Below are 57671 nucleotides of genomic sequence, written 5' to 3'. Positions count from 1 at the left end.
AGCTAAAACTGCATTGTCTAATTGGGTTTTAAACAAGCATCAATTGACGATTGAAAACGAATGGATTTTATTTCGCCAAGGTGTTATACCAGCCATGGCAGAAGCAGTTGAAGTATTTACAGAACCAGGTGATAAAGTACTAATACACACGCCTGTTTATCCCCCATTCACAAGTATCCCTCAAAATCTAGGACGAGAAGTCATCACTTGCCGTCTGACAGAAAAAGATAATGGATACGAAATGGATTTCGGGCTTTTTGAAAAATGCTTACAAAAAGGAATAAAAGTATTTATATTATGTAATCCGCATAATCCAGGTGGAAAAGTATGGAACAAAGAGGACCTCCGACAAATGGCAGCACTTTGTAAACAATATAATGTTCTAATTCTATCGGATGAGATTCATGCAGACCTTACATATAAACCTTTTCAACATACTCCTTTGTTTAATGCAGCAGAAGATATTTCGAATATTATTACATTTTTTGCACCTACTAAAACCTTTAATATCGCAGGAATTCAAGCCGCCGCTACTATCGTACCGGATGAAGAAAAGCGAAAAACGTTAGAGCATTTTGCTATGACTCGCGGAGTAATGGGATTAAATATTTTTGCTTTGACGGCATTGCAAACAGCTTATGAAGAAGGAGGACCATGGTTAGAAGAATTAATGGAAGTTCTATCATCTAATATGGATTACGCAGTAGAGCATCTGTCCAAAATAGATGGCATAACAGTAGTGAAACCAGAGGGTACGTACTTGTTATGGATTAATTACCGAGGTACGGGACTTTCTGAGCAAGATATAATGGCTCGGTTGTTAACAAAAGGAAGACTAGCACTGGAGCCGGGAACGAAGTATGGCGATGCTGGTGATGGTTTTTTACGGATGAACTGTGCTTGCCCGTTCGAAACGATTCAAGATGGTGTTTCCAGATTTACTAGAGCACTGGAATAATCATCTATTAGAAGCTTTTACTTGCTCAGTATAGGAAAACTGCGCGGTAAGTCTTTATTAGGTATCCGCCGTGATTTTCGCTACAGGGTGGACGCTTTCCGCGGGCACGGCTTCAATCTCCTCGTCGCTCACGCTCCTGCGGGGCTTTCAGCTCGTGCTGTTCCCGCTGGAGTCGCCACCCTTTCGCTACAATCCAGTAGAGTTTGCTAATTACTAAGACATAATGCACTAGATCTAGTACTACATTGTTTTTTCTATAGAGAAAACCTATGGTTAATTGAATAAGACATACTTTATAGTGATTATTAGTAGGTTCTATTGATTGGAGTGCAAGGCGGCGACTCCTGTGGGATTAGCGAGACAGGTGAGACCCCGCACGTAGCGTTAGCGGAGGAGGAGGCTCAACGCTCGCCCCACGGAAAGCGTCCGCCTGGAGCGGAAATCATGCACTTTCCCTAAACAATTAGCATACCACTTGAACTAGAAAAGCAGTCATCTCATTGAGATGACTGCTTTTCTAGTTCTTCTTTTCTCATTTTCATGATTTTTTCTTCTAATACTTTCGCTTTTTCAGCGTCTCTAGCTGATTTCTTTTTGAACCATCTAAAAACAAATATACAAATTACCAATAATACAAGAAATTCGATGACTACTGGAATATATTCTGTTTTATCTTCTGGAAAGTACAAATAAAGGAACGCTGGCTGTAAAAAAGTAAACATATCTACACTTCCTTACTTATTTTTCAATAATCTCGATGGATTCAATTGTTATATCTTTTACCGGCTTGTCTTGTGCACCAGTTTCTACTGCAGCTATTTGGTCAACAACATCCATTCCTTCTATTACTTGTCCAAAAACAGTATGCTTTTGATCCAAGTGCGGCGTTCCGCCATCCTTCGCGTATGCTGCTGCAATTTCTTCTGGCCATCCGCCTTCTGTTAATTGCTCCACTGTTGCTGGTGGTTGTGACGCTTGAACGATAAAGAATTGACTACCATTCGTATTAGCACCAGCATTTGCCATAGACAATGCGCCTCTTATGTTAAATAGGTTCATCGAGAATTCATCTTCAAACTCTTCTCCGTAAATACTTTCACCACCCATTCCTGTTCCAGTCGGGTCGCCACCTTGGATCATGAAATCTTGAATAACACGGTGGAAAATGATGCCATCATAATAGCCGTTTTCCGCATGCGTTAAAAAGTTTTCGACCGTTTTAGGTGCATATTCTGGAAATAGTTTGATCTTCAAATCTCCCATAGAAGTATGCATAATAACTAATGCTTCATTGGAAGCAACTTCTGCATTCAGTTGTGGATACATGGTTATCTCTCCTTGTTGTTGGGTATCAGTATTTACAGCTGTTTCTTTTTCAGGAACCTTTTCTTCTTTTGTTGCTTCTTTAGCCGTTGTTCCACATGCACTTAAGATAAGCGCGATGCTTATAATTAAGAATAAAATTATTTTTTTCACGAATTTATTCACCCCAAAATATTTTACCATATTCGTATCTCAATTTCAGTGACAAAGTATCTAACTTTCTTAGTCACTCGAAATGTTCTATACTAGTATGTGACTATTAAGTACGCAACAAAAAAGAAAGAAGGGATTACGGTGAGCGTACAAAAGAGAAATTTTACGATCATGTGGTTTTCTAACTTTCTCGTCTCGGGCACAATGACGATGATCATGCCCTTTTTGTCATTATATATTAACAGTATGGGTGACTTTTCTGAAAGCTACGTTCAAAAATGGGCTGGGTTAGTATTTGGAGTTACCTTTGTGACCGCCTTTTTAATGTCTCCAGTTTGGGGAAGAATTGCGGACAAATATGGATACAAACCTATACTGATTATTAATGGTTTTGGCATTGCAACAAGTGTGTTATTAATGGGCTTCGTTCATTCTGTAGAAGCATTTTTTGTCCTTCGTTTATTTATGGGGATTGTTACTGGATTTATCCCCACTTCACTAGCTTTCATAAGCGCACAAACACCAAGAAATATAGCTGGAAAAACGATGGGGACACTACAAATGGGAAGTGTATCCGGTACTCTATTTGGCCCGGTAATGGGTGGCTTTTTAGCAGATACTTTCGGTTTTCAGTATACCTTTATCATTACCTCTTCCGCTGTTTCACTCGCTGCATTACTCGTTATTTTCGGTATACGAGAAATAAAAAAAGAGAAGAAAATTAGCGACCATGAATTTTCCAGAAAAACAGTTATTTCCGGTATTTTTCACCATCGACTTATTTTAAATGTATTAATAATAACGTCGATTGTTCAAATCGGTTTATTTAGTATTCAGCCTCTTCTCTCTTTGTATGTTTCTCATTTAACCAATTCAACCGAAGTAGCGTTACTCGCAGGTATTACGTTCAGTGCAACTGGCGTCGGCAGTTTACTTTTTGCTAGAACCTGGGGGAAACTTGGAGATACGATGGGATACGAAAAAATATTATCCGCTTTACTAATCATCGCGTTTATATTTATCATTCCGCAAGCCTTCGTTACTGATTTATGGCAATTGATCGTCCTACGATTCTTATTTGGAATTGCATCTGGTGGTCTCATTCCAATAACGACTGCATTGATTCGTAGAGAAGCACCGATCGAAGTACAAGGAGAACTAATGGGCTATAACACAAGTTTCCGTTTTTTAGGAAATATTATTGGACCTATGTTTGGCGGTTTTATAAGTGGATATATCGGCATCTCTTCTGTATTTTTTGTAACCGGCAGCTTATTTTTAATCGCCTTTTTCATTATTTATTTTGCACGAAAGAAACCAGTACAAGATTTTGAAGATGTTTTGTTAGAAGAAGAACTTCATGCAAAAACAACGTAAAAACTGGCACACTTTCCATTAGAAAGTGTGCTATTCTTTTAACAAGGAGTTGTCATGGATTTTACATGTACTAACCTAATGTAAAATTTGGACGCAATTATACTAAGATGTAATTGATCTTTATAATGATGAAATGGAGTACAATAAATGCGCCAAGCAATCGGTTTTATCATCCTATTACTTTGTTTTCCTTTCATATGGATTTTATATTCTTTTATACATACAGAAATACTAGTAGCTAGTTCATATAAAGATAATCTCGCAGAATCTATTCGAATATCGAGTCCATCAATTTCTTCACCTATTGTTCTCCTTGATGAACAGGGGCAAGTTTTTTCAGAGGATTATGTTGAATGGCGAGAACCCCTCCCACTTGAATCTATTCCTCTATTTGCACAAGAGTTATTTATACAAAGTGAGGATGTAGAGTTTTATAACCATATTGGATTTAATTTTAGTGCGATTTTCCGTGCAGTTTTTGCCAATGCCATCGCTAATTCAAAAGAACAAGGTGCAAGTACAATCACGCAACAACTTGTCCGATTACGTTATTTGACTACTGAAAAAACATATGAACGTAAAGTAACCGAATTATTGTATGCCTATGAAATGGAAAAACAATTAACAAAAGAAGAAATACTATCCAATTATTTAAATGAGATTTACTTTGGTAACCAAGTTTATGGAATAGGGGCTGCCGCAACTTATTATTTTAGCCGTCCGTTAAACGAGCTAACAGAAGCCGAGCTCGCCTTTATAAGTGCTATTCCAAATAACCCAATGTTATATGACCCTTTAGTCCATTTCGATGCAACGAAAAAAAGACAAGAGTTACTCATTGATGTATTGGTCAAAAACAACAAGATAGCCGCTGCAGATGGTGATGCTTTAAAAGCAATGCCAATTGTATTGCATATAAAAACGAAAACACAAGTATATCCTGCCTATAGCACTTACGTGATGGAAGAATTAAAGAATCTAATTGCTTCTAAAGAAGGCTTTCTGGAACAAATAGCAACTGCCCAAAGCGAACACCAAAAACATTTTTTCGAAAAAGAGCTTCAATCTCGAGTCAATGAAATCAGTGCAAAAGGAATCACCATATATACTGCACTCGATCCAGCTAAACAATTAAAAGAAGATAACTATATAAATAATCTTCTACGTAAAACGCCCGGTCTACAAGCGGCATCTGCTGTTATTAATAATGAAACGAGGGAAATTATTAGTCTTTACGGAGGAAAAGACTATAAAAAGTACGACTTTCACCGAGCATACCAAGCAGTTCGTCAACCAGGTTCAGCATTTAAACCTTTACTTGTATATGCTCCCTTATTTGAGACGACCTCTTTAACACCTCAAAATGGGATAAATGCAGGAAGGTTCTGCATAGGTACCTACTGTCCTCAAAATTATGGAGGAGCTATTTATGGGAATGTCACGATTAAGGAAGCGTTTCGTTTTAGCTATAACACGCCTGCTGTTCGTTTATTACAAACGACTGGTATCGAAACAGCATTTAATAAACTGGAACCTTTTCAATTCAACCATATAGTAAAAGAGGATTATTCCTACGCAGCCGCTTTAGGTGGGCTGACAAGAGGAGTTACACCTTTAGAAATGGCTGATGCATATACAAGCTTTATAAACGGTATGTATAAACCGGCACATGCAATACGTAAAGTGGTAGATAAAAATGGCGAGATCTTATATGAATGGAACGAGGAAAAACAAGAAGCTTGGTCACCAAAAACCGTACAAACGATGCGTAATTTGTTACAGGACGTAGTCGCAAATGGCACGGGCAAAGGTATTTCTGTGCCATCATCCTATATTGGTGCCAAAACAGGTACGACAAATGATTATGTGGATTATTGGATAGCCGGTTTATCGGACACATATACTTCAGCTGTTTGGATCGGCTATGATTTGCCTAAAAATATGAAATCAATCGAATCGAAAAAAATACACCATTCGATCTTCAATCAAATTATGAGAGACAACAAAAGAAGCTACTAAACAGTAGCTTCTTTTAAATTGATGAAAAAATATTATATTATACAGTTATGAATAGATAAAAAACCTTTTAAAGAGATTCTTATCCAATTATTAGAAAAGATAGGGTATCTCTACTCAACAATGCGAGGTTTGTACATCATTTCTGAATAAGCAACAAGCTCTATTGGACTTCACCGCATGATGTGGCGCTCTTACCTTTGTTTCTCTGTGAGATAGATGACTCATCGCTCATCCGTCGGAAAACGTCCGCCCTACAACCGTAATCCCTCCGCAAACTTACTATAAAAACGGTAAACTTGCAATTACTCCATTGTACAGTTTGATCATCGCATAGATGACTAAAGCTAAAAATAGACTCCACATAATAATCTCGAACATGATTAACCCTATAGTGCCTAATAAACTCATCGAATTACTCAATTTAAATACAACATAAATAAAATAAATAAATGATGTAGCCAGGAAAATGAGAAGCAATACTTGAATCGATTGCAAACCAACTGCGGAAATAATCGCTCCAACAAAAAAGATGACGTAACCCCCACGAGCTTGCGAAATGGTCTTTCCTTCTAAATCCTTTGAAAAAAATAACATTCCTATCTCATGAATCGTTTCCGCAATCAGCTTCAAAGCAGAAAAAAGCATAAAATAGATGAGTACTAAAATGATGAGCAGAAATAACTTTAGCTCTAAATCAGACAAGAACTCCCGCATACCACTATATACACCAATGACTTTAAACAAAGCAATTGCTTTATTCATCGTAAAAACAGAGAAGGTTAAACTAAATAATAAAATCGTAATTAAAGGTAAAAATCCAAACACATATGGGTTTTTCATCACTATCCTCTTATTCTATAAAGTAGTCATATTTATCATAACGAAGGAAGGTTGCATTCTGCAAGTAGATGTCAATTTTTTGACATGCAATTACTATACATTTACGTTATAATTTTAGGGGTATAATCAATTACACCTTGGCGTAATTGCGTCCAGATATTGAATTGCGCTTGCGCAAATAATTCCTTTCAAAATCTGCGACATCACCGGGGGCTTAACTTGTCTCAGCAAAATATTTGCGATGACCTTGCGCGGGTGTAGGGAATTTAGATTCCCTCTGAAATGCATTCCGGTGTTTATCACGTCACTTAAAAAAGTGGCAGACTTCTGCTGAGTCAAGTTAAAATACATATCATTGAAAGGAGGATTTCTTTGTCCTTAGTTTTTGCAATATTTTTACCGATTATTGCCGCATTGCTGATTCCGTTATTGTTTAAAAGGGTTTCTAGTATACATACGGGGTGGTTTGTGCTCATTATTCCATTGCTACTAGTTATTTTCTACGGTACGTATATATCTACCGTTATGGATGGATCAACTTATGTGGACGAGCTACCTTGGATCCCATCCTTGGGAATTTCATTTATATCTTATATAGATGGATTAAGTTTACTTTTCTCATTATTAATAACTGGGATTGGGACACTTGTTGTTCTCTACTCTATCTTTTATTTAGATAAGAATAAAGAAAAATTAGGGAACTTCTACGTGTATTTACTAATGTTTATGAGTGCGATGCTTGGAGTTGTACAATCAGATCATTTGATCAGCTTATACTTCTTCTGGGAATTAACATCTATTTCTTCTTTTCTACTAATTGGTTATTGGTATACGAAAGATCGTTCGCGCTTTGGTGCACTAAAGTCCATGATGATAACGGTCTTTGGTGGGCTCATGATGCTTGGAGGATTTTTGATCCTTGGAATCATTGGAGATACTTTCTCTATTCGAGAACTAATTGGAGAAGCAACAGCAATTGCTGGACATGACCTTTTTGTATGGGCTCTTGTATTAGTATTAATAGGGGCATTTACTAAATCCGCACAGTTTCCTTTTTATATTTGGTTACCTGATGCAATGGAAGCTCCAACACCAGTTAGTGCTTATTTACACTCTGCTACCATGGTTAAGGCAGGATTGTATTTAGTCGCTAGATTTACACCTATCTTTGCCCTATCGGAAGTTTGGGTTTGGCTTGTGACCGGCATTGGTATTCTCACATTGTTCTGGGGTTCATTCTTCGCTGTCAAACAGACAGACTTAAAAGCAATTCTGGCCTTTTCTACGGTCAGTCAACTGGGTTTAATCATGTCTTTACTTGGAATTGGTTCGATTGCTTATCATGTTACAGGTGATTTAGTAACCACTTTTACATTCGCTACGTTTGCTGCCATTTTCCATCTAATGAATCATGCGACGTTTAAAGGGAGCTTGTTCATGATTGCCGGGATTATCGATCATGAAACAGGAACACGCGATATTCGTAAATTAGGTGGACTTATGAGCTTAATGCCTGTTAGCTTTACAATTGCACTAATTGGGAGCTTATCAATGGCTGGGGTGCCACCGTTTAACGGATTTCTAAGTAAGGAAATGTTTTTAGATGCGGTTCTAAATTTACAACATTTTGATCTTTACGCAATGGATTCTTGGTGGATTCTGTTCCCAATTGTAGCTTGGATAGCAAGTGTATTTACATTTGTTTATAGTTTGTACTTTGTATTTTACACATTCCGCGGCAAGTATAAACCTGAACAATTACCAAAAGCCGCTCATGAGGCTCCGATTGGCATGCTTGTGTCTCCCGGAATTTTAGCAACACTAGTTGTTATTATTTTCTTTATTCCAAACTTTTTTGGAAACGCTTTTATCAAACCGGCTGTTGCAGCTATTCAACCATTAGCATATAAAGTCCCTTCGGATGTTGGGTTTTCGATTAAAGCTTGGCATGGTTTCGACTCACCGGCTTTATATATGACGTTGGGGGTATTTTTAGTCGGTTATCTCTTGTATATGACTATTCCCAAATGGAGAGCTATGTATAACGCACTTCCATCAAAAGTCTCATTAAATGGAATGTATGATGGGATAATGCGACTTGGTGATAGTGGTGCACATCGTTTTTCATCCATCTATATGACAGGATCTATTCGTAACTACTTTGTATATATGTTTGCTGCGATTATTGTATTGCTCGGTGGAACGATGTGGATAAAAGATGCATTTGCTATTCGTTTGGACGCCTTAGCACCTATTCGGTTCTTTGAAATCCTTATTTCCATCCTATTGATTATTGGAACGATCACCATTTTATTTACTAAGTCTAGACTTACTGCAGTTATCGCGCTCGGAGCGGTTGGATATACAGTAGCGCTGTTTTATATTATTTTTAAAGCGCCAGATCTGGCATTAACACAATTAGTAATTGAAACAGTATCTGTCGCGTTATTTTTAGGTGCCTTTTATCATTTACCGAAGTTAAATAAACATGAAAAAGGAAAAGAAGACCGTGGATTCCGTTTAGGTAACTTCCTCATTGCACTTGGAGTAGGTGTTATGGTTACATTAATAGCCATTTCTTCTCATTCCCAAAAGCTTATTCCTTCTATCTCCCAGTATTATAAAGATACGGTCTACTCGGAAGCTGGCGGGGGTAACATTGTAAACGTTATTCTAGTCGATTACCGTGGATTTGATACGTTGTTTGAGATTAGCGTTCTAACAATCGCATCACTTGGAATTATTGGCATGATTACGCTAAGACTTGCAAAGAAGAGAGGAGCTAGAAAAATTGAAAACAAATGATTTGATTATTCAAACGACAACAAAATTAGTATTTTTCATCATTTTTCTATTCTCCATCCACATCTTTTTTGCAGGTCATTATACACCTGGTGGCGGATTTGTCGGTGGGTTATTAATGTCAAGTGCAATTGTACTATTGCTACTAGCATTCGATTTAAAAACGGTGAAAGAAATGTTACCCGTCAACTACACAGTTGTAACGGCAATTGGATTATTAATCTCCATTGCTACTGCTGCTGGTTCCATTTTCTTTAATGTTCCGTTTTTTACACATGTGTATGATTATTTTAATATACCCTTACTCGGTAAAACATCTATCCATACCGCTATGTTTTTCGATACAGGTGTTTACTTAGTAGTTGTTGGAGTTACAATGACGATTATACAAATGATAGGAGGAGATGAATAATGGAGATTTTGATGTCCATTTTAATCGGCTTTCTATTTATGGCTGCCGTCTATTTAATACTATCCAGAAGTTTACTTCGGATTATTATTGGAACTGGTTTATTGAGTCATGGTACACATTTACTACTATTAACGATGGGTGGGCTTGGTGGAAAAGCCGCTCCGGTTTTAACAGAAGGGGTAACGGTAAAGGATTATGTAGATCCTCTGCCCCAAGCGCTTATTCTAACTGCAATTGTTATTAGTTTTGGTGTAACCGCCTTTTCTTTAGTGTTAGCTTACCGCACATATAAAGAGCTTGGTACAGACAATATGGATTTAATGAAAGGAACTGAAGACAATGATTAACTTATTATTATTCCCAGTCCTCATCCCTTTCCTATTTGCAACCATATTATTATTTTTCCCGAAAAAAGTGAAAGCACAGCGAGTCATCACGACCCTTGGTTTGCTCACAGCACTCGTTTCTGCATTTGCTTTACTTTGGAAAGTGAAAACGGATGGCGTTCAAAGCCTTACACTAGGTAGTTGGGCACCTCCATTTGGAATTACAATGGTTTCCGATATGATGTCCACGCTACTTGTGACATCCTCTCTACTAATCGCTTTATTTGTTGTATGGTTTAGCTTTACTTCCATTGGAATAAAACGAGAAACGTCGTTTTATTACCCAGCGATTCTATTTATGCTTACTGGCGTGAACGGTGCATTTACAACGGGTGACATTTTCAATATGTTTGTATTTTTTGAAGTATTATTAATGTCTTCCTATGTGCTGATCGTACTAGGCGGAGAAAAAGTGCAGCTAAGAGAATCTATTAAATACATATTAGTAAATGTAGTTTCTTCTTCTTTGTTTGTTATTACAGTTGGTTATTTATACTCTATCGTCGGAACGCTGAATATGGCCGATATCTCAATCAAATTGGCAGCCATTGGACAAGCCGGAATTGTAACCGTGATTGCAGTGTTATTTTTAATCGTATTTGGAATAAAAGGAGCTATATTTCCCCTATTCTTCTGGTTACCAGGATCATATGCTGCCCCGCCAATTCCAGTACTTACACTATTCGGTGCTTTACTGACAAAAGTCGGTGTGTATGCAATTATCCGCACGTACACTTTATTTTTTACAACTGATATTGGTTTCACACATGAGTTATTGATGATCATATCTATCCTTACGATTATCGCAGGATGTATAGGCGCGCTTGCTTACTTTGATGTGAAAAAGATAGTTATCTATAATATTATCATCGCGGTTGGTGTCATTCTTTTTGGAGCTTCGGTTATGAACGAAAGTGGAATGATGGGATCTATATTTTATCTGATCCATGATATCCTGATTAAGGGCGCACTATTTTTACTAATAGGGGTTATTATTCACATTACCGGCACATCCGATTTACGTAAAATGGGTGGACTGATCAAACGTTATCCGGTACTTGGTTGGAGTTATTTAATCGCTGCTTTTGGGCTTGCGGGTATTCCTCCGCTTAGTGGATTTATCGGGAAGTTATTAATTGTACAAGGTGGCTTAGAAGGAGAGCTTCTATGGCAAAGTATTTTCATATTAGCTTCTAGCTTAATCGTTTTACTTTCTGCTATCCGCATTTTCATCTATGCGTTTTGGGGAGAAGAAAAAGGCGTACAGCAAGTTCAGCCAAGAACGTATCGTCATTTATTGGCACCAACTATCACGTTAGTTGTGATTACTGTTTTATATGGAGTTGGATCGGAATATCTAGTTCCGTTTATGACTGATGCCACTACAGTTCTACTAGATCCTTCTGTTTATACGGATGCAGTATTTGGAGGGGGGAAATAATGGCTTTTCAAATATTATTGAATGTCATCATTGCAGTCACATGGATGTTTTTATCCGTGTCATTTAAACCTACTACCTTTATCGTAGGATATTTATTAGGGTTATTCATGTTATTCTTGTTGCGAAAATCATTTAGTTCTAGATTTTATTTGGACCAAGTTTGGGCAGTGATTAAACTGATCATTTTATTTTTCAAAGAGCTTACGTTATCCAATATTTCGGTTTTATTGTTAATAATAAAACCGAAAATGCAGATTCGTCCTGCAATATTTGCCATGCCGACTGTACTTGAAAAAGATTGGGAAATTACGCTTTTATCGAGTCTGATTACACTGACACCAGGAACGATGGTCATTGCTATTTCGGATGATAATAAGACGCTTTATATTCATACGCTTGATTTAGATGATGTGGATGAAGCGATTGATTCGATTCGAGATACGTTTGAGAAAGCCATATTGGAGGTGAGCAGGTCATGACAACCTTTCTATGGGTTATTGTCGTATTAATAAGCATCTCGCTTCTTGGCTTTGTTTACCGTTTAGTAAAGGGGCCTTCTACTCCAGATCGAGTAATTGCACTTGATGCTATTGGGGTTGGTATCATATCACTAATTGGCCTGATATCTATATTATTTGATACAGGATTTTTCTTAGAAGTTATTTTGCTTTTAGCGATTTTATCCTTTATAGGTACTGTTGCTTTTTCTAAATTCACGGAGAAGGGAGAAATCATTCAACGTGACCGTAATAGCTAATATACTTATAGTTGCCGCAATATCTATTGGAACAATCTTCGTATTAGTAACTGCCATCGGTTTAATACGACTTCCAGATGCCTTTTCGAGAGCACATGCTGCCTCTAAAAGCGCAACGCTCGGAGTCATGTGTATTTTACTAGGTGTATTTTTTCACTTTTGGTTAAATGAAGGTAATTTTAATTCTCGCATTTTACTAGGTATCCTATTCCTATTTGTCACAGGTCCGGTTGGTGGGCATATGATGGGACGTGCGGCCTATTTATCTGGTGTAAAATTGTGGGATAAAACGGTCCGAGATGATTTAGCAGAAGCATTAAAGAAAAAAAGAGAACGTAGAAAATAATAAAAAGCTTTTGCAACCGCTTAAAGTTCGCGCGTTGCAAAAGCTTTTTTTATTAAAAACCACCGTAATATGGATAATAAGGGTAATAAGGATATGGTTGGTATGGTGGATAAGGCGGATAATATGGATATCTGTTGTAACCATATCCTCCAAATGAAGAACCTAAAAGACCTCCAACTAAGCCTCCTATAAATGGACCACCAAAACCTCCAAATCCAAAGCCAGGACCTCTAAATCCACCACCAAAGCCACCTCTATTATATCGTACCATGCTGTTCCTCCTTTCCCAACAGTGTATGCGGTTTAGGAGTAATAGGCTGTGCGTTTTCCCTACTCTTCGTCAGCCATTCGTTCGATTAATGTAGCAAGAGTACGAACCATAACACCAGTACCGCCTTTTGGCCCGAAATCATGTGCAGCTTTCGTATCAGAAGTACCAGCAATATCTAAATGAATCCATGGTGTCTCTTCCACAAACTCTCCGACAAATCCACCACCGAAAATCATATGACCGTCGCTACCTGGTGAGTTGTTTAGATCCGCTACATCACTTTTACGGATGCGTTTTTTATCGCTTTCCGTCAAAGGTAATCTCCAAGTAAACTCTCCTGTTTCAAGAGATGCTTCCATGAACGTCTCGAAAAATTCTTCATTATTTGTAAGTGCTCCGGTTTTATCATAACCAAGTGCTGTAATAACACCACCAGTTAATGTAGCAACGTCTACAATGTAATTTGCACCTTGCTGTTTAGCATACGTTACTGCATCAGCAAGCACTAAGCGACCTTCTGCATCCGTGTTTAAAATCTCAATCGTTTTCCCACTCATTGAAGTAATCACATCATCTGGTTTAAATGCATTGCCAGAGATCATATTATCAGTCGATGCAATAACTGCAATTACGTTTTTGTTAGGACGAAGCTCACCAATGATTTGCATCGCACCTAGTACTGCAGCTGCTCCCCCCATATCGCCTTTCATCCCGACAATACCTGTTTTTGTTTTAATGGAGTAACCACCAGTATCAAATGTAATCCCCTTACCAACAAGTGCCACAACATCTTCCCATTTTTCAGTAGCTTGGTATTTTAAAACGATTAATCTTGGTTCTTCTACGGATCCTTGGTTGACAGCGAGTAAAGCACCCATCCCAAGCTCTTCTATTTCTTTTTTACCTAAAATTTCTGTTTCAAAATTATATGTACTGCCTAGTTCTCGTGCATACTCTCCCAATTGTGTAGAAGTCAGGACATTACCTGGAGTATTTACTAAAATTCTAGCTTCATTTACTGCATCCGCATAAACTGTCCCCACTTCAAAGTAAGAAACTATTTCATCACTATCCTCATCGGTTAAAAGCTCAATTGCTGGTAAATAATAATCCGGAACATTGGAAGATGTTTTATATCCTTCATATACAAATGAACCCATTGTAAGGCCTTCCGCAGCTAAATAAGCGATATCTCCGTCCGAAATAGACTCTGTGCTAAATGATGGAATCCAAATTGCTAATGACTCAGGTTTGCTCGCTAATAATTCTTTTCCAACAAGACCAAAAACTTCGCGAATATTTTCTTGAGTTAATTGTTTACGTTCGCCAATTCCTACAAAAAGAATTCTTTTTAAAGTTTCTTTATTCGCTACAGGTACTTTTACAATCTTTTTAAGTTCTGATGAAATGTCTCCACTCTTTACCCATTCTGTAATATGTTCTCCATAACTACTTAGGAACGCTTCCCATTTACTTGTGTTTTCCGCATGTTTTGAAACGGCCACCACTAGTGTTTCAGATTGAATTTCATCGAATAATACTTCATTTGTACTAATAATCATTATTTTTCCCCCTACTTATTCGGATTCATTCTTATTATATAGGAAGAAGATTCATTTTTCGAATTGTATGAATGTGTTATACTGTACTTACTTAAGTTCACTGAAAGGCGGTGTCTACTTTGGCAATCCTCCAAAACACACCATTAATGGCTGCACTTTTTTCTATTTTCTTTGCTCAATTTGTAAAAATTCCTATTCATTTTCTGGTAACAAGAAAATTAGATTGGAAACTATTCACTTCTACTGGTGGAATGCCTAGTTCTCACTCTGCTGCTGTAACCTCGCTTTGTACCGCAATTGCGTATGAAACAGGAATTGATTCGAACCTCTTTGCAGTTGCAACTGTATTTGCTGTTATTGTCATGTTTGACGCGACTGGTGTTCGTTTTCAAGCAGGCAAACAAGCATTAGTCATCAACCAAATGCGCGTAGACTTTCAAAATTTTGTTACCCAAACAAAAGAATGGTCTCATATGAAAAGCGAAGAGAAAATTGAAGAGTTAAAAACCTTACTCGGCCACAAACCGATCGAAGTATTCATGGGTGCTCTAACAGGTATCGCGATTTCTATCATTATTTATACGGTAATAGTATGAGAAAAAGGATGACTCTAAGTGAGTCATCCTTTTAGAACATTTGATATCCATTTTTTCTTAAGTATTTAATAACAAACCCAGCTGCAATCGCCCCTACAAGTCCACTAGACAAGATAATAATATCTGCTGCATGCAGTGACATTAACTTTTCCCCAAGTGCTGAGAAAGCAATTCCTGGCTTTGTGAAATAATCAAAAAAAGCAACTTCATCAATTATAAATATGACAACGATAGGATAAACAATTGCCATAAACCATGTCATTCTAAGTAGCATATTAAGTAAAAAAGCGATTCCAAAAAACATGACAAAAAATATGAGCACCGAAATGATCATTTGCACAAGCATAAAATCTCCCATAATCTATTACCTCCGTAGCATCTTTTACTAGTTTACCTTAACGGAGGAGAGTATTCAATCTACTTGTGTATTTTCACCTATTTGTCATAAAGGAATTACTTTTTCCCTGAACCATTGCAGCAATTACAAGTTTCAGAACCGCCTAAGCGTAATTGAAAATAGCCTTCCCCTTTGCAATACGGACAATTTCTAGTAACTACTTCTTGTTTCACCTTATCCATTCGAACCGCTCCTTTATAGTTATTATAATATTCTGATAATATATCACATATAGATTTATTTGTAAAGTAAAAAAGAGTCCGGCTTCAACAAAAATTCATGGGAATCGCTTGCTTATTCAGTTTTGACTTACTATTAAACAATATCTAAAGAATTTTCCCTTATGGGGACATCCAGGTAATGGCTATGAGCAACCAACCAGTCATGAAAGCAACCATTTCTTAAAATAACTAACCTATTTGAAGAAAGACAGCGCTGCTTAGGAGGTGTCAATGTATCTCCTCATTAACCTTATGCTTTTATATTTTGTTTCATTACCTTAAAAGGGGTACGACTGAGACATATCAAAAAAACTGTCAAGGACGCTAGCACTATTAGCTTCTCTGACAGTTCAAAATCTAGATATAAGCAAAATTACTTAATGAACAATTTATAACTCGTATAACCAAAAACATCCCCCGGGTTTATACCGTCAAGGGTGCTAAACCCATCTTCAAATTTCTTTTCTGCCAATTCCCGGATCATAACGGAAGCATTTTCATCATGCAATAATTTAGATGGATGGATCCATTTCACTTCATATAGCTCCGATAGTTGTGCTTGGAGAATAGGATCTTTTTCGATGGGGTGCAATAGAAAAATAGCCATATTATCGCTGACCTTATTTTCGATAACACCACTTCTAAAACCAATCATATGCTGTACTAAACATTCTACCCCAGTCTCTTCCTTAACCTCTCTTAATGCTGCTTCATCTACCGTTTCGTCATTGTTAACAAAACCAGCTGGTAGCGACCATCTTCCATCAAGTCCGCCATATCTTTTTTTCACTACAAGCCACTCACCCATATAGTTTATCACTAAACCGGCTACCCCTAACCAGACATTTCCTCGATCTTTTCTTGTCATATATCAACAACATCCCCTTTAAAAAAGCTCCCACCTTTAAAATTAGGGGGAGCTACAAATTTTATATATTATAAGCTAAATTTACCTTTTTTCAGTACAAGTGGAACTCCACCGATCATGTAAAGTGCACGGTTATCAATTACTTTTTTCATGATGGAAGCTTTTGTTCCAGTAAGTTTTCTACCCATTACGTCACCGATTGCATCATGCTCTCCAAGTGAACATACTGTTCCTTTAAGTGCAGGTACAAACTCTTCTGTATCATTGCCTTTCATTAGAGCAACAATATTTTTCGCGATTGTAACAGCTTGTTGCATAGCAATTTGTGCAGTAGGTGGATATGGACGATTAATCTCTTCATTAATCATAAGTGCACAGTCTCCAACGATGAAAACATCTGGGAAACCAGGAGCACGCATATCTTTCTCTACTTTAACACGAGCACGCATATTTTCAATTCCTGAAGATTCGATTAAGCGATTTCCACGAACCCCTGCTGCCCATACAACTGTACCAGCAGTGATGAATTCGAACTCGTCCTCGCCTTTTTTAATTTTAACGCCTTCTGGAGTCGCTTCTACTACTGGTGTTCCAATAGAGAATTCAATTCCTTTAGACTCTAAACGTCTTACAGCGTACTCCACTAATTCTGGGTCAAATCCAGGAAGTACCATTGGAGCTGCTTCTACACATACTACACGTACTTTTTCTTTCGGTACGTCATATTCTTTGCAAAGTTCAGGTATACGGTTTCCTAATTCACCTAAAAACTCGATACCAGAAAATCCTGCTCCACCTACAACGATTGTTAAACGAGTATCGTCTTGCACATCGTCAGTTGACCAGTTAGCAAATTGATATTCAATATGATCACGAATTTGACGAGCTGCATTTACATTCGCAATCGAAAGCGCATACTTATCTAAGCCAGGAATTCCAAAAGTTTCCCCTTCAAAACCTAAACCAATTACTAGGTAGTCATATGTATACTCACCAGCACTAGTTGCGACTTTTTTTGTATTAACATCGATTGCATCAACTGTTGCTTTTACAAAAGTTACTTTGCTTTGGTTAATAACACTCTTTACATCGTAACGAACTTGATCTGGACGTAAAGTACCTGCAGAAGCCTCATGTAACCATGTAGACTCATAGTGATAATCATTTTTATTCACTAAAATAATGTCTGCTTCATCTGTTCCTACTAATTTTTGAAGGTTGACTACAGTGGATAATCCACCATAACCGGCACCTAATACTAGAATTGTTGGTCTTTTCAAGAAAATCACAACCACCTTTTATATATTTTAGAAGACCTTTATGACACAAATTATTCGTCATCTTAACGTTTTCTTTTGTCTAATTTGCGACAAAAACCTCTTATCTCTTATATTATCCCTTTTATCACGCTATTTCAATACATTGTTAAAGGATTGTTTAGTTTAGAATATACAGATAACAAATAGGAAGAGAGCATTTCCTAATAGGAGAAAATGCTCTCACACACTTTTTAACAGTTCTCTGGAGTTCCTGCTTTTTGAGCCGTTCTAAATGAAGTTCCGCATCCACAGGAAGCGATAGCGTTAGGATTGTCGATTGTAAAGCCTCCGCCCATTAAGGATTCTTTATAATCGATCGTCGTCCCGTTTAATATCGGAGCATCCTCTTTCGATACTACAATATCAATCCCATGCTGTATAAGCTCTATGTCATCTTCCTTTTTTTCATGTTCAAAACCCATTCCATAAGAAAGACCGCTACATCCACCACCATTTACTGAAACGCGAAGCATAGATCCTTCTTCGCCATTATGCGTCATCATTTCTTTTACGCGGTAAGCTGCCGCTTCAGATATAATTACTACTTCCGTCATCTGAATCACCATTCCTTCCTTTTGTATATAATAGCAGTGTTTTTACTATCTAGACAAGGAAAACTACTTGAATCAATTACATCCAATAAGAAATTAATTATTTCGCTTTCAAGAGAATAATGGAGTATAATAGAACTAGAAACAAACTGGCTGAAAAGAGGGTTTTTTATGGAAATTTCTCCATATTATCAAAAAAGCATCGAATGCTTACACTGTAAAAAACAATTTAAAACGACTAAAGTCCGATCAAAATTCGTTAAAGTAGAATCCTATGCTACGGACTTTCAACCAATATATCAAAACAAAGAGGTAAACCCTTTACTCTATAATATATTCGTTTGTGAACATTGCGGAGCTTCATTTACAGAAGAGTTTTCAAAATACTTTGCTCCCGGTATTAAAGACCTAATTCAAGAAAAGATTGCAAGCAGATGGGTTTCACGTTCATATGGAAATGAAAGAAGCATAGAAGAAGGTATTAATGCCTACAAACTTGGAATTATTTTTGGAACAATAAAAAAAGAGAAATTTATCAATATCGCGGGTATGGCACTACGAACCGCTTGGCTATACCGTCTGCAGCAAAAACAGACGGATGAACTGCGCTTCATCGAAATAGCAAGGGATCGCTATGTAGACTCCTATTCTTATGGAGATTATAGTGGAACTCAAATGTCTGAAACGAAAGTTCTATATTTGATAGCAGAGTTATCCCGAAGGATTGGAGACGTGGAATATGCAACACGTTATTTTTCGAAAGTAATTGAAAAACAGAGCACCTCATTAGAGCCTAAAATTGTAGAGATGGCAAAAGAACGTTGGCAAGAAATACGAGAACAAAAAGAAAAAGAAGCCTATGTTTAACGGCTTCTTTTTTTATTTATTTAAATCAAATTCGCCTTGGCGTATTTGCCCAGATTTTTATCGAGCTTGCTCGATAAATTCCACTGAAAATCTGTGACATCCGCCGGAGGCTTTAACTTCATTCAGCAGGGTTTGTGGGCCCTGCTGAATGAAGTTAAAATACTTGTTCTACTTCCACTACTCCAGGTACTTCCTCTAAAAGAGCGCGTTCAATACCTGCTTTTAATGTAATCGTTGAACTTGGGCAAGTTCCGCAAGCTCCAAGAAGGCGTAGCTTTACAATACCATCTTCTACGTCAACAAGCTCACAGTCTCCCCCATCACGTAGTAAAAACGGGCGCAATTTATCTAAAACTTCTTGAACTTGTTCATTCATTGTATCAGTCATATCTATCGACTCCTTTCATTATAATCATTATAATATCAGTAAGGGAAAAAATCCAATAAAGAATTCGAAGGAGCTAAACAATGATGAAACCTCAAGCGTTAAATATAGAAATTTATGGTGCCGACGTAGTGTGCGCCAGTTGCGTAAATGCGCCATCTTCTAAGGATACTTACGAATGGCTTAGTGCTGCGATTAACCGAAAATTTCCAACAAACGAAGTAACGTTTACGTATATTGATATCGAGCAGCCAATTGAGAATGAAAGACAGCAAGATATCGCAAACCGAATCGCAGAAGATGAGTTTTTCTATCCACTAGTTATGATTAATGAAGAGATGATCGGTGAGGGTTATATTCAGCTAAAACCAGTATATGCAGCACTTGAGAAGTATGGGTATGTGAGTAAATAAGAATAACAGGCAAAAAACTTTGAGACAGTGTAGTAACATTGTTTCTAAGTTTTTTTGATTTGGAATCATATCAAAAATATAACATTCCGGTTGCTCTATTTCCTTAGAATAATTCGAATGCATTATAACATAAAAACTGCAGACAACCTTTAAAGGATGTCTGCAGTCAGGTGTGTTTAAACCCAATTTAAGCTTAGCAATAGTTGTTATTAATCATTTGATTCAGAGCTCGCTAACAAGCCAAGATTAAGATTTAATCCTAATTCGCTTGAATCACTCTCTTCCTCATTTTCTGTAGATTCTACCCAAAGATTCGCTGTAGCATCTAACATGGAGAAGAAAGAGTCTTCTTCTGATTCAAAACCTAACATAGATGTAGTATCTACTTCAGTCCCTAAATAAGATGAGTCTTCCATTTGCTCTGCTTTGATCCATGCAGATAGGGCTGACATTAATGTTGTATGATTTTCGTTTTCATCGTCTTCAGAACCTAGAGCTAAGAAAGAAGCAGAATCAGTTCCAAGAGCAAATGTTGATGATTCGTTTTCTTCGTCTGATTCAATAATATTCATGAAAGTAGTATTATTATCTGCATTCAAATAAGAAGAATCATCTTCATTTTCGAACATAGAATTTAAGCTACTACCAAACGCACCTTTTGAGATAGAAGAATAAGTGTCATTATCTTCGTCTACAACTGTTTCATTCATTAATTCAGCATTCCCATCCGCATTTACTGAAGCCGTTTCGTCTTCGCCTTCATACATTGCTCCGACTGTACCTTCTGCATCTGCTTCTGTCGTAGATGAGTACATGTCATTTTCTTCATCCACTACTGTTTCATTCATTAATCCAGCATTCCCATCCGCATTTACTGAAGCCGTTTCTTCTTCGCCTTCATACATTGCTCCGACTGTACCTTCTGCATCTACTTCTGTTGTAGATGAGTACATGTCATTCTCTTCATCTACTACTGTTTCATTCATTACTTCAGCTTCTCCATCCGCATTTACTGAAGCCGTTTCTTCTTCACCTTCATACATTGCTTCAACTGTGCCTTCTGCATCTGCTTCTGTTGTAGATGAGTACATGTCATTCTCTTCATCTACTACTGTTTCATTCATTACTTCAGCTTCTCCATCCGCGTCCAATGAAGCCGTTTCTTCTTCGTTTTCATACATTGCTTCAACCGAACCTTCTGCATCTGATTCTGTATTAGACTGATATGCATCTTCAGTAGATTCTACATTCACATCAGAATTAGCATCTTTCTGTGAATCAATTACGAGATTGCTATTATTTTCATCTTCGGATCCTAGAAGGTTTAATTTTTCTAATAAACCACGGTCACCATTCAACAAAGAATCATTTTCTGCTGCAGAAGCTGCTCCTGCTCCAATTAATAAACTAGCTGCCAATCCACCTGTAATTGTTAAAGTTCTGAGTACATTTTTCATTTATTATTCTCTCCTTTTAATATAAGTTTTTTATATGCTACTTATAGAAAAAAGAGATTGTCGGGGTGGTTGTGACGGCGGTGCATTCAACCACTGATCGTATAACAATCGTGTCATGGTCGGGAAAATAACACCCCTATTTTCAATGGCCATTTCCATTTCATTCATGGCAGCAAGTGGCAGAGATCCACCTGAACCAGCTGTTTTTGTCGAAGTAGATGGACCTGATTGAAAAGTAGGCACTACTTTTAACTGATTATATTCATTAGTGGGCATTTTTGGTAACGATTCTGATTGCTTCTCTTCCTTCATTTCAATATCGCCTTTTGAAGCGCTATCCGTTAGTTTAGTCTCCGCTTCGACTTTAGAAGATTTCTGGTGGTCCTCAAGAGATTCAAAACCATATTTAGGCTCATCCACTAACAATAATTGGTCAAGTTGAATGGGTTGCTCTATTTCTGGAATGTCAGTTTCTTTTGTTTGTGCCGTACTTTCTGATTCTACCGGTGTTTGCTTTACAGAAACTGATGATGGTTCAGTATCTGTTTTAGGGTCGGGATTTGTATTTAGAGTAGATTGTTTAGTTTTTGTAGTTTCCACATTCACAATAGGAGTTCTTACATCGATTTGCGGAAGTTTATCCTTTGTTTCCTGTGTATTAACCTTTAACACATCAACTTCTACTTTTACTGAATTATCTAATTCAGCTTTTACAATAGAAGTCTTTACCTTTACACTTGGAGTTTTGGATACTTCTGCTTCCACCACACCGATATCCACTCCTGCAGAAGGGGTGGAAGAAACATTCACGTTAACTATCGGCTTCTCACTTTTCATCGTATCCACTAGCTTCTCCGTAGTGTCCTCTACGGTATTCACTACTTTCCTAACAGGTTGGATCAGTTCTTCGGTTTCGGCAACCTTAACAGTTACCGGCACTTCTGAAACCGTATCCCTCACTCCGTCGGTCACCGTTTCTATAAGATTCGAAGATTTGTTGAACGTTTTTCCTAGTAATCCACCATCCGCTGATGCAAATGTTGGTACACTTAACATCCCAAGCATAATAGCTGCCTGTACTACTCTCTTATACAAATTGTCATTCACCTCCCTCTAGTTTCTCAAGAGGGTAACCGTTCATTTTTGATAGGCAACTTTATGGAAACTATTTCTCTCCTAAGTTAGCTATAGTTTTCATGAATAGTACCTTGCACTAAGCAATAAAAAAGCCCTTCAACTTTTCTTGTCACATGATTAATTTTACAAATACAAGTTTTATATTTCCTATAAATAGAAATATTAAACCTCTTGTTAGTTATTTTTTTTGCAAAACTCATAGTAATGAGATTTAAGAAAATATACTTTTAAACTTTGCAGTCCGAATGTTTATTTTGTATATAAAAACAACTATTTTTTGGATAGTTTACGCAGTCTAGGGAAAACTGCGCGGTAGAATGTTTTATTAAGTGACCTCTAGATTTTTCGCTGCAGGTGGACGCTTTCCACGGGGCGGGCGGTGAGCCTCCTCGTCGCTAACGCTCCTGCGGGGTCTCACCTGTACCGCTTAATCTCGTCGGAGTCGCCACCTTCCGCTACAATCAATGGGAATTTCTTTCTAATAAAGTACTTGCATTTGCGACGAGCTTGCGCAGGAGCAAGGGAAGCGTCTGAAGCCAAGCCGGCGGAAAGCAGTTTCCTATACTGTACCTAATCGTTTAGAGAAAATTATACACCCATTCTTAAAACCAAAAGAACAAAAAAACAACCCTAGAAACGCTGTGATTACAACGTTTCTAAGGTTATTTAACCATTATGTCTTTTATACATCCAAAGCAATCCAGATTTCATCAATCTTGCAATACGGCCAGTTACGGAAATATCTGCCATGTAAGCAAATCCTTGTTTCTTCCCAAGAGAACCCATAAAGCCTTTCAGCTTAATTTCTGGCATTTTATCAGGAAGCGGTAAACCTTTCCAACGGGCTTGTAGGACTTTCACGATTTGCTCTGCTTGCTCCTCCGCTAATTGCGCACTTGGTGCAAAAGGAAGAGATGCACAATCTCCTACAACGAAGACATTCTCGTAATCCGGTAAATCATGATATTGTGTTAGTATAGCTCGTCCAGAACTATCTTTATCACCTGGTAATGCACGCACTGTAGCTGCTGGTTGGATACCCGCAGTCCAAACAACCACATCTACAGGGATCACTTCTTCATGATTATACAATTTATTTGGTTCTACTTTAGTAATATTTGAATTACTAACTACTTCCACATCGTTTGAATCAAACCATTTTTTCACATAATTACTCAATCGCTCTGGGAAATCTCTTAAAATACGTGGGCTACGGTCGAATAGTTTTATCCTTAAATCTGGACGACTCTCACGAAGTTCACTAGCTAACTCTATCCCGCTTAAACCTGCGCCAACGATTCCAACGATTGATCCAGCAGGAAGTCCGCCAAGTTTCGTGTATGTGTCACGAGAACGTCCGATTGTTTGAATACTATACGTAAATTCATCCGCACCAGGTACCCCATGATACTTATCTTCACAGCCCAACCCAATAACTAAATCATCATAAGAGACTACTCCACCGTCTGCTAATAATACTTGTTTTTCTTCTACATCAATTTCCGTTATTTCTCCATACTTAATCGTTAATTTATCACTTTCCGGAAACCCAACTCGAACCTCATGATCAGAGGATGTTCCAGCTGCTAACGCATAAAACTCGGTTTTTAAGCTATGAAATGGTGTTCGGTCTATTAAAGTAATCTCTACATCAAGCGGTAAATTATTTGGCAATAGACGAGACAAAATTCGCATATTACCATATCCTCCACCTAATAATACTAATTTTCGCATAATTATCTCCCTCATCTTTGAATGTCATCTAAAATTATAAATGATTGTGATGCTTTTCACAAGGGAGCTTCTGCGTTGACGAATGGCGAAAAAAGGAGTAGCATGACGTTGTAGTGAGGTGACAGCTATGAATCCTATGGTTGAATTTTGTATAAGCAACCTTGCAAATGGTTCTCAAGAAGCTTTTGACATATTAGAACAAGATCCTAACTTAGATGTACTAGAATATGGCTGCCTCAGTCATTGTTCCCTATGCTCCGAAACATTACTCGCAATCGTAAACGGAGATGTTGTCGAAGGGGATTCCCCAGAAGATCTTGTGAAAAAAATATATGCATATATTGAAGAAAATCCTCTATTCTAATAGTGGATTTTCTTCTTTATTATTTTATCCAATCATGTAGTGATTCTAAACAATACGTCGGTTGCGAAAGTTTCATTTGCACTTCCTCTGTCCGATTCACCCCACTATTCACATGGGCCGTGTGAATGCCCATATGAATCCCAGTTAAAATATCCGTTGAATAATTGTCTCCAATCATAATCATCTCTTCTTTTTTATACCCATATTTCTCTTGTATAAACTCTAGCATAAAGGCTTCCGGTTTTCCCATGTATATTGGCTCTACACCGGTAGAGTACTCGACTAATTTTGTAAAAGCACCATTGCCCGGCACTAATCCTCTTTCATCTGGAAATGCATGATCGCTATTGGTCGATATAAATGCTGCTCCTGCTCGAATGGAAAGACATGCAGTTGAAAGCTTTTCATAATTAATAGCACGGTCAATCCCCATCACTACTACATCCGCAATAGCTTCTGTCCGAACTACTTGTTTAGCGGCCAGTGCATCTTGTAATCCAATTTCTCCAATCATAAACACCGATTTCTTAGGAAAATGTTCCTCAATATAATTTGCAGCGGCAATGGAAGAAGAAATAATATGGTCCACTTCCACATGAATATCCATCTTTGCAATTTTCTCTTGCAACTGTTTTTGAGTCATGGAAGAATTATTCGTTACAAAAAAAGGTTCGATACCATTGCTTTGTAAGTAGTGCACAAAGTCCACCGCTTCTTTAATGGGTGTTTTCCCCCTATACACTGTTCCATCCAAATCTAAACAATAGGCCTTATAATTTAACATTGGAATCCTCCGGTAAAAATGCGGAGACCGGTCCTAATTCATGAAGCAAATAATTTTCTACATATCCAGGGAATTGTTTTAAATAAGCTAAATTCTCAATAAGTACTTGCTCTAGTTTCTTGTGGTCAACTGCATAAAAGTGTCGTACTAGTTCTTTTCTAAATTCAATTACTTTTTTTAATGGTGCATCCATTTCTGCTGGAATAACCTTTTCATCTGTTAAAATGTCGATAATATCATCATAACCACCTGGATCACGCATTATAAAACCGTCAATCATTGAATTTCCTACATCAATAATGGATTCGATGATATTTTGTCCAACGCGCTCTAAAGCTAATTGAGATTGTTCATTCGAGTGCCAATCTACTTTACCTTCGATTAGTGTTATTAACTTGTTCATATGTGCAATTGTCTCAGCTATTTTTTTTCGATCTACAAAATACATTGGAAAGCCTCCTGAGTCATGTTCAGTTGATATATACCTCTCTTCTATAGTACCATAATTCGTAGTAAGGAAGGAGTGTCACCAAATGGAGCGATTTTTTTTATACGATGATGTAGAAGATACAAAAACGAGATTCGTTGGTTTTACAGGAGATTCCCAAAGATATGATTTAGCTATCTTACAAAGCTCTCGTTTTTTTGGAAAAGTACTTGTAATGGATATCCAATACGGTAAAGCAGCAATACTAGGACCAGATGATTTAGAAGAACCAGGCTATTTAGAGCATGTCTATAATAGAACAGAAGTAGAAGCGGAAGAATTAAGAGATTACTTAAGAGAATTACTAAATTGAGAAATTATTGCGATTATATTATTATCCAGTAAATTTAAAGAGGAAGAAAGTGGAAACCCGCTTTCTTCCTCTCTTTTCTTTAATTTTATGTTATCCAAGGGTTGTAACTCCCTTGAACCTCTGCTTTCTAACTAAAACAGTCTTTTTTCCAACTATGAACTGTAAAATTCCAACTAAAACCCTTTCTTTCCTTGAAACGAGCTTAAATACTGATTTAATACCCAAAGTAAAATAAAAAACCTAGAACAAGATCATAAATGATCCTGCTCTAGGTTTTCTTGTATTGTTTCCTCTACTACTTTTACTTTTACTTTCGGGGCAACTCCTGTTTTTTTGATTAGAAAATAGGCACAGCCGAAATTACAATACTCGTATAAATAATCTTTCATCGTACTAATTTTCGTATCAAATGTCGCTTTATGATTTCGATCTTCAAAAAATCCTTTTAGACGAAGCTGACCATATCCCCAGTCACCCATTATATAGTCATACTTTGAGAGAATTTCACTATAGCGATCCAAAAAAGCCTCTTCTTTATATGCATCTCGGTAATTTTCTATAATTTCATATGTAAAACCTTCAGCAACAATCATTCCATCACCATCCATTAGCTATTTTGAGTAGCTAGAAGTTCCTCGCCTTGTGCTTGTTTTTGTTTAGCTGCAGCATTTACTTGCTCATCTGCATGGTAGCTACTTCTTACCAGTGGACCAGCTTCGCAATGTGAGAAGCCTTTGCTCATTGCAATTTTACGTAATTCTCCAAACTCAGCAGGTGAATAATATTTTAACACAGGCAAGTGCTTTTTCGTAGGTTGTAAGTATTGACCAATCGTCATAATATCTACATTGTTTGCACGAAGATCGTCCATTACTTCTAAAATCTCTTCATGAGTTTCCCCTAGACCTAACATCAAGGAAGATTTAGTTGGGATAGTTGGTTGCATTTCTTTTGCTCTACGCAGTAGTTCAAGTGAGCGGTCATATTTTGCTCTAGCTCGAACTCTTGGAGTCAATCGACGTACCGTTTCAATATTATGGTTCAAAATATCTGGTTTTGCATCCATGATATTTTGGATGTTTTGTTCAATTCCTCCCATGTCAGAAGGCAGGACTTCAATTGTTGTAAACGGATTTTTACGACGGATTGCACGAATAGTTTCTGCAAAGACCTCAGAACCGCCATCTTTTAAATCGTCACGAGCTACTGCTGTCACCACAACATGTTTTAGATTCATGATAACAACAGAATCTGCTACGCGTTCTGGTTCTGCTAAATCTAGTTCGTTTGGTAGACCTGTTTTAACCGCGCAGAAACGACAAGCACGAGTACAAACTGCTCCTAAAATCATAAAAGTAGCTGTTCTTCTAGAACCCCAACATTCATGTATATTCGGACATCTTGCCTCTTCACAAACTGTATGTAAATTATTTTCGCGCATTAATTTTTTTAGACCTTTATAGTCTTCATTCGTATTAAGCTTTATTTTTAACCAATCTGGTTTGCGTTGATGCTCTGATTTCGTTGGTTTACACGATGTCATTCATACCTACTCCATTCTTCATAAACTGACTACACTGTTGTCAATGTACCATATTATTAGAATTCAAACAACCTTCTGAACTAACTCTTCAGAGCCAAAATGGATTATTAATTTGCTTCCATTTCCTTCTTATTTTTCGCATTCCAAACAACAAACAATACAATTAGCATTCCTATAACCGAAACAAATCCTATCAATATTGAATCTGATAAACCCAGAACTAAATAGCCAATCGCCGCTATAACCGCACTAGTAATCGCATATGGTAATTGTGTAATAACATGATCAATTACATTAACCCCAGCTCCAGTAGCCGACATGATTGTTGTATCGGAAATTGGTGAACAATGATCTCCAAATACCGCTCCTGCTAAAACCGCTGAAAGTACTGGTAGTATTAACTCCGGCTCAATCGCCATGATAATACTAGCACCAATTGGCAGTAAGATACCAAATGATCCCCAAGAAGATCCCGTAGCAAATGCCATAAATGCCGTTAATACAAAGAGCAATGCTGGAATAACACCAACCGGAATATTATTGTCCGTTACGAGATTAGCTAAGAATACACCTGTTTCTAATGCATTGATCAAGAAGGATAAAGACCATGCAAAAATTAAAATAAATATTGCAGGAAGCATGGAACGAATCCCTGTTACGATAGCTTTCCATACTAAATTAATGCTTGCTTCTGGATTCGTATTAAATTGTCGAACATATAGTACGATAGCCAAAATGGTCGCTACTAATCCACCAATAAATAAAGAAAATGGCACGTCGGTATTTTCAAAAATAACAAATAAATTCAACTCATAACCAGAAAATCTATAGCCTGTCCAAAACATTGCAAATAGTGTCACTACTATTAACGACACAATTGGCAAGACTAAATCCACTACTTTTCCATAATTATTTTCCGGGAAATTTCCTTCTAGATTTCCAGGGTTGGGTTTAGACGAATCGAAGAGTTCTCCCGTTTCTATCGCTCTCTTCTCATGCTTTTTCATTTCCATTATGTCAAAGTCTGTCCATGCAAGGAAAAACACAATCGCTAAAGTTGCAAGTACATAAAAATTCATAGGTGCCATTAATACAAAAGCTTCAAGTGGCGTATAAGCTGTTACTGCATGCGTTGCAAAAATAACACCTAACTGACTGATTAAAAACGCTCCCCAACTTGAAACTGGTGACACTACACAAATAGGTGCAGAAGTAGAATCGATAAAATAAGAGAGCTTCGCGCGTGAAATGCGATGGGAATCAGTAATAGGTCTAGCTATTTGACCAACTGCCAACGCATTAAAATAATCATCTACAAATATGAGCATCCCTAAAAAAGCTGTTAATAATTTCGAACCTCGGCGAGTTTTAATTTTTTTAATTGCCCATGCGGCAAATGCTGTACTACCGCCTGATAAACTTACAAACGCTGTGACTACTCCAAGCATTAATATAAAGAGCAAAATATAAATATTAGAAGCATTTATCCCTTCTTCCCAAAAAGAGGTTCTAAATGATTCCCATAATAATAGTAACGAATTCGCGGGAGCAAAATTTTCTACGAGAAGCGCAGCAGATACAATTCCGACTCCTAAAGATAAAATAACTCGCTTTGTAACAAGCACCATAATAATTGCAAGTAACGGTGGCACTAAAGAATAAATCGTATTTTCCAAAACCTTTCCTCCTCCAAAATATAAAAAAGCCAACCTACACATGCATATAGGTTGGCTTCCACTATTGAATTTAAGCATAAAAATGATTATTTATCCTTTGTAGCTCACCATTTATATTTCTACATATAAATGACAGTGTTATTCTTTTTCAGAATAACCCCAACTAAATATTGTTTGACGAACTATATTTAGCTTCGGCAAAACTTCCTTTCGTATACGATCATAAGCGTCATCTTCCTGTATAGTACTATTAAGCTCTGCAGCCTCTACCTATTTATTCATTTTCTCTATTGTAACAGTAGTTTTAAGTTTTCTCTGGAATTTTTATTTTTCAGGTAACGGAAGCGGCACCTCAACAGACGGAGCAGCAGAACCATCTCCTCCGGTATAAATATGTGGCACTTGCCCTTGTACTAATCCCATAGCTACAGGAATCTTTTGTTCAACAACACTCATTTTACTTGCAAGCGGTACAATAACTTGGACATTTACTTTAATATGAATACTCACTTCAACATACGCATTATTAATACCAAAGTTTTCGATAGTCGGTACAACAGTAGATTGAACGTTTCCAATCACATGAAACCGAATAGGAATTTTAGGACCTAAATTACCGATTAGCGGAATATTGGTTGCCTGCCCCATCGGTACAAAAAATACAACTCCGCCTTGATCTTCCATCGTTGTTTTATCGTATTCAATATCATCTAGATAAGGCAAACTCGATAAGTTTCCTTTTTCTGCTTGTTCTAGATGGGCTTGCACCAAACTGTTCGTATCCGATAAAACACGATTGATGATTTCTGTATTAAATTTTGTCGTTACCATATTTGTGCTACCATTGGTTGATGGTACTTCCTCGATGATATCGTTTACATCTAAAACGTTCGCTGTTCTTGAGTTAATTGCTTTACTAATAACCATGGATGCGATTTTATTCGTTTGTACTTCCGCATAATCCAGATACGTTGGAGTCAATTGGTTGTTAACGAAATAAAATACACCTGCAACGGATAGGATAAATAACATGATTAGTATAGCTAGTTTTCGCTGAGCAGAAAAAAAAGGAAAACGCTTTTTTTTACGATAAAATAGCAAACAAAAAATCCCCCTTATTACTATTATGTAATAAGAAGGATCATTATGCTTGGCTCAATAACTGATTGCCGTACCACTTAACTACATCACGTATTAACTCCGGCATATAGTATTCTTTCGAGGCAAATTTAAACGAAGGAAAAAAATAACCAAATGTGAACATATCAAGTGTAGCCAAGGTATACACTTTTTTAAGTAACAATCGTTCCTCACCAATAAATACATCTCCATGCTCATCTTCCATCAGTTGATCGAAAATAATAGCCCCTAAGTATTTGCCTCTAAACCCGAGTCCCTTTACCTCTAAGTGTGGCCATTTCTCATTTTTAGATTGTTCCACTATTTCCAATAGTTCTGCTCCTGTTAAAGTGATAACACATGGATTGATCGGATGGGGCAAACAACGATGTAAGTCGCTAGCACTAATAGGACCACTTTGTAAGTCCGTTAAAAATATTCCAGCGGGAAACATCGCACAATCAGCTTTCGTAAAGTTAAGTAAAGCCTTACCGAAAAATCGAGACATATCCGAAGGACCGAACCAATCCTTGTGTAAAAAGGTATCATTCTGAAGAACAGCATCAGAAAGCTCCTCATTACCAAGCGTTTCCCACTTTTTCAATTGCAGCTCGAGATCTTTCGGCTTTGCTAAAGTATCTGTAACATGCAATATGGCTTGCTTCGATACAATTGTTTTTGTCTCATGATCAAAATCGATTGTCACATGCCCAACATATGCACCATACTTACCCGCAGCAGCTTGTAAAGTGTTTCCTATCACTTTGCCTTCTTCAAAGAAATGATGCGTATGTGAACCTAAAATTAGATCGATTTCCGGTATCTTCTCTGTCATAATCTCATCCTGGGACACGCCTAAATGGGATAAACAAACAAGCACATCTACGTCTTTTTCTATTTCCTTACAAACTTCTTTCAATCGATCAAGCGGCGGTTGAATATGCCAGCCTAATTGTTTATAGTACACTCCAAAATCAGCAGTCGCAGCGACAAGACCGATTCGTATACCTGTCGGTGTCACATGAATTTTATAAGGAAGCACCCACGAAGGAATATTTCCGCTTAAATCAGTAAAATTGGACACAATTACCTCGAAGTTGGCAGCTTCATACAATGTGTTTAAATCATCATGACTAAGCGTAATTCCTTCGTTGTTACCAATGGTGACATAATCATAACCCGCTTCATTTAGTAATTGAACGTTTCCCTTTCCTAATGTACCTTCAGTAAAAACATTGGAACGGTCTATATGATCTCCGATATCAAGTGTTAAATAGGAATCAGTCGGTCTATGGTTTTTATGGCGCTCCGAGAGAAACTGATGAATAGTCGGCCAATTTTCTAAATGGCTATGCAAATCATTTGTATGATAAATATGGATTGTTTCTCTCACCTTTCACACACCTCTTCTATAGGATCAAATACGCTTCGCTTGCACGAATAAAATTTAAAATAACGCATCAATAATAGAGCGTACACCTAATAATAACAGCACAATTCTAAGGGCCAAAACAAGTGAATCTGAATTTAGTTTTTTATTTAACTTGGCTCCAATTTTCGCACCAATATATGCTGCTGGAACAACTGGAATTGTATAAAGCCACGGCACATTACCAAGCGATATATGTGTTGCCGAGTTCACTAGTGCCGATAAAAACACCATAAACATGGATGTTCCAACCGCGACATGCGGAGGAAACAAAAATAACAAAATCATGGCAGGTACAATAATCGAACCTCCGCCAATACCAAACAAACCAGATGCAAATCCAACACCAAATGTTAATATGAGAGCAAACCAAATAGGATACCCATATACATATGTGTCTTTTTCATCCGTAAACGTTCGCTTCTTGCCGTTTTCCACAAACCATCTCACTGGCTTCAAACGATCACGCACGAGTAAAAGGGTAGATAAAACAATAAGTAAAATACCAAAATATAAATTAAAAGAAGGTAAATCCAACCCTTTATTCACCCATGCACCAAGTATAGTTCCAGGAATGCTTCCGATAAAAAAGATAAATCCACTTCTAAAGTCCACCGTTTTTGATTTCATATACGATAGTGTGGAAGAAAGACCTGTAAATATCATCATAATGACAGATAGTCCCACAACGCTCTGAGGAGTAATATTAGGAATTAATGCAAGTGTCGTTCCAAAAAACAACACAGCTGGAACTAAAATGACTCCTCCACCTAAACCTACTAATGCTCCAACTATACCAGAAAATAACCCAGCAACTACAAGTAATACCCACTCCATTATATCCCACCTTCAAATAAGTCTAATTGTTTCGGAGCAAGTCCTTCAAATTCAATGCCGAGCATTTTTTGAAAGGATTTCGCATTTTTTGCCGCATGCCCTCCGGAATTGTTATTAAATAATACCACTACTTCTTTTGCTTGTTTCTGCAATTGCTCCACTTTGTTTTGAATAGATGTGAGCTCCTCTTTATTATAATCGTATAAATAACGAACTTCTCGCCATTTTTCATTATTACCCGGGTTTTTCCAACCATATGTATTTCGTCCATGTAATCGAACAAGTACTTTTTCAGAAGTGGCGATTGGTATCAATGGAACAGAGCCTTCTCCAACTTGCGGCTCATCGCACACAGTGTGGTGAAGATGATGACTCTTTAAAAAATCTAGTGTCCCGTTTTGGAGTTTAGAAGAATACCAAGATTGATGGCGAAATTCAATCGCTAGCTCGAAATCTTTCAATTCTTCTTTTACTTTAAGTATGTATTCTACATTTTCTTTGACACATGTAAACCAAGGCGGAAATTGTACTAACACCATCGAAAGTTTTCCAGCTTCCTTAAAAGGAAGAATGGACTCTCGATAATGCTCGAACATCTCTTCCATTGAATCGTAATGGGACTCTCCGCGTAAATGTCCGGTTATTTCTTGATAAGCCTTTACGACAAATTGAAAATTATCCGGCGTCTCCTTGATCCATTTGGAACTATTCTTGATAGATGGAATGGCATAAAATGCTGTGTCTAATTCCACGACTGGAAAATGCGCACTATAATCTTTCAATCTATCCTTTGCAGTTGATACGTACAGGTCAGAATGATCTCCCCAACCAGTTAAACCAATTTTAATCATATGTTTGTCACCTCACTGTTCAAGTTATTTTATCATAACATTATGACAGCTGTTTATACAAAAAAAGCAACAGGGATGAAATATGCATTCACCCTGTTGCTTTTCTGACAGAAAGATAGGTATTATCCTATGCTTCCCTCCATCTCGAATTTTATCAATCGATTCATCTCAACCGCATATTCCATTGGAAGTTCTTTTGTGAATGGCTCGATGAAGCCCATTACGATCATTTCAGTTGCTTCTTCTTCACTTAATCCACGACTCATCAAGTAGAATAATTGTTCCTCTGATACTTTAGAAACTTTCGCTTCATGCTCAAGAGAGATATTATCATTCAAGATTTCGTTGTATGGAATTGTATCCGAAGTAGACTGGTTATCCATGATTAACGTATCACATTCGATGTTCGCACGAGCACCTGTTGCTTTACGTCCAAAGTGTACGACACCTCGGTATGATACTTTACCACCTTGTTTCGCAATCGATTTCGAAACAATCGTAGATGACGTATTTGGTGCTAAGTGCATCATTTTCGCACCAGCATCTTGGTGTTGCCCTTTACCAGCAATTGCGATGGAAAGGGTCATACCACGTGCACCTTCACCTTTTAAGATACATGCTGGGTATTTCATCGTTAATTTAGAACCGATGTTCCCATCAATCCATTCCATTGTTCCGTTTTCTTCAACAACCGTACGTTTTGTAACTAGGTTATAAACATTGTTCGCCCAGTTTTGAATTGTTGTATAACGGCAATAAGCATCTTTTTTAACAATAATTTCAACTACAGCAGAGTGAAGTGAGTTTGTTGTATAAACAGGAGCTGTACATCCTTCTACATAGTGTACAGAAGCACCCTCATCTACTATGATTAGCGTACGTTCGAATTGACCCATATTTTCAGAGTTAATACGGAAGTATGCTTGAAGTGGTGTATCCACTTTTACGCCTGGTGGTACATAGATAAATGACCCACCCGACCATACTGCTGAGTTAAGTGCTGCGAATTTATTATCTGTTGAAGGAATAACTGTTCCCCAATGTTTTTTGAAGATATCTTCATTTTCACGAAGTGCAGAGTCTGTATCTTTAAATACAATCCCCATATCTTCTAACTCTTCTTTCATGTTATGGTAAACAACTTCTGATTCATACTGTGCAGAAACACCTGCAAGGTATTTTTGTTCTGCTTCAGGGATACCTAATTTATCAAATGTTGCTTTGATTTCTTCTGGTACTTCATCCCATGATTTTTGTGTAGCTTCTGATGGTTTTACGTAATACGTAATTTCGTCAAAGTCTAATGATCCTAAATCTCCACCCCATTGTGGCATCGGTTTAGAATAGAAAATTTCTAAAGCTTTCAAACGATAATCTAGCATCCATTGTGGTTCATTTTTCATACGTGAAATTTCTTCTACGATTTCTTGCGTCAAACCACGTTTTGAACGGAAAATGGATACGTCTTTATCGTGGAAACCATATTTATAATCACCAATTTCAGGCATTTTTTTTGCCATCGTAATTCCTCCGTTCTTCTTTTATTGTTGTTCTTCTGAAACGCCTTTTTCCATTGCCTTCCATGCAAGCGTTGCACACTTAATACGCGCTGGAAACTTGGCAACCCCGTTTAATGCTTCTATATCTCCGAGGTCAATGGAATCGTCGTATTCTTTCCCAAGCATCATATCAGAAAAGATATGCGATAATTGAAGTGCTTCCTCAATTTTCTTTCCTTTTATCGCTTGTGTCATCATTGATGCAGATGACATGGAAATAGAACAACCTTCCCCGTCAAACTTGGCATTTTGAACGACACCATCTTCCACTTGAAGTGTTAGATGAATACGGTCACCACAAGTCGGGTTATTCATATCAATTGTCAAAGCGCCATCCTCAATACTTCCTTTATTGCGAGGATTTTTATAATGGTCCATTATTACTTGTCGATATAGTTGATCTAAATTAGAAGACATCGCTAAAATACTCCTTTGCAGTGCGCAGTCCTTCTACAAGTCTGTCAATATCTTCCTCAGTATTATAAAGATAAAAACTAGCTCTTGCAGTTGCCGTACATTGTAACCATTTCATCAAAGGCTGTGCACAATGATGACCAGCACGAACAGCAATACCACTCATGTCGAGCACAGTTGCAACATCATGTGGATGCACATCATCCAAGTTAAATGTTACAATTCCTGCTCGTTTAGATGGATCTACAGGTCCATATATTGATAGACCATTTACCGTAGACATTTTCTCCATCGCAAGCGCAGCAAGTTCATGCTCGTGTTTTTCAATTTCATCTAATCCAATCTCTTCAAGGAAATCAATTGCAGCCGCAAGACCAATCGCACCCGCAATGATTGGTGTGCCTCCTTCAAATTTCCAAGGAAGCTCTTTCCATGTAGATTCATACAAACCTACAAAGTCAATCATTTCTCCACCGAATTCAATTGGTTCCATTTCTTCTAGCAATGCTTGTTTTCCATAAAGAACACCGATTCCTGTAGGACCACACATTTTATGACCAGAAAAAGCAAGGAAATCACAATCTAAGTTTTGAACATCTATTTTCAAGTGAGGTGCAGCTTGTGCTCCATCTACTACCATAATAGCTCCGTGTTCATGTGCAATTTGTGTGATTTCTTTAATTGGGTTCATTGTACCAAGTACGTTTGAAACGTATACGATAGAAACGATTTTTGTCTTATCTGTTATAGTTTCACGAACTTTTTCTAAAGACAGTGTCCCGTCTGCTTCTAAGTCGATATATTTCAGTGTAGCACCAGTTTCTTTCGCAAGTTGTTGCCAAGGAATGATATTGGAATGGTGCTCCATATGCGTAATAACAATTTCATCGCCTTCTTTTACATTTGCTCGGCCGTAGCTTTGTGCAACTGTATTAAGAGAAGTCGTTGTACCACGAGTGAAAATAATTTCTTTTGTGGATTTAGCATTTATGAACTTTCGAACTTTCTCACGTGCTCCTTCATAGCTTTCCGTCGCACGATTTCCTAGTGTATGAACACCACGATGAACATTCGAGTTTTCAAATTCATAATACTTTTTAATTGCTTCAATTACTTGTACTGGCTTTTGAGAAGTAGCACCACTGTCCAAATAGACAAGTGGGTGCCCGTTAATCTCTTGGTTTAAGATGGGAAAATAGCTTCGAATCTCTTTACTGAGCATTAGCGAACTTTCCTTTCAATAACCTCCGTCAGCTGTTTCTTTACACCTTCGATTGGTAATTCGTTCACTACTGGAGCAAGGAATCCATGAATAACTAGACGCTCTGCTTCGTGTTTTGAAATACCACGGCTCATTAGATAGTACAACTGAAGTGGATCTACTCGGCCAACAGAAGCTGCGTGACCTGCTGTTACATCATCTTCATCGATTAATAGAATTGGGTTTGCATCCCCACGAGCTTTTTCACTTAACATTAGGACACGAGACTCTTGTTCTGCATTCGATTTCGTTGCACCGAATTCAATTTTCCCGATACCATTGAAAATAGAAGAAGCTTCATCTTTCATCACACCGTGTTTTAAGATTTGCCCCTCTGTATGTTTACCCCAGTGAATAACTTTTGTTGTAAAGTTTTGCTTTTGTTTCCCGCGACCTACAACAACCATTTTCACATGTCCTTCAGAGTTATCACCTACAAGATGCGTTACATTCTCAGAAATTGTATCACTGTCGTTCATCATGCCAAGTGCCCATTCAAGCACTGCATCACGACTAGTTACTCCTCGGCGGTTAACATAAGTTGTAAATCCTTCTGCTAATACATCTACAGTACCAAATGTTACTTTCGCGTTATCTTTTACAATTACTTCTGAAATGATATTCGCTTGGCCTGTTGTTTTTTCTACAGTAGATAAGTAATTTTCTACGTATGTTACAGCACTGTTTTCATCCGCAACAAGTAGGGTATGGTTGAAAAGAGATGCCGAATCATTATCGTGTAAATAGATAACTTGAACTGGCTCTTCGATTACAACATTTTTTGGTACGTATACAAATACTCCACCGTTTAAAAGTGCTGCATGAAGTGCAGTTAGTTTATGTTCATTTACTTTTACACCATCAGTCATAAAGTATTTTTGAACAAGATCACTATGCTCACGTAGGGCAGTGTAAATATCTGTAAAAATAACACCTTTTGCTTGTAAATCTGCTGATAAAGTTACAAAAGCAGGTGTATTATTACGCTGAATATAAATATTTTTTTGTTCTTCTGCATGCACAAGTGCTTTTACTTCTTCTGGAAGTTCCTCAAGAGAAGTGTAAGCATTGCTTTCTACAGTATGTGTAGGAAATTCAGTGAAATTCCAATTTGTAATTTTTGTTTTATCTGGTGTTGGCATTGGAAGTGTCTCCAGTTCACCTAATGCTTTCAGACGAAGTTCCGTCATCCAGCTTGGTTCTTGGTTACCTTCTGAAAAGGAGCGGATATCTTGCTCGGTTAATGCCAATTTTGTTTCAACCGTCATGCTTATTCGTCCCCTTTCTTATGCTTCTTGTCCAACTGTCTCGTCTTCAATTCCTAACTCTTCTTTAATCCAGTCATATCCTTGTGCTTCTAATTTTTGCGCTAGCTCAGGACCACCTGATTTTACTACGCGCCCTTGCATCATTACGTGCACATAATCCGGTGTGATGTAGTTAAGAAGACGTTGGTAGTGAGTGATGATAAGGCTTCCGAATCCTTCTCCACGCATTTCATTGATCCCTTTAGAAACAACTTTAAGCGCATCGATATCAAGACCAGAGTCAATTTCATCTAAAATAGCGAATTTTGGTTGTAACATCATTAATTGAAGAATTTCGTTACGTTTTTTCTCTCCGCCTGAGAATCCTTCATTTAAATAACGTTGAGCCATATCTACGTCCATTTCTAAAAATTCCATTTTACTATCTAATTCACGGATAAATTTCATTAAAGAAATTTCTTCGCCTTCTTCGCGGCGTGCATTAATAGCTGAACGTAAAAAGTCTGCGTTTGTTACTCCAGTAATTTCGCTTGGATATTGCATTGCTAAAAATAGACCCGCTTTTGCACGCTCGTCTACTTCCATTTCTAATACATCTTCTCCGTCCAATTCAACTGAACCAGAAGTTACTTCATATTTAGGATGACCCATAATAGCAGAAGCTAAAGTAGATTTACCAGTACCATTTGGTCCCATAATTGCGTGAATTTCATTTGTATTAATTGTTAAATTAACACCTTTAAGTATCTCTTTACCGTCGATCGCAACGTGTAAATTCTTAATCACTAAAGTTGACATTGAATACCCTCCATTAAGTAACTATGAATGCTTAACCATTCTAATTTATTATCATTCTAATCTTAACCCAAACTGAAGTCTCTGGCAAATCTTTTGAAACAGTTTCTTATTTAATATATAAAACATAGAAAAATCCTGATATTAATACCTTTTCCCTTAAACTCTATGGGAAATTGGAATAAGTTGATATTTTCAATACGACTCTCTAATTGAGAATTGATTTCACTATGAGGATAGTGTTAACAAAAAAAATCCACGAAGATCATGCCTTCATGGATTTCATCTTATTAGCCTCTAAATGCTTTCGCATCAATTCTCGCAACAACTTGTACACTTTTCTCATAATCTCGCTGTCTTCTTTTTTCCACTTTCATTCGTAAGGCTTGACTGCTCCGTAATTCGTCATATCCGAATCCGTGTACTCCTCTGAATGCGTGGTCCATCTGTTCCGTGTAAGGTAATCCCTCTGAATTGATAATGAATCATTCCTTTCGATATTTTACACCTACACTATTGTACATACCCAAGAATATTGATATTAAACATTTTTTTGAAATTAAAGTGAAATTGTTAGAAAGAACGACTGTCTATAACTATTCTATTAACTTATATACCGTAGATTTATAACTTCCAGTTTTCGTTAAATTGGAGTTAGCTAAGATTCTTTTTGCTTCGTGTCTATTGCTTAAATGTAAAAATTCTCTACATTCTTTGTTCGTTATAGTATTTTTGCACAATAGAAAGTAAGAGGTAACTGTGTTTTTATACGCTGAGTAATCATTTTTTCTACAGGACGGACAATACCATGTACGGTTTCTTTTTTGCATTCCGAGGTATCCACATCTTGTACATTCAACGCCACGAATAATATCTTCTGGTTGTATTGAAAAATGTTTGGAAAGAGGGAAATAAGTAAATGGAGTATCACTCAATAGAAGAACATCTTTAATTTTTTCCATATCTTGTTCAGTTACTGTGGATGGAAGTTTTGAAACTTTCGAAGGAATGGGCGAACTTCATTTCTATAAAGAATTTGCGCTTTATTTGTGAAGGTTTTAACGAAGCTTTTTCTTGAGGCAAATACAACTGCTCCGAAGATTTGTATGGGGATATTGTGATCAATAAAAAACTGTGAGAGTTGATATTTGTAATCGTTCAATTGGACAGCAGGACAAGGAATTTTATTTATGTCCCCTGTTTCTTTGCGTTGAATTAATTGTGATGGATTCTCTGTTAATTCTAATATACCGATCATATTTTTCACTTCCAAAATAATAGCACCGAAAGGAGTGATTAAAAGAAAGTCCAACTCAAAGGCTTTCTCTGCATGTAGTAATAACTTATGAAAAGCGTAAAATTTAAAAGGTAAATGCATATTCTCTAATTCTCAAAACACTATCTCTTCCCCAATATCCCCAGCTCTGGTAGTACCGATATGATTTGTTACTGTTAGATACTTAGGGTGATCTAAAGAAAGCCTCTTTAAAAGCATTTCCATCGCTTCCAAATGAATAGATTTTGAATACGCTTTAATAAACAATTTTTATCACCTCAGAATTAGGATAGTATGGAAGTTGATAAATCTAATAAGTTTGAATTAATCTTTAGGAGCGGAGACTCCGCCTTCGCGAGCGCTTGGGGTTCCTCTACGAGCGATGCACTTTCTTAAGAGCGGGTAGCTTTCGTTTACGAGCGAATGGGGTTCCTTTACGAGCGATTCACTTTCTTACGAGCGGATAACTTTCTTTTATGAGCGCATAACATTCCTTTCCGAGCGCATGGAGACCCTTTAGGAGCGATCCGATTTCATTATCTCGCATATAAAAAAGCAGGCACTTCATATGTGTGCCTGCTTGACTATATTATTTATTCGTTTACTGGAACGATTGTACCGCCCCACTCTTTTTGGATGAAGTCTTGGATTTCTTTTGAGTGTAATGCATCTACTAATGCTTTGATATTTTTATCGTTTTCTTTACCAGCTTTTGTTGCAATGATATTTACGTATGGTGAATCTGAGTTTTCAATTGCGATAGAGTCTTCAATCGGATTTAATCCTGCGTCGATTGCATAGTTTGAGTTAATAAGTAGCGCATCGCCTTCGTCATTTTCATATAATTGAACCATTAATGCTGGTTCATAGTTTGGATCAAATTGAAGATTTTTCGGATTTTCTACAATGTCAGAGATTTCAGCAGTTGTTTTTTCAACACCTTCTGCTAACTTGATTAATCCTTCACTTTCAAGCATAGATAAAACACGACCGTGGTCTGTAACTGAGTTACTCATTAAGATTGTAGCGCCTTCTGGAAGCTCTTCAACAGAATTATATTTCTTAGAATACAATCCGATTGGCTCGATATGAATTCCACCCGCATTTACGAAATCATATCCAAATTGTTTAATCTGATCTTCTAAGTATGGAATATGTTGAAAATAGTTTGCATCTAGTTCATCAGATTCTAAATCTTTATTTGGTAAAACGTAGTCTTGATATGATTCTATTACCAATTCAATTCCCTGTTCTTCTAAAATTGGTTTTACTTCTTCTAAAATTACAGCGTGTGGTGTGTTGGAAGCACCAACTACCAATTTATTGCTTTCTTCTTCTCCTCCACAAGCTGCTAGTGCAAGCGCACTTACGGATAATAAAGCTCCAGCTAAAAACTTCTTCATCTGTATTCTCTCCTTCTATTGTCCCCATTTTTATATGTGATCGGGTAGACCCGTAAACACCTAACGTTTGTCAATCTTCATCGTCACCATGTCTCCAATCCATTGAATAATAAACACAAGGATCAGTATTAAAATCGTTGCCATTAAAGTGACATCCGTTCTATTTCGTTGGAAGCCATCAAGAAACGCGAGTGTTCCTAAACCGCCGGCACCAATTATTCCCGCCATCGCCGTATAGCCAACAAGCGAAATACAAGTAACTGTAATTCCTGAAACTAGCGCAGGCAATGATTCAGGAAGAAGAACCTTCAATATAATAGTAGACGTTTTTGCTCCCATTGATCTTGCCGCTTCTAAAACACCCTTATCAATTTCTCGTAAGCCGATTAACACCATACGTGCATAAAATGGTGCCGCTCCAATTACAAGAGCTGGGAAAGCTGCGTTCGGACCACGAATTGTATCAAGTAGTAATTTCGTAAAAGGAATAAGCAAAATGATTAAAATAATAAAAGGGATAGATCTGAAAATATTAACAAAAGCCCCTGTTAACCAATTCGCTAATTTATTTGCCCATGCTTGATGTGGACTTGTTAAAAATAATAATAGCCCAAGTGCTAAACCAAAAATTGCAGTTAGAATTGTGGAAATTGCTGTCATATATAGTGTTTCGAATGCAGCTTCCCACATTTTAGGCCAATCAACATTCGGAAAAAGCGTATTAATCATTGTTGATCACCTCTGTACTTACTTTCTGTTCATGTATAAATCGTATTGCTTCATCGACCGCTAATGCATCGCCATCTATTTGAAGAATTAATGTTCCAAATGCACCACTTTTTGTATGCGAGATATTTCCTTGCACGATATTTACTTCTAGCTCGAATTGTTTGATCAGCCTAGAAAGTATTGGTTGCTCTGTTTGTTCTCCAACAAAAGTGAGTTTGATTAGCTTGCCATTTGGATAAATATCCAATAAATTTTGTATCGTTTGCATTGTTTGCGTCGGTTCAGAAACTTGTGAAACAAATCGTTTTGTAATAGGTTGTTGTGGATTTTGGAAGACTTCTAGCACGTCCCCTTCTTCTACAACTCGTCCACCTTCCATTACTGCCACTCGATTACAAATCTTTTGAATGACTTGCATTTCGTGGGTGATTAATACAATGGTTAAACCAAGTTTCTCGTTGATACTAACTAATAAATCTAAAATAGCGTCCGTTGTTTCTGGGTCCAGTGCGGATGTCGCCTCATCACAGAGTAGAACTTCTGGACGATTTGCCAATGCACGAGCAATTCCTACACGCTGTTTCTGCCCGCCTGATAGTTGTGAAGGATAATAATTTCCTCTTCCTTCTAATCCCACAAGTTCAATCAACTCATTGACACGTGCCAATCGTTGCTCCTTTGGAACTCCCGCAATTTCAAGAGGGAATGCAATGTTTTCTGCAACCGTACGGGACCATAACAAATTAAAATGTTGGAAAATCATACTTACTTTATGACGAACTTGACGAAGCTTTTCCTCGTTTATAGAAGTAATTTCTTTTCCATTTACAATAATTTGTCCAGCAGTTGGTTTCTCTAATCCATTGAGCAAACGGATCATTGTACTTTTTCCAGCACCACTATAACCAATAATGCCAAAAATTTCGCCTTGCTTTATGTCAAGATTTACATCATCAACAGCAATTATCGTACCTAGTTTCGTTTTAAACTTCTTCGAAACATCTTTTAAACTTATCATGTAAATCTCACACCTTCCTAAATCAATTACGCCTCGGCGTAATTGCGCCCAGATTTTGAATTGAGCTAGCTCAATTCAAAATCTGTGGCATCCGCCGGAGGCTATTATTTTATTGTGCAGGTTTGAATCTTGCACAATAAAGTAAAAAATCCCTTCTGCAAAAGAGCAGAAGGGAAGTAAGTTATCCATCGAAAAGAACTTATCCATTCTCTCATTTCCCAAAGCGTTTGCTTTGTGTGATTTGGCACCATTTCATTTTCATGACGGTTGCCGGGCTTCGTAGGGCACTTCCCTCCACCACTCTTAATAAGAGTAATATTATTTAATTGGTAAAGCTCAGTAAGAAGAATACTATCACATCACTGCTTGATCGTCAATCTTTTTTATTGTTTCTAGCAGAAAAGGAACGGATTGAAATGCGTATATTTTTTTATATACGTGTCCCTTTTTGGCGATCAGTAAGCATGGGACGCTTTCTATTTCATATTCCATTGCTAAGTTTTCTAGATAATTTATATTTGCTTGGCCCACTGGATTTAGCAACATTTCTTCAATCACTTGCATCATTTTGCTTGCCACCATGCAAGTACCGCACATCGGTGTATAAAGATAGAATAATGAAAGCTCGTTGTCATTTTTATAATGCTCCCACTGTTCACGCGTCCATTCCTTCACAAAACATCATCCTAAAGTAAAAATTCTTTTTTCACTTTAATATTAACACGTTTCAATATAGAAGCCAAAACTTTGAAAGGGGTATTTGCGACTTCGCAATACATTGGATTTGTGTATAAATGGATTGCTTCTGGATATTCTTTTCGGACGATTGAGCGTATTTGCTCTCCTGATTTATCTGCATCTAAAAAAGCATAGATCGGCAAGTCATCATAGGGGCTTAAAATTTCTTCTAGCTTTACATTGGAGATTGTACCATTTGTACAAATAATTTCTGGGGATTCATCAAGAAGTCGCAAAAGCTGAAGCTTATCCGACCTTCCTTCGACGAGAATTACTTTTTCACTAAATACATTAGCCAATTAGCTTCTCTCCCTAATATTCATCGTTAACTCAGTATATGAAAAAAACGCCGACAATTAACCGGCGTTTTAATTATTATTCTGCAATTAATTCATCATATTGGTCAGCAGTTAATAAACCATCGATTTCGGAAGCATTTGATGGCTCAACTACGATCATCCATGCATTTTCATACGGAGATTCGTTTACAAATTCAGGGCTATCTTCTAGCTCACTGTTCACTTCTACCACTTTTCCGCTAATTGGAGCATAAAGTTCTGAAACAGTTTTTACTGATTCCACACTACCGAATGGGTCTCCTGCTTTAATCTCGTCTCCCACTTGTGGAAGCTCGACAAACACGATATCCCCAAGCTCAGATTGCGCAAAATGAGTAATACCGATACGTGCATTTCCACCTTCTGTTTTTACCCATTCATGTTCTTCTGAGAATTTCAAATCTTTTGGTGTGCTCATAAATTATACCCCTCTCAAATAAGTTATATATTCATCTATAATATTCACACATTTTTATAGTAAAAACAAGCTACTTTAGTTGTTTGACCAAATTTGTTCAAACTCTTCTTCTTTAAAACCAAGCGTCAAATGCTTACCATCAAAAACAAGTGGTCGTTTCACAAGCATCCCATCGGATACTAGCGTTTCGATTTGTTCTGCCTCGGTCATCTTCGGTAACTTTTCCTTTAATTGTAACTCTCTATATTTTGTACCACTGGTATTAAAAAGTTTCTTTAATTCGATATCCGTTTTTTCAATTATTTCTTTTACTAACTCTTTTGTAGGAGGTTCCTCTACAATATGATGATATGTAAAATCTATATCGTTGTCCTTCAACCACTTGCTCGCTTTATTACATGAACTACATTTAGGATAACCAAAAAATTGTATTGTCATTACTTCTCACCTTTTTTCTTTTTATCATATCAAAAAAAACGATGAACCGCACTTCGGTCCACCGTTTTTTATAAGGTGCTTATTAAACAACATATTTCTCAGCATCAATCAATTTAACAGATGCTTCTCGTTTTTTAGCGATAACATTATAAGGTGTGTTTCGTGTTAGTTTGCGAAGTGCAGAAAGCATCATGCGTAATGTATCGCCTTCTACAGATGCGATGAGCGTTTCTTTCGCATCCTTTTCAATTGCTTCAAATGCTTCTTGGCAGAAAATTTGTGTGTAAAGCAGTTTTTGATTCGCTTTTTCTACTCCATTACGGGTAATCGCTTTTTCTGTACGTAGAACTGCCGATTCCATTGCAAATAAGTTATTTGCGATATTGGCAATGTTCACAAGTACTTCTTGTTCTGCTTCTAGTTTAGTACCGAAGCGTTGTGCCGCAAGACCAGCTGCTAGCAAACCAATTTTCTTTGCATTTGCAACTAATACTTTTTCTTGCGCTAGTGGTGCATCACTTACCTCTTCAGGCATCATCATAAGTAGCTCTTCCTGTAAGCTTTGCGCTTTTTGAAGGAGTGGCAATTCGCCTTTCATTGCCTTTTTAAGGAAAGTACCTGGAACGATTAGTCGGTTAATTTCATTTGTTCCTTCGAAAATACGGTTAATACGAGAGTCACGGTAAATACGCTCTACTTCGTATTCCTGCATGAAGCCATATCCACCGTGTAGTTGCACAGCTTCATCCGCAATATAATCCAGTACTTCTGAACCTACTACTTTGTTAATAGAACATTCAATTGCATATTCTGCGATGGATGCTGCAATCGCTTTTCCATCTTTCTGTTCTTCTTCGCTCAACTGACTCATACGCTCTTCAAAATATCCAACAGTGCGGTAGATTAAGCTTTCTGTTGCGTATAATTTCGAAGCCATTGTCGCTAGTTTTTGTTTCGTCAAATTAAAAGAAGAAATAGGTGTTTTAAATTGTTGACGCCCATTAGAATAAGAAATTGCTAATTCTAACGCACGTTTAGAGCCTCCAACAGTTCCAACTCCTAGTTTGTAACGACCTATATTTAAAATATTGAACGCAATGACATGACCGCGGCCAATCTCACCTAGTAAATTTTCGACTGGTACTTGGGCATCTTGTAAAATAAGTGTGCGAGTAGAAGACGATTTAATCCCCATTTTCTTCTCTTCTGCTCCAACAGAAACACCTGGGAATTCACGCTCTACGATAAATGCAGAGAATTTGTCCCCATCCACTTTTGCGTATACAACAAATACATCTGCAAAACCTGCATTTGTAATCCATTGTTTCTCTCCGTTTAATACATAATGCGTGCCTTCTGCGTTTAACCTTGCAGTAGTTTTTGCTCCTAACGCATCAGAACCTGAACCTGGCTCTGTAAGTGCATATGCAGAAATTTTGTCTCCAGAAGCGGAGTTTGGTAAGTATTTTTGTTTTTGCTCTTCATTACCAAAAAGGACGATTGGTAATGTTCCGATTCCTACATGAGCACCGTGTGTAATCGAAAAACCACCTGCTACAGATAATTTCTCTGCAATTAATGCAGAAGAAATTTTATCTAATGCAATTCCGCCGTACTCTTCTGGAATATCTGCTGCTAGCAAGCCAAGATCACCAGCAGATTTAAGTAATTGAACCGAATGTTCGAACTCGTGATTTTCCAATTTTTCCACTACCGGTAATACTTCATTTGTGACAAAGTCTTCCGCTGTTTTCGCAATCATTTTTTGCTCATCTGTAAAATCCTCTGGTGTGAAAATACGATTTGCATCCACGTCTTCTACTAAAAAGCTTCCACCTTTAATCATATGTTTTACTTCCGTCATGTTAAATTCCCCCTTGAAAAGTTTGGTTATAGCAGTTCGAACACTCCGGCAGCTCCCATTCCCCCACCGATACACATTGTTACAACACCGAATTGTTTGCCTTGTCGTTTTAATTCACTCATCATTTTTAATGTCAGAATAGTACCTGTAGCTCCAAGCGGATGACCAAGGGCAATTGCCCCCCCATTTACATTTACTTTATCTAGATCAATTCCTAAATGACGTACAACTTGGATCGATTGAGAAGCGAACGCTTCATTAATCTCCCAAACGTCGATATCTTCTATAGACAAACCTGCAAGTTTTAGTGCCTTTGGAACTGCTACAATTGGGCCAATTCCCATTACGTCAGGTGCAACTCCCCCTACTGCAAACGAACGGAATTTAGCGATTGGTTTTAATCCTTGTGCTTCCGCCACTTCACGGTCCATCACTAAAACTGCCCCTGCACCGTCTGAGGTTTGTGAAGCGTTACCCGCTGTTACTGAACCACGGACATTAAATGCAGGACGCAACTTGGAAAGCGTTTCGATAGATGTTCCAACCCGAACTCCTTCATCCATTTCAAATAAAAACTTCTTCTCCTGCGCTTTATTGTTTTCGTCTACAAAATGCTTCACTACTTCTACTGGAACAACTTCATCATTAAACTTACCAGCAGCAATGGCAGCTGCAGCTAGTTCATGTGAACGTACTGCAAAGGCATCTTGGTCCTGCCTGCTCACACCATACTTATTTGCCACTTGCTCCGCCGTGTGACCCATTCCCATATAGTACTGCGGAGCTGTTTCTGCTAAGTGTGCATTTGGTCGAATCGTATTTCCCATCATTGGAACCATACTCATCGACTCTACTCCACCTGCAATAATTGCTTCCGAATGCCCTAGCATAATTCGTTCCGCTGCATATGCAATCGATTGCAAGCCTGATGAACAGAAGCGATTCACTGTAATCGCTGGTGTGGAATCAGGAAGACCCGCCAAAGCCCCTATATTTCGAGCAACGTTCATACCTTGCTCGGCTTCTGGCATCGCACAGCCTAATATTAAATCATCGATTGGTCCATCATAGTTTCCCGCTCTTTTTAATGTTTCTTTCACAACTAATGCTCCAAAATCATCTGGACGAACAGTTGCGAGAGAACCTTTTTTCGCTTTACCAACTGGTGTTCTTGCACCTGCTACGATAACTGCTTCACGCATGAGTTTTCCTCCTTTATCACCTACGCACAATTAGTTGCGTAATGGCTTACCTTTCACTAACATATGTTGCATTCTTGCTTGCGACTTCGGATCAGCTACCAAGCTCAAAAATGCTTCGCGTTCCAAGTTAAGTAAATATTGTTCATCCACTAAAGTACCGTATGGAACTTCGCCTCCAGCAATCACGTAAGCAAGCTTTTTCGCAATTTTCAAGTCATGCTCACTAATATAGCCGGATAAGAACATGCCTTCAGCTCCTAAAAGTAATGTTGCATATCCTGGAGATCCTGTTACAGGAACCTTCTCTCGTAGCGGAGCTTTATATCCTGCATTTGCAAGACTAAGTGCAGCTTGTTTTGCATCATACAATTGGTGGTCCGGATTCACACTAATACCATCCGCAAAGTTTAAGAAGTTATTTTCAAGCGCTTCTTCACCTGATGTGGACACCTTTGCCATTGCAATTGTTTCAAATACTTTATTGGCAACGTATTGATAGTCCACTTGAACACCTTTTGGAAGTCCTTTTAAATGCTTCATATATAACTCTTTGTTTCCGCCACCACCTGGTATTAGACCAACACCAGCCTCTACTAGCCCCATATAAGTTTCAGTCGTCGCTTGAATATGTGCTGCTGGTAAACAAGCTTCAGCACCCCCTCCAAGAGTCATGCCAAACGGTGCAACTACTACAGGTTTAGAGGAATATTTAATTTTCATCGTTGCATTTTGGAAGCTACGAATAACAAAATCCAATTCAAATAAATTATCGTCTTGGGCTTCCATCAAAATCATGCCAAGGTTTGCTCCAACACTGAAGTTTTTCCCTTGGTTTCCAATGACAAGTCCTTTAAAGTTTTTCTCCACTTCTTCAATCGCAAAGTTAATCATTTGTAAGATGTCGAGTCCAATTGCATTCGATTTAGAATGGAATTCTAGTAATGCAATTCCATCACCTAAATCTATTAAGCTAGCACCAGAATTGGATTTAATAACTCCATGTTTTTTCTTATAACGTTTCAGGTCAATTACTTTTTCATTGAAAGAAACGATTTTGTAATCATTTCCATCAAAGTAATAAAGATCGCCATTTTCTTCTTTATAAAAGGATTCGAACCCTTTATCTAAAAGCGACTGTACGAATACAGGAATGTCCTTTCCTTCTGCTTTCATCTTTTCAACCGACTCTTTTACACCAATTGCATCCCATATTTCAAACGGCCCTTGCTGCCAGCCGAATCCCCATTTCATCGCCTGATCAATGGATACGATATCGTCTGCAATTTCCCCGTGCAACTCAGCAGAATAAACAAGTGTCGGACTTAAAATGCTCCAAAGTAATTCTCCAGTGCGGTCTTTTGCATACGTTAACGTTTTCACTTTAGCCGCTAATCCTTTTTGCTGTTTTGCCATTTCCATCGATGGCGTTTTTAGCTTTTTAACAGGTTCGTATTCCAGCGTTTCCGGATTTAATTCTTTAATTTCTTTTCCTTCTTTTAAGAAGAAACCTTGCCCTGTTTTGGCACCAAGCCATTTATTTTCAAGCATTTTATGCATAAATGCCGGTACTTCAAACACTTTCTGCTCTTCACCAGTCGTTTGGTCATATACGTTTTTCGCAACATGTGCAAACGTGTCTAACCCGACAACGTCTAATGTACGGAACGTCGCAGATTTTGGGCGTCCGATTAGTGGTCCAGTAACCGAATCCACTTCTCCAACAGAATATCCGCGTGCCTGCATTTCGCGCAGGGTCACAAGTAATCCGTATGTGCCGATTCGATTGGCAATAAAGTTAGGCGTATCTTTTGCTAATACGACTCCTTTTCCTAAAACGTCTTCTCCAAATTGCTTCATATATTCCACAACTTTGATATCGGTTGTTTTCGCAGGTATCACTTCTAACAGCTTTAAATAACGTGGTGGATTGAAGAAATGTGTGCCAAGAAAATGTTTAGCAAAATCTTCAGATCTTCCTTCCACCATTGCATTAATACTAATTCCGGAAGTATTGGAACTAATGATTGTTCCCGGTTTACGTACTGCGTCTATTTTTTCATACAATCTTTTTTTCACATCTAAATTTTCCACAACTACTTCAATAATCCAGTCGACCTCTTTTAACTTCTCTAGATCATCTTCAAAGTTTCCTGTAGTAATAAGTTGTACGTTTTTTGTAGAAGTAAGAGGTGCTGGTTTTTGCTTCAGCAATTTTTGCAAAGCAGTTTGGGCAAATTTATTGCGAACTACTGGATGCTCTAAAGTTAACCCTTTTGCTTCCTCCTCTTTACTTACTTCTTTTGGCACGATATCTAATAATAATGTTGGAATACCAATATTCGCTAAGTGAGCTGCAATTCCAGAACCCATTACCCCCGAGCCAAGAACTGCTGCTTTTTTAATTTGAAATGTCACGTCCAAAAGCCTCCCTTTTTCTTGAATGAATGCTCATTCATTTTGTTGATAAAAAAAATAGAACACTCTCTATGTCTATTAGTTTAGAACAATTTTTAAATTTTCGCAATAATAAAATGAATTATTTTAAGCAATTTTCTTTCTAGTCTTTCTGAAACAGTGTAAACTAATTTAGAAAAGTGAAAGGCGCCTGCTGAGCCACGCCTATGTTCTGCTGCTTGGGGTTTGACAAGAGTAGAAAATCGGCAATTGATCCGAAGGGCCGTCGCCTGGAACCTATATAAGAAAACAGATCATAGGAGGTTTTTAATATGAACAAAATTACAACTGTAGAACAATTCAACGAAATCATTTCTGGTGACAACGAAGTACTAGTAAAATTCGAAGCTGGCTGGTGTCCCGATTGCCGACGCATGGAAATGTTCATCGATCCAATCATTGAAAAGTATAACCAATATACTTGGTATGAAGTAAACCGTGACGAATTACCGGAAATCGCTGAAAAATACGAAGTAATGGGAATTCCAAGCCTTCTTATTTATCAAAACGGCGAGAAAAAAGCACATTTACACAGTGCAAACGCAAAATCACCAGAACAAGTAACAGAATTTCTAGATGCTCAGAATTAATTAATATTGAGAAGATATCTGCCTAGTGGGATACTTTTTTCTCTGCGACGAGCTTTGCGTAAGAGCAAGTAACAGAATTTTTAGATGCTCAAAACAAATAATCCTAAATGCATAAGCCCTTTGAAACCGTTAGTTTAAGTTTCAAAGGGCTTTAATATTTTATTTCACACTATTCATTTGTTATAGCATCACGCGAGGTTAATATGTTCAAAGCATTTGTAGGATTTTCCCCTCTAAGTACCTGTAAGACAGAATCGGCAGCGAGCATCCCCATCTTAAATCTCGTCTCTACCGTCGCAGACCCAATATGTGGTGTAGTGACGACATTCGGAAGTTTCAAAAGCGGATGATCGACATGGATAGGTTCTTGTTTATATACATCTAATGCAGCTCCTGAAATGACTTTATTCCTCAATGCTTCAACTAAAGCATCTTCATCAACGACAGCTCCCCTGGATCCGTTTACAAAAATAGCATTTTTCTTCATCTGCTTAAATTCAGCAGCCCCATACATATTTTTCGTTTCCTCGCTTAGTGGAACCATATTACAAACAAAGTCCGAACGTTCTAGCAAATCCTGAAAACTGCAATATTGTGCAGCGTAAGTCGACTCGATTTCTTCATCACGACTTCTATTGTGATATAGAATTTCCATACCAAAGCCAAATTTTGCACGCGTAGCAATCGCCTTTCCTACTCCCCCCATCCCTACAATGCCTATTACTTTTCCATGCACATCAGTTCCGAATAACTCTTCACCAATCATTGAGTCCCAATTTCCTTGTTTCACATATGCATCCAACTCTGGTATCCTTCTAGCAGCAGAAAGAAGTACACCGAATACAGCATCTGCTACAGTTTCATTCAAAATGCTTGGTGTATTTGTTGCTATTATATTTCGTTTTGTTAAAAGATCTAAATCCAAATTATCATATCCAACCGAAATATTACTAACTACTTTTAGTTTTGGACTATTATTCAAAATCTCCTCATCTATTTTGAGAGCAGAACCAAGCAATGCTTCTGCATCCTTTAAATGAGAGAAAAACTCGGGATAGGTTGAAACATCTAACTCTTCGAAATAAATAACTTCACATGTTGTGCGTAAATAATCTAAAACACGTTGGTCCACTTTTCTATAAACTATTACATTTTGCATGTTTGGATTCCTCCTAATTCACTTGCTCTCTACCTATTAATATCTCTAATTGTATGGCAAATAAATAACTCAATCAATAAATATATAAAAGATTCAAAAATTTCTATTATTAATTCGTATAGTTTATGAAAAAGTGCAAATTAGATGAAATATATATAAAATAATAAAGAGTTCTTCCTATTAATAATAAAAAAGCTCTAAGCATGGAAGTGATGGCTTACTAGACAATAATGCAGAATAAATGGAGGGTCCATATGAAAATCCAATTACAACTACAAGGCTTATCTCAATACGATTCATCGATTAGAACAGACTATCAAGCCTCTGCATGCGGTCCAGTGACAGCATTTCTATTATTAAATTTTTTAGAAGAAAATACTTTTTCTGACACCCCTAATACACTATACGAAAAATTAGGTGGTACGCGCATTGGATTATTTACTCATCGATTTGTCCGTAATCTTCGCAAAATACTCGGTCCAAATTGGCAAATTGATAAATGTTCTCTTCATACAGCATTAGATGAGCTTAAAAATGGTAGACCAGTAGCTCTTAAATTCGATAAATATTTTTCCTTTCAATGGAGAAAAAAGGCGACGTTTACTTATCACTGGGTACCCCTTATCGGATATGAAATTGAACAAGACGAGCTTTTTTTACTCATCCATGATAATGGTGGACGAAATCGAGAAAGTAAAATTCGCAAAGTATCCTATGCTCAAAATGCATCTATTTTAACTTTTATACAAATCACTCCAAAATTCAATAATAGGCCTAATGGCTGAACTAGTAACAATAACATAGGATTAATATGAAAAAGACTGTTCTACACTAGGAACAGTCTTCGTTGTTTTTCTTTTACTATAATTCCTTCACCATAAATACTTGGGAAATATCTGTATTTCTAATCCCTTTGCTTTGTAAAAAAGGAAGGGCTTTTTTCGTATGATCGAATAAATTATACGTCGTCCTTTTAAGCGAATGTTGAAAGCACAAACCTTCTTGGAGAACCGCTTGGAGTGCTCGCTCGCCTTCCTCCTTTTCTGTAACAATAGCTGCTTGAAACAAAGTGACTCCTTCTATTTCTCCCCCATATTGTTGCTTTGTTCTTACTAAACAAGCTGCAAGAACCTCATTCTCCTTTGTCGCAATTATTGCTTCACCACCTACTCTTGGAGTATTAGTTGGATCCACTTGCCAAGGAACAACGGAAGGAAAGATCCCTGTATTTATCACTTGAAAAGCAGGCAATCTTGTTTTTGAAAATTCATTTGCAACTTCTTCATCAAAAGAGAGTTCTCCATCTGCCTCTAAAAAATGTAAGGTGTCGATTACTTTGTAGCCAGCTTTTTCGTAAAGTTTAATAGCTGGCTGATTAATGGACAAAGCTTCTAATGTTGCAATATCTACATCTTGCTCTTTTAATAAATGAAGGGCTTTTTCTACCAATTCAATACCTAGTTTCTTCCCTCTGTATGCAGGAATGATACCTGTACCACCATTCCATGCGATTTTCTTACCATCTACTTCACGAATGCCCTGTAAAACGAATCCAATCGGATGATTCTCCTCAAACATAATAAGCGACAAAGCTGGTGATAGATTTTCATTGCCGAAACGGGCCACAAAAACATCCAATGACATTTTCATCGGAATAAAATACCCTTCAAAACCACTCGTAAAAAGTTCATGCGCTTCTTTAAAGGTTAAATGCTCCATTGTTTTAAAAGTAATCATTTCATACCCCTTTGTATATGTCTTTAAAACGATGTGAAACAAATAGGACTTTGTTTCGGTTTAAACCACTCATCAAGCTTCTTAATATCTATGTCTCTAATAGAGGCAGCCCCATAATTATGAAGCATCTCAATTGATATGCACCCCATCCACCAGGAACTCAAATCATGAATACCTATTTTAATCGTTGCTTCTTCATTGGTATTCGATATTTTTGTGGCATTCCAAAAATCACCATTGTAAATAACTTCATATAAGCCGTTTTGTTCCTTTAAGAAGGTGTCTTCAATTTCTATTAATAACCTTATATATTCATCCGGTCTACGAAGCTGCTGGAAATTCATTTCGTGTATGAAATCCACGACATTTGTTATTCTATACATCAAACCTGATCCAGCATGTGCCACTTCATGATAAACACTTGGTATAAGATGGTTTGAGCCGTTTAATGGATTCGAAAGCGTGTATAAAAAGGATGCATCATTTGTCCGAAAAATAATACGATCCACTTGATCTTGTTGTGAATATAACCAAGCAGCTATTTGTTTATAGCCATTTGGATCATTCCATATCCATTCGTGGACAATCATATGTTGATGCAAAAAGTGACTGTCTTTTAATGGTTCTAAAGTGAATGCTAATGCACCCAATAACTGTCCATTTTCTATCACTCCGACATAATTAGTTACCCCATTTTTAATTCGTTGTCGTTCAGTCCACGTTCTTTTAATCATCCCATGATTTTTTTGCGCATAGTCGTTATACAAGGCAACGATTGCTTCCTCATCCTTAGGAGACAGGAACTTGACCAATCCTTTTTCACCATCTGAAACAAGTGCATTCGGTTTAATTTTAAATTCATATTTCATTGGTCCATAACCGTAACCCATGTTGCGATAAAAACTTGGATTAAAGGGATAAAGTGATACCAGCGATACTTTTTCTTGACTAGCATATTGATGGAAATGAGAAAGAAGTTTAAATGCAACTTTTTCTTTTTTATGAAGCAGATGCACTGCTACCATTCCAATTCCAAAAATACGCTGGAATTTACCATTCACATTACATTCAAAATCATGCAGACGATATATACCTAGAAGCTCTTCTTCCTTGTTAAAATACCCAAAATACTGAATACCATTTTGTTCTTCTTGCTCTTTCGTTAAACGACCTATAAATTCCAATTTCTTTTCTGATGTTTGGATGTTCATGCCTGGATATGCAAAGGCAACAATGTCTGCTACAGCTTCCAAGTCTTTGTTTTGTAAAAGTCGAATCAAGTCATTCTCCCCCTCTCGAAAAGCTATGTACATCTTATAGATAAAGTAATTATATTTTATTTTCTATGTTTTGATAATAGTTTTACTATTTTTCTTTTGTCAGTAAAACTTAGTCATTCTATGATTAAATTCCCTACTTAAGAATTGATACGTTAGAAAAGTGCTAAAGCACCTGTCTCTAGCATTAGCACATAGGAAGGATAAATGGGTAACACACATAATAGGGAATCTGTGCGGTAAGAAATAGCCACCGAGCCTTCGCACTTGCCGCACCTTGCATGAGCCAACTCGTGCTTCGCCCGAGTGGGTCTCATGGCTTCGGCTTATCCGGCTTTGGCGTGCTACGGTCAACCGTGATCGCTTGTGTGTATCTAGATAAAATTGTCCGATAAACATCGCGATTACCTCTAACTTATACAATATTGCATAAAGACATCAGCGTCTCACAACAAGTGAACTCTGTTCTTTAAGGGATGATTTTTTTCGTCGATCAGTTGATTCTTTCAGTATAAAATTGATTGCTTACAATGAGTAATTGATTGCTCTAGTCCATTTATTGGGCAAATCTCACAATTGAAAACCGTATAATGTTTGGTTTTTAGTGAGGTGACACAAATAAGTAAGTAATTTTGTTTGATTGGAGCGAAAGGGCGGCGACTCCGGCGGGAACAGCGCGAGCTGAAAGCCCAGCAGGAGCGAGAGCTCCGAGGAGATTGAAGCCGTGCCCGCGGAAAGCGTCCGCCCTGCAGCGAAGATCCTGGTGGTCACCTAAATAGAGCTTGCTACCGCGCAGTTTCCCTATATCGCGTATAAAATCTTAGGCTATTTGAAAAAAGTTATCCATAAGTCTTAATCACATATAGTTTTCCTAACCAACAAAAAAAGAGTTCTTCCCAACGGATTAGGAAAAACTCTTTAACATAAAGATCACTCTAAAATTCAATCATTACTTTTGAAGCTGTCTTGCCAATATCGTATAGCCGTGTTCATACAGATAATCGAATTTCGAAGCAGGTATATCATTTACAGCTAAATGATTTAATTCTGCTTCGATTGGGACATCCCTTCTAATCGTTGCAAGTTCTTTTGATAATTTCAGCATTTCTAAATCTGTCTCAATTTTTGTTCGTTGCCCTGCTTTCAATAAATGAATGGAGTCAATTACTGCTTCCACACTTCCGTAAGTTTGCACTAATTGCAACGCCGTTTTCGGCCCAATTCCTTTTACGCCAGTATAGCCATCGCTAGCGTCCCCCATGAATGCTTTCACATCAGGGAATAGTAACGGAGAAATTCCATACTCCTCTAGAAAACGCGCTTCATTGTACACATCGTAAATCGTAAATCCTTTTTTCGTAAATGCGATTTCCGTTGACGGATGCAGTAGCTGTAATAAATCTTTGTCCCCACTAACGATTGTGAACCTCGCATCGTCTTGCCATTTATGGGTAATAGAAGCGATTGTATCATCTGCTTCCATTCCAACTACCCCAAAGTTCATCCAGCCTAAATGCTCCGATAAATCTTGTGCCATATCAAATTGGGGGATTAGTTCCTCTGCTGGTTTAGGACGGTTTGCTTTATACCCGTCATACAGTTCATTACGAAACGTATGCATTCCTTTATCCCAACAAACCGCCATATGCGTCGGCTGCATTAAATTTTGTGCAGCAAGTACATGGCGTGCAAATCCTTGTACAGCATTCGTTGGAATCCCTTTCTCATTTTTGAAGTA

Annotated in this window: 62 protein-coding genes and 2 riboswitches (2 of these 64 running past the window's edge); of the genes, 17 read left to right on the top strand and 45 right to left on the bottom strand. The window is 37.5% G+C overall.

What is annotated here, in order from left to right:
- On the top strand, positions 1-958 hold the 3' portion of the coding sequence (locus tag FG382_RS17385; protein ID WP_142540150.1) for a MalY/PatB family protein. 209 nt of this gene lie to the left of the window's left edge; the window shows 958 of its 1167 coding nt (coding positions 210-1167); its start codon lies beyond the left edge, outside the window; its stop codon occupies positions 956-958.
- 497 nt (positions 959-1455) lie between these two features.
- On the opposite strand, the gene FG382_RS17380 is transcribed toward FG382_RS17385, so the two are convergent.
- Positions 1456-1680: a hypothetical protein gene (locus tag FG382_RS17380; protein WP_142540149.1), complete on the bottom strand. Its 225-nt coding sequence runs from the start codon at positions 1678-1680 to the stop codon at positions 1456-1458.
- Between the two features lie 16 nt (positions 1681-1696).
- On the bottom strand, positions 1697-2434 hold the full coding sequence (locus FG382_RS17375) for a peptidylprolyl isomerase (RefSeq protein WP_373287636.1): 738 nt from the start codon (positions 2432-2434) through the stop codon (positions 1697-1699).
- A 141-nt stretch (positions 2435-2575) separates the two neighbouring features.
- Between FG382_RS17375 and FG382_RS17370 the strand changes: the two genes are divergently transcribed.
- A complete protein-coding gene (locus FG382_RS17370) occupies positions 2576-3811 on the top strand; it encodes an MFS transporter (protein WP_142540147.1) in 1236 nt (411 codons plus the stop codon).
- Positions 3812-3958: 147 nt separating this feature from the next.
- The gene (locus tag FG382_RS17365) at positions 3959-5830 is read left to right on the top strand and encodes a transglycosylase domain-containing protein (RefSeq protein ID WP_142540146.1); all 1872 of its coding nucleotides are present in this window, start codon (positions 3959-3961) and stop codon (positions 5828-5830) included.
- A 279-nt stretch (positions 5831-6109) separates the two neighbouring features.
- On the opposite strand, the gene FG382_RS17360 is transcribed toward FG382_RS17365, so the two are convergent.
- Positions 6110-6670: a DUF5366 family protein gene (locus FG382_RS17360; RefSeq protein WP_142540145.1), complete on the bottom strand. Its 561-nt coding sequence runs from the start codon at positions 6668-6670 to the stop codon at positions 6110-6112.
- Between the two features lie 372 nt (positions 6671-7042).
- Here FG382_RS17360 and FG382_RS17355 point away from each other — a divergent pair, with 372 nt between their 5' ends.
- The 7 genes from FG382_RS17355 to mnhG are packed head-to-tail and all read left to right on the top strand — an operon-like array spanning position 7043 to position 12814.
- Positions 7043-9475, top strand: a complete 2433-nt coding sequence (locus tag FG382_RS17355; protein WP_142540144.1) for a Na+/H+ antiporter subunit A — start codon at positions 7043-7045, stop codon at positions 9473-9475.
- The gene (locus FG382_RS17350) at positions 9462-9884 is read left to right on the top strand and encodes a Na(+)/H(+) antiporter subunit B (RefSeq protein ID WP_142540143.1); all 423 of its coding nucleotides are present in this window, start codon (positions 9462-9464) and stop codon (positions 9882-9884) included. The genes FG382_RS17355 and FG382_RS17350 overlap by 14 nt, the downstream gene beginning before the upstream one ends.
- Complete coding sequence (locus FG382_RS17345) at positions 9884-10231, top strand: Na(+)/H(+) antiporter subunit C (protein ID WP_142540142.1); 348 nt, start codon at positions 9884-9886, stop codon at positions 10229-10231. The genes FG382_RS17350 and FG382_RS17345 overlap by 1 nt, the downstream gene beginning before the upstream one ends.
- A 22-nt stretch (positions 10232-10253) precedes the next feature.
- Positions 10254-11711 (top strand): Na+/H+ antiporter subunit D, encoded by a 1458-nt coding sequence (locus tag FG382_RS17340; RefSeq protein WP_425328529.1) that lies wholly within the window; start codon positions 10254-10256, stop codon positions 11709-11711.
- The gene (locus tag FG382_RS17335) at positions 11711-12190 is read left to right on the top strand and encodes a Na+/H+ antiporter subunit E (RefSeq protein WP_142540140.1); all 480 of its coding nucleotides are present in this window, start codon (positions 11711-11713) and stop codon (positions 12188-12190) included. The genes FG382_RS17340 and FG382_RS17335 overlap by 1 nt, the downstream gene beginning before the upstream one ends.
- Complete coding sequence (locus FG382_RS17330; RefSeq protein ID WP_142540139.1) at positions 12187-12468, top strand: Na(+)/H(+) antiporter subunit F1; 282 nt, start codon at positions 12187-12189, stop codon at positions 12466-12468. Before FG382_RS17335 ends, FG382_RS17330 begins: the two co-directional genes overlap by 4 nt.
- A complete protein-coding gene (mnhG, locus tag FG382_RS17325; RefSeq protein ID WP_142540138.1) occupies positions 12452-12814 on the top strand; it encodes a monovalent cation/H(+) antiporter subunit G in 363 nt (120 codons plus the stop codon). The genes FG382_RS17330 and mnhG overlap by 17 nt, the downstream gene beginning before the upstream one ends.
- A gap of 52 nt (positions 12815-12866) precedes the next feature.
- On the opposite strand, the gene FG382_RS17320 is transcribed toward mnhG, so the two are convergent.
- Positions 12867-13085 carry a hypothetical protein gene (locus FG382_RS17320; RefSeq protein WP_142540137.1) on the bottom strand — a complete coding sequence of 73 codons (219 nt, stop codon included), beginning with the start codon at positions 13083-13085 and terminating at the stop codon, positions 12867-12869.
- A 59-nt stretch (positions 13086-13144) separates the two neighbouring features.
- On the bottom strand, positions 13145-14647 hold the full coding sequence (locus FG382_RS17315; RefSeq protein ID WP_142540136.1) for a leucyl aminopeptidase: 1503 nt from the start codon (positions 14645-14647) through the stop codon (positions 13145-13147).
- 119 nt (positions 14648-14766) lie between these two features.
- Here FG382_RS17315 and FG382_RS17310 point away from each other — a divergent pair, with 119 nt between their 5' ends.
- Positions 14767-15243, top strand: coding sequence for a divergent PAP2 family protein (locus tag FG382_RS17310; RefSeq protein WP_188713352.1), 477 nt, complete (start codon positions 14767-14769; stop codon positions 15241-15243).
- Between the two features lie 31 nt (positions 15244-15274).
- Here FG382_RS17310 and FG382_RS17305 read toward each other — a convergent pair whose 3' ends face one another.
- The 5 genes from FG382_RS17305 to FG382_RS17290 form a co-directional block, all read right to left on the bottom strand.
- Positions 15275-15601, bottom strand: a complete 327-nt coding sequence (locus tag FG382_RS17305) for a YuiB family protein (protein WP_188713353.1) — start codon at positions 15599-15601, stop codon at positions 15275-15277.
- Between the two features lie 95 nt (positions 15602-15696).
- Positions 15697-15822 (bottom strand): YuiA family protein, encoded by a 126-nt coding sequence (locus FG382_RS22765; RefSeq protein WP_170206570.1) that lies wholly within the window; start codon positions 15820-15822, stop codon positions 15697-15699.
- 412 nt (positions 15823-16234) lie between these two features.
- Positions 16235-16729 carry an NUDIX domain-containing protein gene (locus FG382_RS17300; protein ID WP_142540134.1) on the bottom strand — a complete coding sequence of 165 codons (495 nt, stop codon included), beginning with the start codon at positions 16727-16729 and terminating at the stop codon, positions 16235-16237.
- A gap of 68 nt (positions 16730-16797) precedes the next feature.
- Positions 16798-18009: an NAD(P)/FAD-dependent oxidoreductase gene (locus tag FG382_RS17295; RefSeq protein WP_142540133.1), complete on the bottom strand. Its 1212-nt coding sequence runs from the start codon at positions 18007-18009 to the stop codon at positions 16798-16800.
- 230 nt (positions 18010-18239) lie between these two features.
- Positions 18240-18602 carry a HesB/IscA family protein gene (locus FG382_RS17290; protein WP_142540132.1) on the bottom strand — a complete coding sequence of 121 codons (363 nt, stop codon included), beginning with the start codon at positions 18600-18602 and terminating at the stop codon, positions 18240-18242.
- A gap of 168 nt (positions 18603-18770) precedes the next feature.
- On the opposite strand from FG382_RS17290, the gene FG382_RS17285 reads away from it, so the two are divergent.
- Positions 18771-19466, top strand: a complete 696-nt coding sequence (locus FG382_RS17285) for a DUF2225 domain-containing protein (RefSeq protein ID WP_142540131.1) — start codon at positions 18771-18773, stop codon at positions 19464-19466.
- Between the two features lie 154 nt (positions 19467-19620).
- On the opposite strand, the gene FG382_RS17280 is transcribed toward FG382_RS17285, so the two are convergent.
- Positions 19621-19854 carry a NifU family protein gene (locus FG382_RS17280; RefSeq protein ID WP_100353777.1) on the bottom strand — a complete coding sequence of 78 codons (234 nt, stop codon included), beginning with the start codon at positions 19852-19854 and terminating at the stop codon, positions 19621-19623.
- Positions 19855-19937: 83 nt separating this feature from the next.
- Between FG382_RS17280 and FG382_RS17275 the strand changes: the two genes are divergently transcribed.
- Positions 19938-20264 carry a YuzD family protein gene (locus tag FG382_RS17275; protein ID WP_142540173.1) on the top strand — a complete coding sequence of 109 codons (327 nt, stop codon included), beginning with the start codon at positions 19938-19940 and terminating at the stop codon, positions 20262-20264.
- Positions 20265-20473: 209 nt separating this feature from the next.
- On the opposite strand, the gene FG382_RS17270 is transcribed toward FG382_RS17275, so the two are convergent.
- The 3 genes from FG382_RS17270 to FG382_RS17260 all read right to left on the bottom strand — a co-directional run bounded on the left by FG382_RS17270 (position 20474) and on the right by FG382_RS17260 (position 24592).
- The gene (locus FG382_RS17270; protein WP_142540130.1) at positions 20474-21721 is read right to left on the bottom strand and encodes a hypothetical protein; all 1248 of its coding nucleotides are present in this window, start codon (positions 21719-21721) and stop codon (positions 20474-20476) included.
- Positions 21722-21751: 30 nt separating this feature from the next.
- Complete coding sequence (locus tag FG382_RS17265) at positions 21752-22816, bottom strand: hypothetical protein (protein WP_142540129.1); 1065 nt, start codon at positions 22814-22816, stop codon at positions 21752-21754.
- Positions 22817-23524: 708 nt separating this feature from the next.
- Positions 23525-24592: an NAD(P)/FAD-dependent oxidoreductase gene (locus FG382_RS17260; RefSeq protein ID WP_142540128.1), complete on the bottom strand. Its 1068-nt coding sequence runs from the start codon at positions 24590-24592 to the stop codon at positions 23525-23527.
- Positions 24593-24719: 127 nt separating this feature from the next.
- On the opposite strand from FG382_RS17260, the gene FG382_RS17255 reads away from it, so the two are divergent.
- Positions 24720-24956 (top strand): YuzB family protein, encoded by a 237-nt coding sequence (locus FG382_RS17255; protein ID WP_142540127.1) that lies wholly within the window; start codon positions 24720-24722, stop codon positions 24954-24956.
- A gap of 19 nt (positions 24957-24975) precedes the next feature.
- On the opposite strand, the gene FG382_RS17250 is transcribed toward FG382_RS17255, so the two are convergent.
- Positions 24976-25740, bottom strand: a complete 765-nt coding sequence (locus tag FG382_RS17250; RefSeq protein ID WP_142540126.1) for a TIGR01457 family HAD-type hydrolase — start codon at positions 25738-25740, stop codon at positions 24976-24978.
- Positions 25727-26188, bottom strand: coding sequence for a DUF86 domain-containing protein (locus FG382_RS17245; protein ID WP_142540125.1), 462 nt, complete (start codon positions 26186-26188; stop codon positions 25727-25729). Before FG382_RS17245 ends, FG382_RS17250 begins: the two co-directional genes overlap by 14 nt.
- Before the next feature lie 85 nt (positions 26189-26273).
- Between FG382_RS17245 and FG382_RS17240 the strand changes: the two genes are divergently transcribed.
- Positions 26274-26540, top strand: coding sequence for a DUF3055 domain-containing protein (locus FG382_RS17240; protein WP_142540124.1), 267 nt, complete (start codon positions 26274-26276; stop codon positions 26538-26540).
- Positions 26541-26791: 251 nt separating this feature from the next.
- Here FG382_RS17240 and FG382_RS17235 read toward each other — a convergent pair whose 3' ends face one another.
- The 25 genes from FG382_RS17235 to FG382_RS17125 all read right to left on the bottom strand — a co-directional run bounded on the left by FG382_RS17235 (position 26792) and on the right by FG382_RS17125 (position 51131).
- Positions 26792-27133: a YutD family protein gene (locus FG382_RS17235; protein ID WP_142540123.1), complete on the bottom strand. Its 342-nt coding sequence runs from the start codon at positions 27131-27133 to the stop codon at positions 26792-26794.
- A 14-nt stretch (positions 27134-27147) separates the two neighbouring features.
- Positions 27148-28083 (bottom strand): lipoyl synthase, encoded by a 936-nt coding sequence (gene lipA / locus FG382_RS17230; RefSeq protein ID WP_142540122.1) that lies wholly within the window; start codon positions 28081-28083, stop codon positions 27148-27150.
- Positions 28084-28190: 107 nt separating this feature from the next.
- Complete coding sequence (locus FG382_RS17225; RefSeq protein ID WP_142540121.1) at positions 28191-29759, bottom strand: Na+/H+ antiporter NhaC family protein; 1569 nt, start codon at positions 29757-29759, stop codon at positions 28191-28193.
- 92 nt (positions 29760-29851) lie between these two features.
- Positions 29852-30036, bottom strand: a riboswitch (Lysine riboswitch).
- A gap of 47 nt (positions 30037-30083) precedes the next feature.
- Positions 30084-30860 (bottom strand): sporulation protein YunB, encoded by a 777-nt coding sequence (yunB, locus tag FG382_RS17220; protein WP_229677429.1) that lies wholly within the window; start codon positions 30858-30860, stop codon positions 30084-30086.
- A 43-nt stretch (positions 30861-30903) separates the two neighbouring features.
- Positions 30904-32271, bottom strand: coding sequence for a bifunctional metallophosphatase/5'-nucleotidase (locus FG382_RS17215; RefSeq protein ID WP_142540120.1), 1368 nt, complete (start codon positions 32269-32271; stop codon positions 30904-30906).
- A gap of 54 nt (positions 32272-32325) precedes the next feature.
- Positions 32326-33144, bottom strand: coding sequence for a sulfite exporter TauE/SafE family protein (locus FG382_RS17210; RefSeq protein ID WP_142540119.1), 819 nt, complete (start codon positions 33142-33144; stop codon positions 32326-32328).
- The gene (locus FG382_RS17205; RefSeq protein WP_142540118.1) at positions 33144-33995 is read right to left on the bottom strand and encodes a DUF72 domain-containing protein; all 852 of its coding nucleotides are present in this window, start codon (positions 33993-33995) and stop codon (positions 33144-33146) included. The genes FG382_RS17210 and FG382_RS17205 overlap by 1 nt, the downstream gene beginning before the upstream one ends.
- Before the next feature lie 122 nt (positions 33996-34117).
- A complete protein-coding gene (gene sufB / locus FG382_RS17200) occupies positions 34118-35515 on the bottom strand; it encodes a Fe-S cluster assembly protein SufB (RefSeq protein WP_142540117.1) in 1398 nt (465 codons plus the stop codon).
- Between the two features lie 21 nt (positions 35516-35536).
- Positions 35537-35971 carry a Fe-S cluster assembly sulfur transfer protein SufU gene (gene sufU, locus FG382_RS17195; protein WP_142540116.1) on the bottom strand — a complete coding sequence of 145 codons (435 nt, stop codon included), beginning with the start codon at positions 35969-35971 and terminating at the stop codon, positions 35537-35539.
- Positions 35961-37190, bottom strand: coding sequence for a cysteine desulfurase (locus FG382_RS17190; RefSeq protein WP_142540115.1), 1230 nt, complete (start codon positions 37188-37190; stop codon positions 35961-35963). Before FG382_RS17190 ends, sufU begins: the two co-directional genes overlap by 11 nt.
- Positions 37190-38497, bottom strand: a complete 1308-nt coding sequence (sufD, locus tag FG382_RS17185; protein WP_142540114.1) for a Fe-S cluster assembly protein SufD — start codon at positions 38495-38497, stop codon at positions 37190-37192. The genes FG382_RS17190 and sufD overlap by 1 nt, the downstream gene beginning before the upstream one ends.
- An 18-nt stretch (positions 38498-38515) precedes the next feature.
- A complete protein-coding gene (gene sufC / locus FG382_RS17180) occupies positions 38516-39295 on the bottom strand; it encodes a Fe-S cluster assembly ATPase SufC (protein WP_142540113.1) in 780 nt (259 codons plus the stop codon).
- Positions 39296-39582: 287 nt separating this feature from the next.
- Complete coding sequence (locus tag FG382_RS23035; RefSeq protein WP_211356420.1) at positions 39583-39738, bottom strand: YuzK family famiily protein; 156 nt, start codon at positions 39736-39738, stop codon at positions 39583-39585.
- A gap of 527 nt (positions 39739-40265) precedes the next feature.
- Entirely contained in the window at positions 40266-40670 is a 405-nt protein-coding gene (locus tag FG382_RS17175) for a nuclease-related domain-containing protein (RefSeq protein ID WP_142540112.1), read from the bottom strand.
- Between the two features lie 12 nt (positions 40671-40682).
- On the bottom strand, positions 40683-40835 hold the full coding sequence (locus FG382_RS22760) for a hypothetical protein (protein ID WP_170206569.1): 153 nt from the start codon (positions 40833-40835) through the stop codon (positions 40683-40685).
- A gap of 326 nt (positions 40836-41161) precedes the next feature.
- Positions 41162-41971, bottom strand: a complete 810-nt coding sequence (locus tag FG382_RS17170; RefSeq protein ID WP_142540111.1) for a MetQ/NlpA family ABC transporter substrate-binding protein — start codon at positions 41969-41971, stop codon at positions 41162-41164.
- A gap of 60 nt (positions 41972-42031) precedes the next feature.
- Positions 42032-42700: a methionine ABC transporter permease gene (locus FG382_RS17165; RefSeq protein WP_142540110.1), complete on the bottom strand. Its 669-nt coding sequence runs from the start codon at positions 42698-42700 to the stop codon at positions 42032-42034.
- A complete protein-coding gene (locus tag FG382_RS17160; protein WP_142540109.1) occupies positions 42693-43718 on the bottom strand; it encodes a methionine ABC transporter ATP-binding protein in 1026 nt (341 codons plus the stop codon). Before FG382_RS17160 ends, FG382_RS17165 begins: the two co-directional genes overlap by 8 nt.
- A 208-nt stretch (positions 43719-43926) precedes the next feature.
- A riboswitch (SAM riboswitch) is annotated at positions 43927-44031 on the bottom strand.
- 41 nt (positions 44032-44072) lie between these two features.
- Positions 44073-44393: a thioredoxin family protein gene (locus FG382_RS17155; protein ID WP_142540108.1), complete on the bottom strand. Its 321-nt coding sequence runs from the start codon at positions 44391-44393 to the stop codon at positions 44073-44075.
- A gap of 11 nt (positions 44394-44404) precedes the next feature.
- Positions 44405-44755, bottom strand: coding sequence for a toprim domain-containing protein (locus tag FG382_RS17150; protein WP_093269848.1), 351 nt, complete (start codon positions 44753-44755; stop codon positions 44405-44407).
- Positions 44756-44831: 76 nt separating this feature from the next.
- On the bottom strand, positions 44832-45212 hold the full coding sequence (gene gcvH / locus FG382_RS17145; RefSeq protein ID WP_142540107.1) for a glycine cleavage system protein GcvH: 381 nt from the start codon (positions 45210-45212) through the stop codon (positions 44832-44834).
- A gap of 75 nt (positions 45213-45287) precedes the next feature.
- A complete protein-coding gene (locus tag FG382_RS17140) occupies positions 45288-45650 on the bottom strand; it encodes an arsenate reductase family protein (protein ID WP_142540106.1) in 363 nt (120 codons plus the stop codon).
- A gap of 82 nt (positions 45651-45732) precedes the next feature.
- Complete coding sequence (locus FG382_RS17135) at positions 45733-47514, bottom strand: acyl-CoA dehydrogenase family protein (RefSeq protein WP_142540105.1); 1782 nt, start codon at positions 47512-47514, stop codon at positions 45733-45735.
- Positions 47515-47540: 26 nt separating this feature from the next.
- On the bottom strand, positions 47541-48716 hold the full coding sequence (locus FG382_RS17130; protein ID WP_142540104.1) for an acetyl-CoA C-acetyltransferase: 1176 nt from the start codon (positions 48714-48716) through the stop codon (positions 47541-47543).
- A gap of 30 nt (positions 48717-48746) precedes the next feature.
- Positions 48747-51131 (bottom strand): 3-hydroxyacyl-CoA dehydrogenase/enoyl-CoA hydratase family protein, encoded by a 2385-nt coding sequence (locus FG382_RS17125; RefSeq protein WP_142540103.1) that lies wholly within the window; start codon positions 51129-51131, stop codon positions 48747-48749.
- Positions 51132-51442: 311 nt separating this feature from the next.
- On the opposite strand from FG382_RS17125, the gene FG382_RS17120 reads away from it, so the two are divergent.
- The gene (locus FG382_RS17120; RefSeq protein WP_142540102.1) at positions 51443-51760 is read left to right on the top strand and encodes a thioredoxin family protein; all 318 of its coding nucleotides are present in this window, start codon (positions 51443-51445) and stop codon (positions 51758-51760) included.
- 169 nt (positions 51761-51929) lie between these two features.
- On the opposite strand, the gene FG382_RS17115 is transcribed toward FG382_RS17120, so the two are convergent.
- Complete coding sequence (locus tag FG382_RS17115; RefSeq protein ID WP_142540101.1) at positions 51930-52919, bottom strand: 2-hydroxyacid dehydrogenase; 990 nt, start codon at positions 52917-52919, stop codon at positions 51930-51932.
- A gap of 254 nt (positions 52920-53173) precedes the next feature.
- Between FG382_RS17115 and FG382_RS17110 the strand changes: the two genes are divergently transcribed.
- Positions 53174-53704: a C39 family peptidase gene (locus FG382_RS17110; protein ID WP_142540100.1), complete on the top strand. Its 531-nt coding sequence runs from the start codon at positions 53174-53176 to the stop codon at positions 53702-53704.
- A gap of 76 nt (positions 53705-53780) precedes the next feature.
- Here the strand turns inward: FG382_RS17110 and FG382_RS17105 are convergent, their stop codons facing one another.
- The 3 genes from FG382_RS17105 to FG382_RS17095 all read right to left on the bottom strand — a co-directional run.
- Entirely contained in the window at positions 53781-54656 is an 876-nt protein-coding gene (locus FG382_RS17105; protein ID WP_142540099.1) for a GNAT family N-acetyltransferase, read from the bottom strand.
- 23 nt (positions 54657-54679) lie between these two features.
- Entirely contained in the window at positions 54680-55936 is a 1257-nt protein-coding gene (locus FG382_RS17100; protein WP_170206568.1) for a GNAT family N-acetyltransferase, read from the bottom strand.
- Positions 55937-56882: 946 nt separating this feature from the next.
- Positions 56883-57671 carry the 3' portion of a 5'-3' exonuclease gene (locus tag FG382_RS17095; protein ID WP_142540097.1) on the bottom strand. The gene runs 87 nt beyond the window's last position, so only the last 789 of its 876 coding nucleotides appear in the window; its start codon lies beyond the right edge, outside the window; it ends in the stop codon at positions 56883-56885.

Source organism: Psychrobacillus lasiicapitis (assembly GCF_006861795.1).
Classification (GTDB): domain Bacteria; phylum Bacillota; class Bacilli; order Bacillales_A; family Planococcaceae; genus Psychrobacillus; species Psychrobacillus lasiicapitis.
This window is presented reverse-complemented; position numbering and strand designations above follow the sequence as displayed.

Coding starts and splice junctions, on each gene's coding strand:
- FG382_RS17380 (WP_142540149.1), bottom strand. CDS start 1,680: ATGTTTACTTTTTTACAGCCAGCGTTCCTTTATTTGTACTTTCCAGAA.
- FG382_RS17365 (WP_142540146.1), top strand. CDS start 3,959: ATGCGCCAAGCAATCGGTTTTATCATCCTATTACTTTGTTTTCCTTTC.
- FG382_RS17360 (WP_142540145.1), bottom strand. CDS start 6,670: ATGAAAAACCCATATGTGTTTGGATTTTTACCTTTAATTACGATTTTA.
- FG382_RS17345 (WP_142540142.1), top strand. CDS start 9,884: ATGGAGATTTTGATGTCCATTTTAATCGGCTTTCTATTTATGGCTGCC.
- FG382_RS17335 (WP_142540140.1), top strand. CDS start 11,711: ATGGCTTTTCAAATATTATTGAATGTCATCATTGCAGTCACATGGATG.
- FG382_RS17330 (WP_142540139.1), top strand. CDS start 12,187: ATGACAACCTTTCTATGGGTTATTGTCGTATTAATAAGCATCTCGCTT.
- FG382_RS17320 (WP_142540137.1), bottom strand. CDS start 13,085: ATGGTACGATATAATAGAGGTGGCTTTGGTGGTGGATTTAGAGGTCCT.
- FG382_RS17315 (WP_142540136.1), bottom strand. CDS start 14,647: ATGATTATTAGTACAAATGAAGTATTATTCGATGAAATTCAATCTGAA.
- FG382_RS17305 (WP_188713353.1), bottom strand. CDS start 15,601: ATGGGAGATTTTATGCTTGTGCAAATGATCATTTCGGTGCTCATATTT.
- FG382_RS22765 (WP_170206570.1), bottom strand. CDS start 15,822: ATGGATAAGGTGAAACAAGAAGTAGTTACTAGAAATTGTCCGTATTGC.
- FG382_RS17300 (WP_142540134.1), bottom strand. CDS start 16,729: ATGACAAGAAAAGATCGAGGAAATGTCTGGTTAGGGGTAGCCGGTTTA.
- FG382_RS17290 (WP_142540132.1), bottom strand. CDS start 18,602: ATGACGGAAGTAGTAATTATATCTGAAGCGGCAGCTTACCGCGTAAAA.
- FG382_RS17285 (WP_142540131.1), top strand. CDS start 18,771: ATGGAAATTTCTCCATATTATCAAAAAAGCATCGAATGCTTACACTGT.
- FG382_RS17280 (WP_100353777.1), bottom strand. CDS start 19,854: ATGACTGATACAATGAATGAACAAGTTCAAGAAGTTTTAGATAAATTG.
- FG382_RS17275 (WP_142540173.1), top strand. CDS start 19,938: ATGAAACCTCAAGCGTTAAATATAGAAATTTATGGTGCCGACGTAGTG.
- FG382_RS17270 (WP_142540130.1), bottom strand. CDS start 21,721: ATGAAAAATGTACTCAGAACTTTAACAATTACAGGTGGATTGGCAGCT.
- FG382_RS17260 (WP_142540128.1), bottom strand. CDS start 24,592: ATGCGAAAATTAGTATTATTAGGTGGAGGATATGGTAATATGCGAATT.
- FG382_RS17255 (WP_142540127.1), top strand. CDS start 24,720: ATGAATCCTATGGTTGAATTTTGTATAAGCAACCTTGCAAATGGTTCT.
- FG382_RS17250 (WP_142540126.1), bottom strand. CDS start 25,740: ATGTTAAATTATAAGGCCTATTGTTTAGATTTGGATGGAACAGTGTAT.
- FG382_RS17245 (WP_142540125.1), bottom strand. CDS start 26,188: ATGTATTTTGTAGATCGAAAAAAAATAGCTGAGACAATTGCACATATG.
- FG382_RS17240 (WP_142540124.1), top strand. CDS start 26,274: ATGGAGCGATTTTTTTTATACGATGATGTAGAAGATACAAAAACGAGA.
- FG382_RS17235 (WP_142540123.1), bottom strand. CDS start 27,133: ATGATTGTTGCTGAAGGTTTTACATATGAAATTATAGAAAATTACCGA.
- lipA (WP_142540122.1), bottom strand. CDS start 28,083: ATGACATCGTGTAAACCAACGAAATCAGAGCATCAACGCAAACCAGAT.
- FG382_RS17210 (WP_142540119.1), bottom strand. CDS start 33,144: ATGGAGTGGGTATTACTTGTAGTTGCTGGGTTATTTTCTGGTATAGTT.
- FG382_RS17205 (WP_142540118.1), bottom strand. CDS start 33,995: ATGATTAAAATTGGTTTAACTGGTTGGGGAGATCATTCTGACCTGTAC.
- sufB (WP_142540117.1), bottom strand. CDS start 35,515: ATGGCAAAAAAAATGCCTGAAATTGGTGATTATAAATATGGTTTCCAC.
- sufU (WP_142540116.1), bottom strand. CDS start 35,971: ATGTCTTCTAATTTAGATCAACTATATCGACAAGTAATAATGGACCAT.
- FG382_RS17190 (WP_142540115.1), bottom strand. CDS start 37,190: ATGCTCAGTAAAGAGATTCGAAGCTATTTTCCCATCTTAAACCAAGAG.
- sufD (WP_142540114.1), bottom strand. CDS start 38,497: ATGACGGTTGAAACAAAATTGGCATTAACCGAGCAAGATATCCGCTCC.
- sufC (WP_142540113.1), bottom strand. CDS start 39,295: ATGTCAACTTTAGTGATTAAGAATTTACACGTTGCGATCGACGGTAAA.
- FG382_RS23035 (WP_211356420.1), bottom strand. CDS start 39,738: ATGGACCACGCATTCAGAGGAGTACACGGATTCGGATATGACGAATTA.
- FG382_RS17175 (WP_142540112.1), bottom strand. CDS start 40,670: ATGCATTTACCTTTTAAATTTTACGCTTTTCATAAGTTATTACTACAT.
- FG382_RS17170 (WP_142540111.1), bottom strand. CDS start 41,971: ATGAAGAAGTTTTTAGCTGGAGCTTTATTATCCGTAAGTGCGCTTGCA.
- FG382_RS17165 (WP_142540110.1), bottom strand. CDS start 42,700: ATGATTAATACGCTTTTTCCGAATGTTGATTGGCCTAAAATGTGGGAA.
- FG382_RS17160 (WP_142540109.1), bottom strand. CDS start 43,718: ATGATAAGTTTAAAAGATGTTTCGAAGAAGTTTAAAACGAAACTAGGT.
- gcvH (WP_142540107.1), bottom strand. CDS start 45,212: ATGAGCACACCAAAAGATTTGAAATTCTCAGAAGAACATGAATGGGTA.
- FG382_RS17140 (WP_142540106.1), bottom strand. CDS start 45,650: ATGACAATACAATTTTTTGGTTATCCTAAATGTAGTTCATGTAATAAA.
- FG382_RS17135 (WP_142540105.1), bottom strand. CDS start 47,514: ATGACGGAAGTAAAACATATGATTAAAGGTGGAAGCTTTTTAGTAGAA.
- FG382_RS17130 (WP_142540104.1), bottom strand. CDS start 48,716: ATGCGTGAAGCAGTTATCGTAGCAGGTGCAAGAACACCAGTTGGTAAA.
- FG382_RS17120 (WP_142540102.1), top strand. CDS start 51,443: ATGAACAAAATTACAACTGTAGAACAATTCAACGAAATCATTTCTGGT.
- FG382_RS17115 (WP_142540101.1), bottom strand. CDS start 52,919: ATGCAAAATGTAATAGTTTATAGAAAAGTGGACCAACGTGTTTTAGAT.
- FG382_RS17110 (WP_142540100.1), top strand. CDS start 53,174: ATGAAAATCCAATTACAACTACAAGGCTTATCTCAATACGATTCATCG.
- FG382_RS17105 (WP_142540099.1), bottom strand. CDS start 54,656: ATGATTACTTTTAAAACAATGGAGCATTTAACCTTTAAAGAAGCGCAT.